The 55001-nt window shown below is 42.2% G+C and carries 52 protein-coding genes; 28 read left to right on the top strand and 24 right to left on the bottom strand.

Annotated features, from left to right (window positions below; genetic code table 11):
• A partial coding sequence (tkt, locus tag PE36_RS14760) for a transketolase (RefSeq protein ID WP_006032844.1) occupies positions 1-1834 on the top strand: 1834 nt, incomplete at its 5' end.
• A gap of 197 nt (positions 1835-2031) precedes the next feature.
• On the opposite strand, the gene panD is transcribed toward tkt, so the two are convergent.
• The 9 genes from panD to PE36_RS14715 form a co-directional block, all read right to left on the bottom strand.
• Positions 2032-2412: an aspartate 1-decarboxylase gene (gene panD / locus PE36_RS14755; RefSeq protein ID WP_006032843.1), complete on the bottom strand. Its 381-nt coding sequence runs from the start codon at positions 2410-2412 to the stop codon at positions 2032-2034.
• Between the two features lie 196 nt (positions 2413-2608).
• Positions 2609-3460: a pantoate--beta-alanine ligase gene (panC, locus tag PE36_RS14750; RefSeq protein WP_006032842.1), complete on the bottom strand. Its 852-nt coding sequence runs from the start codon at positions 3458-3460 to the stop codon at positions 2609-2611.
• 33 nt (positions 3461-3493) lie between these two features.
• On the bottom strand, positions 3494-4288 hold the full coding sequence (panB, locus tag PE36_RS14745; RefSeq protein ID WP_006032841.1) for a 3-methyl-2-oxobutanoate hydroxymethyltransferase: 795 nt from the start codon (positions 4286-4288) through the stop codon (positions 3494-3496).
• Positions 4289-4306: 18 nt separating this feature from the next.
• On the bottom strand, positions 4307-4846 hold the full coding sequence (gene folK, locus PE36_RS14740; RefSeq protein ID WP_006032840.1) for a 2-amino-4-hydroxy-6-hydroxymethyldihydropteridine diphosphokinase: 540 nt from the start codon (positions 4844-4846) through the stop codon (positions 4307-4309).
• Positions 4839-6305: a polynucleotide adenylyltransferase PcnB gene (gene pcnB, locus PE36_RS14735; RefSeq protein ID WP_006032839.1), complete on the bottom strand. Its 1467-nt coding sequence runs from the start codon at positions 6303-6305 to the stop codon at positions 4839-4841. The genes folK and pcnB overlap by 8 nt, the downstream gene beginning before the upstream one ends.
• A 181-nt stretch (positions 6306-6486) precedes the next feature.
• Positions 6487-7365 (bottom strand): tRNA glutamyl-Q(34) synthetase GluQRS, encoded by an 879-nt coding sequence (gene gluQRS, locus PE36_RS14730; protein WP_006032838.1) that lies wholly within the window; start codon positions 7363-7365, stop codon positions 6487-6489.
• Between the two features lie 83 nt (positions 7366-7448).
• Positions 7449-7892 (bottom strand): RNA polymerase-binding protein DksA, encoded by a 444-nt coding sequence (dksA, locus tag PE36_RS14725; protein WP_006032837.1) that lies wholly within the window; start codon positions 7890-7892, stop codon positions 7449-7451.
• A 154-nt stretch (positions 7893-8046) separates the two neighbouring features.
• Entirely contained in the window at positions 8047-8754 is a 708-nt protein-coding gene (gene sfsA, locus PE36_RS14720) for a DNA/RNA nuclease SfsA (RefSeq protein WP_043994574.1), read from the bottom strand.
• Between the two features lie 111 nt (positions 8755-8865).
• Positions 8866-10125 (bottom strand): hypothetical protein, encoded by a 1260-nt coding sequence (locus PE36_RS14715; protein WP_006032835.1) that lies wholly within the window; start codon positions 10123-10125, stop codon positions 8866-8868.
• Positions 10126-10238: 113 nt separating this feature from the next.
• Here PE36_RS14715 and hrpB point away from each other — a divergent pair, with 113 nt between their 5' ends.
• The 4 genes from hrpB to PE36_RS14695 all read left to right on the top strand — a co-directional run bounded on the left by hrpB (position 10239) and on the right by PE36_RS14695 (position 15773).
• On the top strand, positions 10239-12749 hold the full coding sequence (gene hrpB, locus PE36_RS14710; RefSeq protein WP_006032834.1) for an ATP-dependent helicase HrpB: 2511 nt from the start codon (positions 10239-10241) through the stop codon (positions 12747-12749).
• Positions 12750-12824: 75 nt separating this feature from the next.
• Positions 12825-13775, top strand: coding sequence for a 23S rRNA (adenine(1618)-N(6))-methyltransferase RlmF (gene rlmF, locus PE36_RS14705; protein ID WP_006032833.1), 951 nt, complete (start codon positions 12825-12827; stop codon positions 13773-13775).
• 119 nt (positions 13776-13894) lie between these two features.
• A complete protein-coding gene (locus tag PE36_RS14700; RefSeq protein WP_006032832.1) occupies positions 13895-14185 on the top strand; it encodes a DUF1294 domain-containing protein in 291 nt (96 codons plus the stop codon).
• Positions 14186-14321: 136 nt separating this feature from the next.
• Positions 14322-15773: a peptidoglycan DD-metalloendopeptidase family protein gene (locus tag PE36_RS14695; RefSeq protein ID WP_006032831.1), complete on the top strand. Its 1452-nt coding sequence runs from the start codon at positions 14322-14324 to the stop codon at positions 15771-15773.
• Here the strand turns inward: PE36_RS14695 and arfB are convergent.
• Positions 15763-16176 (bottom strand): alternative ribosome rescue aminoacyl-tRNA hydrolase ArfB, encoded by a 414-nt coding sequence (arfB, locus tag PE36_RS14690; RefSeq protein ID WP_006032830.1) that lies wholly within the window; start codon positions 16174-16176, stop codon positions 15763-15765. The two genes, PE36_RS14695 and arfB, sit on opposite strands and share 11 nt — an antisense overlap.
• 174 nt (positions 16177-16350) lie before the next feature.
• On the opposite strand from arfB, the gene PE36_RS14685 reads away from it, so the two are divergent.
• The 3 genes from PE36_RS14685 (at position 16351) to PE36_RS14675 (ending at position 22597) form a co-directional block, all read left to right on the top strand.
• Entirely contained in the window at positions 16351-16839 is a 489-nt protein-coding gene (locus PE36_RS14685; protein WP_006032828.1) for a GNAT family N-acetyltransferase, read from the top strand.
• Between the two features lie 128 nt (positions 16840-16967).
• A complete protein-coding gene (gene mrcB, locus PE36_RS14680) occupies positions 16968-19199 on the top strand; it encodes a penicillin-binding protein 1B (RefSeq protein WP_043994571.1) in 2232 nt (743 codons plus the stop codon).
• Positions 19200-19693: 494 nt separating this feature from the next.
• A complete protein-coding gene (locus PE36_RS14675) occupies positions 19694-22597 on the top strand; it encodes a hypothetical protein (RefSeq protein ID WP_006032825.1) in 2904 nt (967 codons plus the stop codon).
• Positions 22598-22729: 132 nt separating this feature from the next.
• Here the strand turns inward: PE36_RS14675 and PE36_RS14670 are convergent, their stop codons facing one another.
• On the bottom strand, positions 22730-23404 hold the full coding sequence (locus PE36_RS14670; protein WP_006032824.1) for a TIGR04219 family outer membrane beta-barrel protein: 675 nt from the start codon (positions 23402-23404) through the stop codon (positions 22730-22732).
• 384 nt (positions 23405-23788) lie between these two features.
• Complete coding sequence (gene hemL / locus PE36_RS14665) at positions 23789-25072, bottom strand: glutamate-1-semialdehyde 2,1-aminomutase (protein ID WP_006032823.1); 1284 nt, start codon at positions 25070-25072, stop codon at positions 23789-23791.
• Positions 25073-25275: 203 nt separating this feature from the next.
• Between hemL and PE36_RS14660 the strand changes: the two genes are divergently transcribed.
• From PE36_RS14660 to PE36_RS14645, 4 genes are all read left to right on the top strand, one after another.
• A complete protein-coding gene (locus tag PE36_RS14660; RefSeq protein ID WP_006032822.1) occupies positions 25276-25971 on the top strand; it encodes a DUF6776 family protein in 696 nt (231 codons plus the stop codon).
• 208 nt (positions 25972-26179) lie between these two features.
• The gene (gene erpA / locus PE36_RS14655) at positions 26180-26512 is read left to right on the top strand and encodes an iron-sulfur cluster insertion protein ErpA (RefSeq protein ID WP_085983555.1); all 333 of its coding nucleotides are present in this window, start codon (positions 26180-26182) and stop codon (positions 26510-26512) included.
• Positions 26513-26773: 261 nt separating this feature from the next.
• Positions 26774-27877, top strand: coding sequence for an efflux RND transporter periplasmic adaptor subunit (locus PE36_RS14650; protein WP_006032820.1), 1104 nt, complete (start codon positions 26774-26776; stop codon positions 27875-27877).
• Positions 27877-31095 (top strand): efflux RND transporter permease subunit, encoded by a 3219-nt coding sequence (locus tag PE36_RS14645; protein WP_006032819.1) that lies wholly within the window; start codon positions 27877-27879, stop codon positions 31093-31095. The genes PE36_RS14650 and PE36_RS14645 overlap by 1 nt, the downstream gene beginning before the upstream one ends.
• A 124-nt stretch (positions 31096-31219) precedes the next feature.
• Here the strand turns inward: PE36_RS14645 and PE36_RS14640 are convergent, their stop codons facing one another.
• A complete protein-coding gene (locus tag PE36_RS14640; RefSeq protein WP_043994570.1) occupies positions 31220-31606 on the bottom strand; it encodes a DUF423 domain-containing protein in 387 nt (128 codons plus the stop codon).
• A gap of 215 nt (positions 31607-31821) precedes the next feature.
• Between PE36_RS14640 and PE36_RS14635 the strand changes: the two genes are divergently transcribed.
• From PE36_RS14635 to PE36_RS14625, 3 genes are all read left to right on the top strand, one after another.
• On the top strand, positions 31822-32793 hold the full coding sequence (locus tag PE36_RS14635; RefSeq protein ID WP_043994569.1) for a porin: 972 nt from the start codon (positions 31822-31824) through the stop codon (positions 32791-32793).
• Between the two features lie 242 nt (positions 32794-33035).
• Entirely contained in the window at positions 33036-33293 is a 258-nt protein-coding gene (locus tag PE36_RS14630) for a sulfurtransferase TusA family protein (protein ID WP_006032816.1), read from the top strand.
• A 14-nt stretch (positions 33294-33307) separates the two neighbouring features.
• Positions 33308-34375 carry an AI-2E family transporter gene (locus PE36_RS14625; protein ID WP_006032815.1) on the top strand — a complete coding sequence of 356 codons (1068 nt, stop codon included), beginning with the start codon at positions 33308-33310 and terminating at the stop codon, positions 34373-34375.
• 216 nt (positions 34376-34591) lie between these two features.
• Here PE36_RS14625 and PE36_RS14620 read toward each other — a convergent pair whose 3' ends face one another.
• A complete protein-coding gene (locus PE36_RS14620) occupies positions 34592-34933 on the bottom strand; it encodes a 4a-hydroxytetrahydrobiopterin dehydratase (RefSeq protein WP_006032814.1) in 342 nt (113 codons plus the stop codon).
• Between the two features lie 99 nt (positions 34934-35032).
• Positions 35033-35851: a phenylalanine 4-monooxygenase gene (gene phhA / locus PE36_RS14615; RefSeq protein ID WP_006032813.1), complete on the bottom strand. Its 819-nt coding sequence runs from the start codon at positions 35849-35851 to the stop codon at positions 35033-35035.
• A 205-nt stretch (positions 35852-36056) separates the two neighbouring features.
• On the opposite strand from phhA, the gene PE36_RS14610 reads away from it, so the two are divergent.
• From PE36_RS14610 to PE36_RS24420, 3 genes are all read left to right on the top strand, one after another.
• Positions 36057-37493 carry a PLP-dependent aminotransferase family protein gene (locus PE36_RS14610; protein WP_043994567.1) on the top strand — a complete coding sequence of 479 codons (1437 nt, stop codon included), beginning with the start codon at positions 36057-36059 and terminating at the stop codon, positions 37491-37493.
• A 144-nt stretch (positions 37494-37637) separates the two neighbouring features.
• The gene (locus PE36_RS14605; protein WP_006032811.1) at positions 37638-37910 is read left to right on the top strand and encodes a hypothetical protein; all 273 of its coding nucleotides are present in this window, start codon (positions 37638-37640) and stop codon (positions 37908-37910) included.
• 253 nt (positions 37911-38163) lie between these two features.
• A complete protein-coding gene (locus PE36_RS24420; protein ID WP_006032810.1) occupies positions 38164-38307 on the top strand; it encodes a hypothetical protein in 144 nt (47 codons plus the stop codon).
• Positions 38308-38688: 381 nt separating this feature from the next.
• Here the strand turns inward: PE36_RS24420 and PE36_RS14600 are convergent, their stop codons facing one another.
• Together PE36_RS14600 and bcp are read right to left on the bottom strand one after the other, a co-directional pair.
• Positions 38689-40344: a hypothetical protein gene (locus PE36_RS14600; protein ID WP_043994565.1), complete on the bottom strand. Its 1656-nt coding sequence runs from the start codon at positions 40342-40344 to the stop codon at positions 38689-38691.
• Between the two features lie 494 nt (positions 40345-40838).
• Positions 40839-41348, bottom strand: coding sequence for a thioredoxin-dependent thiol peroxidase (gene bcp / locus PE36_RS14595; protein WP_006032807.1), 510 nt, complete (start codon positions 41346-41348; stop codon positions 40839-40841).
• Positions 41349-41495: 147 nt separating this feature from the next.
• Here bcp and PE36_RS14590 point away from each other — a divergent pair, with 147 nt between their 5' ends.
• From PE36_RS14590 to moeB, 4 genes are all read left to right on the top strand, one after another.
• The gene (locus PE36_RS14590) at positions 41496-41987 is read left to right on the top strand and encodes a DUF6314 family protein (protein ID WP_006032806.1); all 492 of its coding nucleotides are present in this window, start codon (positions 41496-41498) and stop codon (positions 41985-41987) included.
• Positions 41988-42101: 114 nt separating this feature from the next.
• Positions 42102-42995: a PLP-dependent cysteine synthase family protein gene (locus PE36_RS14585; protein ID WP_006032805.1), complete on the top strand. Its 894-nt coding sequence runs from the start codon at positions 42102-42104 to the stop codon at positions 42993-42995.
• Positions 42992-43417, top strand: coding sequence for a M67 family metallopeptidase (locus tag PE36_RS14580; protein WP_006032804.1), 426 nt, complete (start codon positions 42992-42994; stop codon positions 43415-43417). Before PE36_RS14585 ends, PE36_RS14580 begins: the two co-directional genes overlap by 4 nt.
• Before the next feature lies 1 nt (position 43418).
• Positions 43419-44837: a molybdopterin-synthase adenylyltransferase MoeB gene (moeB, locus tag PE36_RS14575; protein ID WP_006032803.1), complete on the top strand. Its 1419-nt coding sequence runs from the start codon at positions 43419-43421 to the stop codon at positions 44835-44837.
• 83 nt (positions 44838-44920) lie between these two features.
• On the opposite strand, the gene PE36_RS14570 is transcribed toward moeB, so the two are convergent.
• Positions 44921-45724: a hypothetical protein gene (locus tag PE36_RS14570; protein ID WP_006032802.1), complete on the bottom strand. Its 804-nt coding sequence runs from the start codon at positions 45722-45724 to the stop codon at positions 44921-44923.
• Between the two features lie 47 nt (positions 45725-45771).
• Positions 45772-46344 (bottom strand): hypothetical protein, encoded by a 573-nt coding sequence (locus PE36_RS24905; protein WP_006032801.1) that lies wholly within the window; start codon positions 46342-46344, stop codon positions 45772-45774.
• 316 nt (positions 46345-46660) lie between these two features.
• On the opposite strand from PE36_RS24905, the gene PE36_RS14555 reads away from it, so the two are divergent.
• Positions 46661-47224: a PepSY domain-containing protein gene (locus PE36_RS14555; protein ID WP_006032800.1), complete on the top strand. Its 564-nt coding sequence runs from the start codon at positions 46661-46663 to the stop codon at positions 47222-47224.
• 68 nt (positions 47225-47292) lie between these two features.
• Here PE36_RS14555 and PE36_RS14550 read toward each other — a convergent pair whose 3' ends face one another.
• Complete coding sequence (locus PE36_RS14550; RefSeq protein ID WP_006032799.1) at positions 47293-47832, bottom strand: glycine cleavage system protein R; 540 nt, start codon at positions 47830-47832, stop codon at positions 47293-47295.
• Between the two features lie 218 nt (positions 47833-48050).
• Between PE36_RS14550 and dapA the strand changes: the two genes are divergently transcribed.
• Complete coding sequence (gene dapA, locus PE36_RS14545; RefSeq protein WP_006032798.1) at positions 48051-48929, top strand: 4-hydroxy-tetrahydrodipicolinate synthase; 879 nt, start codon at positions 48051-48053, stop codon at positions 48927-48929.
• A 27-nt stretch (positions 48930-48956) separates the two neighbouring features.
• Complete coding sequence (gene bamC, locus PE36_RS14540) at positions 48957-50087, top strand: outer membrane protein assembly factor BamC (protein WP_043994564.1); 1131 nt, start codon at positions 48957-48959, stop codon at positions 50085-50087.
• 108 nt (positions 50088-50195) lie between these two features.
• On the opposite strand, the gene PE36_RS14535 is transcribed toward bamC, so the two are convergent.
• From PE36_RS14535 to PE36_RS14525, 3 genes are read right to left on the bottom strand one after another with little or no spacing between them, the layout of a single operon-like run.
• Positions 50196-50462 carry a DUF2897 family protein gene (locus PE36_RS14535; protein WP_006032796.1) on the bottom strand — a complete coding sequence of 89 codons (267 nt, stop codon included), beginning with the start codon at positions 50460-50462 and terminating at the stop codon, positions 50196-50198.
• 38 nt (positions 50463-50500) lie between these two features.
• Positions 50501-51196 carry a M15 family metallopeptidase gene (locus PE36_RS14530; protein WP_006032795.1) on the bottom strand — a complete coding sequence of 232 codons (696 nt, stop codon included), beginning with the start codon at positions 51194-51196 and terminating at the stop codon, positions 50501-50503.
• 4 nt (positions 51197-51200) lie between these two features.
• Entirely contained in the window at positions 51201-51488 is a 288-nt protein-coding gene (locus tag PE36_RS14525; protein ID WP_006032794.1) for a SelT/SelW/SelH family protein, read from the bottom strand.
• A 216-nt stretch (positions 51489-51704) separates the two neighbouring features.
• Between PE36_RS14525 and PE36_RS14520 the strand changes: the two genes are divergently transcribed.
• Complete coding sequence (locus tag PE36_RS14520) at positions 51705-52385, top strand: TIGR01621 family pseudouridine synthase (protein WP_006032793.1); 681 nt, start codon at positions 51705-51707, stop codon at positions 52383-52385.
• A gap of 146 nt (positions 52386-52531) precedes the next feature.
• Here PE36_RS14520 and tal read toward each other — a convergent pair whose 3' ends face one another.
• The gene (gene tal, locus PE36_RS14515) at positions 52532-53479 is read right to left on the bottom strand and encodes a transaldolase (RefSeq protein WP_006032792.1); all 948 of its coding nucleotides are present in this window, start codon (positions 53477-53479) and stop codon (positions 52532-52534) included.
• Between the two features lie 285 nt (positions 53480-53764).
• Here tal and PE36_RS14510 point away from each other — a divergent pair, with 285 nt between their 5' ends.
• Together PE36_RS14510 and PE36_RS24090 are read left to right on the top strand one after the other, a co-directional pair.
• Positions 53765-54832, top strand: coding sequence for a 3-deoxy-7-phosphoheptulonate synthase (locus tag PE36_RS14510; RefSeq protein WP_006032791.1), 1068 nt, complete (start codon positions 53765-53767; stop codon positions 54830-54832).
• A 62-nt stretch (positions 54833-54894) separates the two neighbouring features.
• Positions 54895-55001, top strand: a 107-nt coding sequence (locus PE36_RS24090; protein ID WP_006032790.1) for a chorismate mutase, incomplete at its 3' end; no start/stop codon positions are given.

Below are 55001 nucleotides of genomic sequence, written 5' to 3'. Positions count from 1 at the left end.
CTGGGTTGATCGTGACCGCTTTATTCTGTCAAACGGTCATGGTTCAATGCTTATTTACTCACTGCTACACCTAACAGGTTACGCACTACCAATTGAAGAATTGAAGAACTTCCGTCAATTGCATTCAAAAACACCTGGTCACCCAGAGTATGGTTATGCACCTGGTATTGAAACTACGACTGGTCCATTAGGCCAAGGTATCACTAATGCTATAGGCATGGCGATTGCTGAAAAAACATTAGCAGCACAGTTCAATAAACCAGAACATGAAGTTGTTGATCATTTCACTTACTCTTTCTTAGGCGATGGCTGTCTAATGGAAGGTATCTCTCACGAAGCATGTTCACTTGCTGGCACATTAGGCTTAGGTAAACTAGTTGCATTCTGGGATGACAACGGCATTTCAATTGATGGCGAAGTTGATGGTTGGTTCACTGACGACACAGTAAAACGTTTTGAAGCTTACGGCTGGCATGTAATCTCTGTAGATGGTCATAACCCTGCAGAAATCCAAGCGGCAATCGACGCATCTAAAGCTGAAACATCACGTCCAAGTCTTATCTGTTGTAAAACAGTGATCGGTTTTGGTTCACCAAATAAAGAAGGTACGCATGGCTGTCATGGTGCTCCTCTGGGTGAAGCTGAAATCATAGCAACACGTGAAAAACTTGGTTGGAAACACGCTGCATTTGAAATTCCTGCAGATATCTATGCTGAGTGGGATGCCAATGAAGCTGGCGCACAAGCGGAAGCTGCATGGAATGAAAAATTTGCGGCTTATCAAGCGGCATATCCTGAACTAGCTGCAGAATACCTACGTCGTACTTCAGGTGAACTACCTGCAGATTGGGAAACAAAAACAACTGATTACATCAAACAGTTACAAGTTGATTCTGCAAAAATAGCGACACGTAAAGCATCACAAAACTGTATCGAAGAGTTTGGTGCAATGTTACCAGAACTACTCGGTGGCTCAGCTGATTTAGCACCATCTAACTTAACTATGTGGTCTGGTACTAAAGCAATTACTGCTGATGACGCATCTGGTAACTACTTACATTACGGTGTACGTGAGTTTGCTATGACGGCAATCATCAATGGTATGTCTTTACACGGTGGTTTAACGCCTTACGGTGCGACATTCCTGATGTTCATGGAATATGCGCGTAATGCAATGCGTATGGCTGCATTAATGAAAATTCAGAACATCCAAGTTTATACACATGACTCAATCGGTCTAGGTGAAGATGGTCCAACTCACCAGCCAGTAGAGCAAGTTGCAAGTCTACGTCTAACACCAAACATGAGCGCATGGCGTCCATGTGATTCTGTTGAATCTGCGGTAGCATGGAAATATGCAATCGAACGTAAAGACGGTCCAACGGCTCTAATCTTCAGTCGCCAAGGTCTAGCACCTATGCCGCGTACTGATGCACAGTTAGCTAACGTTGCTAAAGGTGGTTACACGCTAGTTGATTGTGATGGCAAACCAGAACTTATCCTTATTTCTACCGGTTCTGAAGTTGAACTTTGTACGAAAGCAGCGGCAGAACTAACAGCGAAAGGCCGTAAGGTTCGTGTTGTATCTATGCCTGCTACAGACGTATTTGACAAGCAAGACGCTGCATACCGTGAATCTGTTCTACCGTCTGACGTTGTTAAACGTGTTGCGGTTGAAGCGGGTATCGCTGACTTCTGGCACAAATACACTGGCTTTAACGGTAAGATCATCGGCATGACAACATTCGGCGAATCAGCACCTGCTGACCAACTGTTTGAAATGTTCGGTTTCACTGTTGCAAACGTTGTTGCAACGGCTGAATCAATTCTGTAATAAGTAAAGGCTGTGTGTCGAGATATTGGCACTCAGACTTAAGTTATTAGGGTGATGACAAAAGAGCGCTTAGGTGCTCTTTTTTATTACCTGTGATTTATTTACAGCAATAGAATTCAATACATCATCGGCTAGATTTCAGGCACAAAAAAACCAGCATAACGCTGGTTTTTCATTATTCCGTATCGGTTTGCTAACTAGGCAACCTGTACTGGAATATCGTTACTTGTACGAACGATGTCATTAACTTGATTAAGATAAACAAGCGAAGGTTTGTGTTGTTTCGCTTCTTCATTGTCCATACGTACGTAAGCACAGATAATGATACGATCGCCGACTGCTGCTTTACGCGCTGCAGCGCCGTTCACTGAAATGATTTTTGAACCGCGTTCGCCAGCGATAGCATAAGTTGAAAAGCGCTCACCATTATCAATGTTATAGATATCGATTGCTTCATACTCTAGGATCCCTGACGCATCAAGCATATCTTGATCGATTGCGCATGAACCTTCATAGTTTAATTCTGCATGTGTTACACGCGCTTGGTGTAATTTACCTTTTAGCATTGTGGTTTGCATTGTTCTAAAACCCATTCCATTAATAGTTTATGAATATACCCAAGTTGCTGATTGTTCATCTTAGAGTCGCTTGGGGATATATATATACCGCACAAAATATGTACCGGCGTCCATAGTAGCGTATTTGTTTAATTAGCGCAATTGTACTATTTGCTCAGGTAAATCGTCCTAGTTATCAGTACTATTGCGTTTATGATTAACTTAATTTAATCACTTTATTATCGATTAAACGTGCTTTCCCTAAAAATGCAGCCATTAAAACAACGGCTGTTGTACTGTTTTTAGTTATAAGCGCTAAAGTATCGGCATCGACAATATCAATTGCGTCGGTATTAAAACCTGCGGCATTGAGTTGTGCTGTGGCTTGCGTGACTAATGCTTTATTTGCTTGTTCATCAAGAGTAACTTGATCAGCAATGGTCTGCATTACATCGGCTAATAGTGGCGCAACAGTACGTTCTTCAGCTGTTAACAGACCATTACGAGAGCTCATTGCTAGGCCTGATTTTTCACGTACAGTCGGCACGCCAACAATTTGAATTGGCATTGCTAGGTCGTCAACCATGTGACGAATTAACGCTAATTGTTGAAAATCTTTTTCACCAAACAAAGCCACGTCAGGTTGCACTAAGTTAAATAACTTGGCCACGATCGTCGATACACCGTTAAAGTGACCCGGGCGATGCGCGCCTTCTAGCACCTCTGAAATACCTGGTACTTGAATGAACGTTTGTGATGCTAGACCGTGTGGATAAATCAGTTCTGGTGCTGGGGTAAAGACTAAATCGGTATCAACACTTTGTAATGCACGGCAATCTGAGTCTAAGGTACGCGGGTAAGCGGCTAAATCAGCAGCTTGGTTAAACTGCATCGGATTAACAAAGATACTGACGACCACACGATCTGCGTATTTTTGCGCTTCTTTAACCAGGGTCAAATGACCATCATGTAAATTACCCATGGTCGGCACAAATGCGGTAGATAGACCAAGACGACGCCAAGCGATCACTTGCTCTCTAAGCACATCAATATTTGCAATAATATCCATATATGAATTACCTAATAAAATGGGGCGGGTATGTTATGAAAACATGTGCTCATCGGCAGGGAACGTCTGTGCGGCAACTTCATCGATATAAGCGCTAATTGCTTTGCGCATATCACCGGTTTCGGCTAAGAAATTCTTTGAGAATTTAGGTACAAAACCTTTTGAAATACCGAATGCATCATGCATCACTAAGATTTGACCATCAGTATCACGACCAGCGCCAATACCAATCACTGGGATCGTTAAGGCTTCAGTGATGCGTTTTGCCAGTGGTGCAGGGATACATTCTACAACTAACAGTTGGATACCCGCGGCCTGTAATGACAGCGCATGCTCGACCATTTCATCGGCTTTATCTTGTGCGCGGCCTTGTATTTTAAACCCGCCAAAGACGTGTACAGACTGCGGTGTTAAACCAAGGTGGCCACATACTGGAATGCCACGTTCAGTTAATGCTGCAACACTTTCTACTAACCATTCGCCACCTTCAACTTTTATCATATTGGCACCGGCTTGCATCAGGGTGGCCGCATTGGTTAACGTCTGCTCTTTAGTGGCATAACTCATGAATGGCATATCAGCGATAACCAGTGAATTTGTCGCCCCTGCACGCACACAGCGGGTATGATAAGCAATATCTGTTACTGTGACAGGTAACGTATCATTATGGCCTTGTAATACCATGCCCATCGAGTCGCCGACTAATAATACAGGCATGCCGACTTCATCAAATAATGCCGCAAAACTCGCGTCATACGCGGTAATACTGGCAAATTTTTGTCCTGCTTCTTTCATCTTAAGCAGTTTAGATACGGTAACCTTGCTCATTGGAAATCCTTCTTCACATTACTCTGTGTTTTGATAAATAGCTAAGTCATTACGAGGACAGTCCTCAAGTAATGCTGACAATGCTTGACCACAAGGTAACTGCAATTGTGGTGCTATTTCTGCTAATGGATAAAGTACAAACTCACGCTCTTTCATGCCGTAATGTGGCACGGTTAAGCGTGGTGTACTCATTATTTCATTACCGACCAGTAAGATATCTAAATCGAGGGTTCTTGCTCCCCAATGTTCTTTACGTACACGGCCTTGTTCATTTTCAATCTGCTGTAACGCATCAAGTAATTCAATTGGCGCTAAACGGGTATCGATACAGGCAACTGCATTTATATAATCAGGTTGCTCTTGTGGTCCCATCGGCTTACTTGCATACAGGGATGAAACGCAAATAAAACGGCATGCCGTTAATGTCTCTAGCGCTGTGATTGCTGCTTTGGCTTGCGCTACTGGATCGGCAAGATTACTGCCGATCGCGATATAACAACGGGTATAACCTTGTTCGTTAATATCATGTTCTTTTAGAGATAACATACTATTAAGCATCACTTTCGTTCGCTGGCTTTTTCTTTTTAGCGCGGCGTGGACGTGTTTTTTTACCCGCTGGTGCATTCAATTCTTTAATTAAATTCTGACGGCCAGTGGCATTCGCAGTTTGGTAATCGCGCCACCATTGCGTTACTTCGACTAAGTCACCACCTTGGATTTCTGCGCGCATTTCTAAAAAGTCAAAACCGGCACGGAATTTTAAGTGTTCGAAGGCTTTTTCTGCGCGTTTACCTTGGCGACGTGGTAAGCGGCCTTGTAAATGCCAGATATCACGGATTGTTGAAGTAAAGCGACGTGGAATTGCAATGCTCTTAGTTTGTGAGTCTAGCGCGTCATTCATTGCTAATAACAAGGCATCACTGTAGTTAAGACCGCTGTCAATCACGCGTTCTTCAGCGAGCGCTTCTAGTGGATACCATAACATTGCGGCATATAAATAAGCTGGTGTCACACGCTTACCGGCATTAATACGGCTATCGGTATTTTCGAGTGCAATTTCGATGAATTTATCACAGTTACTTGAACCGTCTTCATTTTGATACTTGCTAACCAGTGGGAATAATGGCTGGAATAAACCATGCTCTTTCATCAGTTTGTATGTCGCTAAACCGTGACCATTTAAGAATAGTTTTAATGTTTCTTCAAATAAGCGGGCGGCAGGAATACTTTGTAGTAAGTTGGCTAGCTGTTTGATTGGTGCTTTTGCTTCGGGGCTTATTTGCATATCTAATTTAGCGGAGAAACGAACAGCACGTAACATACGTACTGGATCTTCACGGTAACGTGTTTCTGGATCGCCAATTAAACGTAGTTGTTTACTTTGTAAATCGGCAAGGCCGCCAGCAAAGTCATAAACAGCACGGTCTGCAATGTTGTAGTAAAGTGCATTAACGGTAAAGTCACGACGTTCAGCATCTTCACTGATGTTGCCGTAGACATTATCACGTAACAACATGCCACCATCAGACTGCTTTGATGTTTGTTGATTTTGTTCTTGTTCTTCAACGTGATGACCACGGAAGGTGGCAACTTCGATCATGTCACGGCCAAATAGGATGTGAGCAAGACGGAAACGGCGGCCAACTAATCGACAGTTGTGGAATAATTTTTTGATTTGCTCTGGTTCAGCATTGGTCGCAATATCAAAATCTTTTGGCTCTTGACCAATAAAGATATCACGTACACCACCACCAACAAGATAAGCCTGATAGCCTGATTTATGTAAACGGTAGAGTACTTTTAGGGCGTTTTCACTAATTAGATTATGGTTGACCGGGTGTTGACCCTTTTCCAATTTCAGTTCATTTAATCCTAAATTCTGTGCATTTTGTGGCACAACTGACGCAGGTACTGCAACCGAAGTTTTAGTCGAACGGGTCTCGCTTGGTGCGTTTTTACTCGCGGCATCACGATCTTTGCGTGTCTTTGACGCTGTCTCAGAAGTAGTCTCTTGCACATCTGGTGCTTGATCTATCTGCTTTCTGCTCAGTATATTTTTACAGAATCTAGTGATTTGAGTGAAAATGGTACACCTCGAATTAATATTAAAATAGGTTGAATTATTTATGCCGCCATATAATAGCGCTGAGTTGATAAAATGACAAAGATTGTCGACGAAATTTAGTATTAATCTTGCCTTATTGGCCTAATACGATTGATTTCTGTCTGGGTAGGTTTTTGACGGACCAATGTTCTGTTCCCCATTCTACTAGCTGAGGGATAGAGAGATCTTGAAGTTCGCTACCAGCTGGTAAGGCTAAAAATCTAAACGCATCAATTAATCCCATCTTAGCCTGACTTATATCTAAACCGGGGGCGTGATTCTGTTTACTTAATTTTGAGCCATCGGCATTGCAGGCCAAAGGTAAATGCAAATATGACGGTGCGGGCTGTGAAAATTGAGTAAACAAATATAATTGTCGACCAGTCGGTTCAATGAGGTCTGCGCCTCTCACAACTTGGGTAATACCTTGGTAAATATCATCAACCACGACGGCAAGATTATAAGCAAACAGGCCATCTTTACGATGAATGATAAAGTCTTCTGCTGCCAGTTCTTTATTAATATCAATTTTACCGTGCTGTTCGTCGATAAAATAATTAACCGGTGCTGTTGTCGTTACCCGCAACGAGGCATTGTCAGCGCTAAGTTGCTTATACTTACATTGGCCTTGATAAAAATCACCCTGAGCGTGGATCTGCTTACGCGTACAATTGCAGAAATAGGTTAGATGTTGCTGGCTGAGTTGAGCAATGGCTTCTTGATAAGCGGCGCTGCGTTGGCTTTGATAGATAACCTCACGATCCCAGTGTAAGCCAAAGGCTTCGAGAGTGGTTAAAATATTGGCTGCCGCACCGGCGACTTCGCGTGGAGGGTCAAGATCTTCAATACGCACTAACCAAGTACCTTGGTTGGCTTTTGCTTGTAAGTAGCTGCCAACAGCAGCAATCAGGGAGCCAAAATGTAATGGTCCTGAAGGTGAGGGCGCAAAGCGTCCTACATAGCTATTGGACATAAATACGGTTCTTAAAATAAAAAGGGCTACAAATAGAAAGAGGGCTAATAAGCCCTCAATAAAATAATGTCAGTAGAAACTGATTAGCCAACCATTTGCTTTTCTTTAATTTCAGAAAGCGTTTTACAGTCAATGCATTGTTCTGCAGTCGGTCGTGCTTCTAGACGGCGGATACCGATTTCGATACCGCATGTGTTGCAAAAACCGAATTCATCATTTTCAATAAATTGAAGTGTTTTTTCGATTTTCTTGATCAGTTTTCTTTCACGATCACGAGCGCGAAGTTCTAAGCTAAATTCTTCTTCCTGGGCTGCACGATCCACTGGATCTGGGAAGTTTGACGCTTCATCCTTCATATGAACCACTGTGCGATCAACTTCTTCACGTAGTTCATTACGCCAAGCACTTAAAATCTTTTTGAAGTGATTGCGTTGCTTCTCGCCCATGTATTCTTCACCAGGTTGTAATTGGTAAGCTTCTACACCTGCGATGGCTAAAACACCGAGTAATTTTTTCGCTTCAGGCATGCTATCTCTCCTAGTCCGCATTACGCCACAATATTACTGAGCACTGCTAAGCAATATTTATGGGCGGTATAAATACCAGAAACACACAAACTGCGCAAACTAAACTGGCAAATTGTTCAATTACACCCTCTTTCGAGTTAGTTTCGGTGTGACTTTAGTCACAGTTGAATGAAATTTGTTCTACCAGTGAAATATTGTCTGTTTCTATTGTACTCGCGTATGCGAATACTTCAACTCCTTGGTTAATGGCCTGCTTAACAAGATCACTATAGTCTCTATCTAAGTGTTTCGCAGGTTTTAGGGTCTTAATTCCGGTATGCTGAACGACAAATAATAATACTGCTCGGTGTCCGCTTTTCTTTACAGCCATCAGTTCTCTAAGATGCTTTTGCCCCCGAACACTGACAGTATCAGGAAAATAACCACAGTCATTTTCTAATAAACTGGCACTCTTCACTTCGATATAACATTTACCGAGTTTTGGATCATCGAGCAAAATATCGATCCGACTATTCTCATTGCCGTACTTTACTTCGGTGGTGAGATGTTCATAACCAGTGAGTTGTGCTATCGCCGCTGATGCAATGGCTTCTTTAGCCAGTTGATTGGCCCTCATGGTATTAATACAGATCATATCGCCATTGGCTTTTTCGGTGAGTTCCCAAGAGCGTGAATATTTCCGCTTGGGGTTATCCGATGTTGAGTACCAAATGGTATCACCAGGATCGCCACAGCCGGTCATTGCACCGGTATTGGCACAATGAATTGTTACTTCTTCACCATTCTCAAGAATGACATCGGTTAAAAATCGTTTGTAGCGTTTTATTAACGTTGCGGGCTGTAATGGACTCGGATACTGCATAATAATGCTCAATAATAGAAAACCAGCGTAGAGCATAATAATTTTTTGCAGATAAAGCTATACGCAAGCATGATGTTAAAACACCCTAACGAGGTTTGTGGTGGTAGGTAATTAATTGAATTGAGACAGATCCCGTCGCCATTGTTTATCTTCTTCAACATCCGCTTTTTGCCATATTTGTTTTACGTTAACGCTAAGCTGACCATCAATCTCATTGGCATTAAGGGTGAACGTGAGTGGGTTGGCGATATTGGGTTGCGACAAAATCTGTTGGTCGTTAAATACTTGCTCGACGATACATACTGAGGTTTTATCTTGGCTGTCGGCATCCCGCGCGAGTGGGTTATTACAATTATTCATTATATCGCCGCCGTTCGGGTAGAGTACGCCTAACCTTTGATGTTGACTGCCTATAGAGACGTCAAAGTAAATTTTTTGGCTGGCGAGGTAATGGTAGATATTAGCTGAAAGTACTGACGGGGCGCGTTCTTTATCGTTATAAAAACGCGATAATTTTAAGTAGGTAGAACTGCCCCCTGGTGCGGTCACATCGGCAGAACGGGTATATTTATGTAATATCTGCATATGATGTAACGGTAGCTTCCAACCCACTTGCACTTGCACTTTGACATTACCATTACTGAGTTCTTCAACCGCGGTAATACGGGTTTGTACTTTGGTATTGAGGATGGGTTCGATGACTTCGGTATCAATGCTGTCCCGTACTTTTAATAACTGCGCGAGGTTGAATTTCGGGCTACGGCCATGCGCTGAAAACAACCGTTTCACATCATCCAGTACCGACGTCAGTTGCATGACTTCATGATCTTGTTGGCGGATTAATCGGGCGCTTTGCTGAGTGGTGATCTGTTGTTCGGCAATGGCTAATTTTATCTCGCCTAAATTTTTTAAATGGTTATCGAATTCGTTATCCAGGGTGATCAGACTTTTTTCTATGCTGAAATTGTTACGTAATATCGCCATACTCCTGCCAATGTAATGCTCATCAAATGTTGCCCGTATTTGCTGCACCACAAATACCTGACCTTTATAGACGTCCTTATCTTTGACTATCTGTGGTTTGTTTTGCGGGGTGATATTAATGTAAGCGGCTTGAATAATCGGCACATAGTGTTTGTAGTTGGTGAGATCAACGGGTTTGTTCATTAACTTATAATTACGCACATCAAAACTGGCTTTGATACGGGCTTTTTCTTGCATAATTTGTTTGGCGCTGGCAATGCTTTCACCATTAGTGAGTTGGTGGGTAATGGTGTAGGTTTTTGACCAAAATCCCACGTGAGCAATAGCACTACCGTTATAACTGAGTATCACTAACAAAGGTAAAACAATAGACAGAGATAAGCGCATAGTAAGTTCCTTTTGCTATTCCTTATAAATAATAGACTTAAATTTAATGATTGGTGTTTTTAGGGTAAAATCATCCTATTACTGATTAATTCATTCTATTTTGAGAGGCCTTTGTGGCAGCGTTACCGATCACTTCCGTATTACCAAGTCTATTTACGGCCTTAAAATCATCGAATCAAGTTATTCTGCAAGCGCCTCCGGGTGCAGGTAAATCAACGTTATTACCGTTAAAACTACTGCAAGAGAAGATCTTCAGTGGCCGCATTCTGATGTTGGAACCGCGCCGTCTTGCCGCGCGGAATATTGCCACGTTTATGGCGTCGCAGTTACAACAAAAGGTCGGGGAGGACGTGGGTTATCGTATGCGTGGAGATACCAAAGTATCGAAATCAACACGATTGGAAGTGGTAACGGAAGGGATCTTAACGCGGATGATCCAGCAAGATCCGGAACTAAGCGATTATGATTTGATTATCTTTGATGAGTTTCATGAACGTTCATTGAATGCGGATATCGGCTTGGCGTTTGCGTTGGAAGTGCAGCAAGGTCTACGCGATGATTTAAAATTATTAGTAATGTCAGCAACACTCGACAGCGAAGCGTTACAGAAAATGTTGCCTGATGCGAAACTGTTGACAGCTGAAGGACGCTGTTTTCCTGTTTCTTATAGTTATCATCCGATGAATTTACAGCGCAGTACGATCAAGCAAGCGTTGCCCGGAGCAATAGTCGCAACGGTTAAATTAGCGCTGCAACAGCAGGGCGGTAATATTCTGGTATTTTTGCCTGGGGTGAGTGAAATTAAACGTTGTCAGCAACAGTTGCAGGAATTGGTGAATACGCATCTACAAGTGCTGCCTTTATATGGGCAACTGACTCAGCAACAGCAACAGGCGGCAATTAATCCTATTGCTAAAGGGCTGCGCAAGATTGTATTGGCGACGAATATAGCCGAAACCTCATTAACCATTGAAGGCATTTCGGTGGTGATTGATTCTGGTCTTGAGCGCAAAGTCAGCTTCTCGCCACGTTCTGGTGTCAGCCGCTTACAAACAAAGCGTATTAGCCAAGCATCGGCAACACAGAGAGCCGGACGAGCAGGGCGATTACAAATCGGGCATTGTTATCGTTTATGGCGCGAAGAAGATCACAGCCGCTTAGAGCCACAAATAGAACCAGAAATTCTCGCCGCGGATTTAACTTCAACTTGTTTGGAGCTAAAGGTGTGGGGCGTTAATAGCTTTGCTGAATTGGCGTTATTGGATCAACCTTCAGTGGCGAATGTTGATTATGCCGAAGGCTTGTTAACTGATTTAGGGGCGTTAGAGTCAGGGAATTGCAGTAAGCATGGCCAAGCATTGGCTGCATTTGGTATGTCCCCACGGTTAGCGCATATGTTATTAACGGCGCAAGCATGGGAAGATGAATTGCCGGGTATTAGTTGGTTAGCCTGTCGATTAATCGCATTGCTTGAAGGTAGTGAACGCTTACCGCTTGATTTGGATTTTGCATTGCAACAAATGGCATCGGGTCAATTTAATCAAGCCAAACGTCAAGCACAGCAATGGGCGCAGCGCTTTAGCTTCGTCAAAACCAGCAGCCACCACAGAGACACTAACGCCTATACCGGGTTGTTATTAGCGTTAGCGTATCCAGACCGCATCGCCCAACGTCGAGACAATACTGGACGGGGGCAAGCTGGCCACGGCCAAGATGTGTTGTATATGTTAAGCAATGGACTCGGGGTTAAATTGATGAACGACGCCAGTTTAACCAGTGCCGAGTTATTGGTTGTTGCTGATTTATCCTTAACAGAACAAGGCGCTGATGCCATGGTGTATAACGCTTGTGCCCTCGATCTCGTGGAATTACAAATTTGGTTACCGCAACTGTTTAGCCAGCAGGCATTTGTACAATGGGATTTAAAAGCGCAGAAGTTAATTGCTCAGCAACGTCAATGTTTAGGCAAGTTAGTATTATCACGTAAAGTATTAACCGATATCACGCCAGCGCAAAAGCAAACTGCTGTACTGGCCGGTATTCGCAAAGCGGGTTTGTCGGTATTGCCGTGGAATGAGCAAAATAAAGCCTTACTCACACGTTTACGTTGCGCGCATAAATGGCTACCTGAATTGGGCTTTGTTGATTACTGTGACGCTGCCTTGATTGACGATTTAGAAAATTGGCTATTACCCTACTTAACGGGGGTAACAGGGCCTGCACAGATGAAAAAAATCCCGTTAACAGAGGCATTATCATCCCGTTTAGCGTGGTCGCTACAGCAACGTTTGGATAAGGAATTACCGACTCATTTCACCGTGCCAACTGGATCGAAAATTAAATTACGTTATAACGATAACAGCGCGCCGAGTTTACCTGTACGTATTCAAGAGATGTTTGGTCAAGCCAATAAACCCGCCGTTGCCAATGGACGCGTGCCGATTGTGATTGAACTATTGTCACCTGCTCAACGTCCGCTACAGATAACCCAAGATTTACTGGGTTTTTGGAATGGCAGTTATGCCGAGGTTAAAAAAGAAATGAAAGGGCGATATCCGAAGCATTATTGGCCAGATAATCCACTTGAGGCGATGCCGACTCGACGGGTTAAAAAACATATGTAGGAAAGCAGCCATAATTAATCGTAATCTGCTATTATCCCGCAGAGTTCGTTCCAGACAAATAAAAGAAGATTTATCATGACTAAAAAAATCGCTACATTGCATCCCCGTAATCCACATCAGGGACGTTATGATTTAACTGCCTTAGTTAAAACATACCCAGCGTTAAAAGCGTTCATAACGCAAAACCCTAGTGGAGAAGAAACGGTCGATTTTAGTGATGATAAAGCCGTCATTTGCTTGAACAGTGCATTATTAGCCCATTTTTACCAAGTACCAAATTGGCAGATTCCGACCGGTTATTTATGTCCACCAATCCCAGGACGTGCTGATTACATTCATTATATTGCCGACTTGCTGGCTGAAATGAATAATGGCGAAGTACCAACCGGTAAGCGTGTTAAAGCGTTAGACATTGGTACAGGCGCCAACTGTATTTACCCTATTCTTGGTCATCGCAGCTATGGCTGGGGTTTTGTAGCTACCGATGTTGATACGGTTGCTGCAAAAACCGCCAACGTGATCGTACAAGCGAACCCAGGTTTAAACAAAGCGATTAAGATTGTATTAAAGAAAACGCCAGGCAGTACCTTTAAAGGTGTGATTAAATATAACGACAAATACGCAGTGACGATTTGTAATCCTCCGTTCCATGCATCGATGGCGGATGCGGCAGCAGGCACTGAGCGTAAGATTAAAAATCTGCACAAAGGTAAAGCAGCGCCAACCGACACCACTAAGTTGAACTTCGGTGGTCAGCATTCTGAACTTTGGTGTGAAGGTGGCGAACTACGCTTTGTCAAAGACATGGCGAAAGAAAGTAAAGATTTCACTGCGCAAGTATGTTGGTTCACTAGTCTTATCTCAAAGGGTGAGCATATTGAAGAGCTGGAACAGTATTTACAAGGACTTGGCGTAAAACAAATCCGTGTGATCCCGATGTCGCAAGGTCAGAAAGTCAGTCGTATATTAGCGTGGAGCTTTATGGATACTGACGAGCAACAACAGTGGGCTGCCGATAATTGGTAAACTGAGTATGGGGGTAATTATTCTCTCGTAGAGCACGACAGATTAAGCTAAATTGATACGGCAAGCATTACGCTTGCCGTTTTTATATCTGGGGCGTTTTAAATTCAGAGGAAGATCGTATGTTGGTATGGCTAGGTTACAGTTATTTGGTATTGAGCATTATTACATTACTGGTATATGGAAAAGATAAATGGGCAGCAAAACGGCAGGCATGGCGGACGCCAGAGAAGACATTACACCTGTTGGCATTACTTGGTGGTTGGCCGGGTGCTCTGATCGGACAAAAACTGTTTTCCCATAAAAAAAGTAAAATCAGCTTCAAACGTATTTTTTGGTTAACTGTTGTTGGTAATGTACTCATTGTACTCGGAATTTTTCAAATAGATCCGAGTTATGTGATAGTGAGCTAATTGTTGACTTCAAATTTTTTAACTGATTTACACATATTTACGTTATCAATACTATGCCTTTGTTTTGTTGTGGTATACCATTTCGGCCTTATTATGCTAATTACGGCTATTTTGAACGAGAATTGGGTATTCATTAATGTCGTCAATTAAGAACAATAAATTACAATTAGTGCTGATGTGGGTGCTATTAACCAGCGTATTGCTTGGTATTTTCACGCTATTACCAGTTAGCGATAAAGTCGATACCAGTACTGTAATAAAGGCTGCGACAAAGGCTGTGATAAAAGCTGCGCCGATAGTTGTTACTAATGAGTCGCAAGTAAACACGGTTAGCTTGCCAGCAGAGCAATCACTAGGTCAAACGTCAACACGATCATTAGAGACATCATCAGAGCCGTCATCAGGACTAGCAGCTGAGAGGTCATCTGTCTCTGCAGTATCTACGGATAGCGTGATCCCTGCGACAACCGCGATGGTTACAGAATCAGTAGTGGCATCAATAGCAGCAGAACTGGCCAAGTCTTATCCCAAAACAATTAACTATGTGATCCAAAAGGGTGACACCTTAGGGGCTATTTTTGAGCAATTGGATTTAAGCCAAAAGAGTCTATACCAAATTCTGGAAGTGGATTTAAATGTGCTGGCATTAGACAGTATTAAACCGGGACAAATGTTAATATTTACTGAGTTTGAAGGTGAATTAACGCGTTTGGAATTACAAATAAGCTTAGCGCATCAAGTCATTTATAAACGCCAAGGTGATAGTGGTTTTGAATTTGAACAGGTAAATATTGATGGTGAATGGCGTGAGCACAGCTACATTGGCAAGGTTGAATACAGTTTTTCAGGGTCGGCAAAAAAAGCGGGATTATCGTTATTTGAAGCGCAATTTATTGCTAGTTTATTAAAAGATAAAATTAATTTCAGCCGTGATTTCCGTATCGGTGATACGTTTAAAGTATTGGTATCTCGTCAATATATAGGTGACCAACTGACCGGCGAAAACCGTATTGATGCGGTGAGCATTAATAATCGTAGCCGTAATATTAGTGCCTATTTGTATGAAGGTGCTTATTATGATGAAGCTGGTTTAAGCATTGAACGTGCTTTTGTGCGTCGTCCGGTTAGCAGTAAATACCGTATATCATCAAGCTTCAATCCAAAGCGTTTACACCCAGTTACCGGTTTATTACGCCCGCATAATGGTACTGACTTTGCGACGCCGATTGGTACCCCTATTTTCGCTACGGGCGATGGTGTGGTATCTCGAGTGCTTAATCATAAGTATGCTGGTTTGTATATCGAGATCTCAAACGGTCAAACCTACCGTACTCGTTTCTTGCACCTGAGCAAGGCATTAGTGCGAAAAGGCCAACGGGTTAAACGCGGACAAAAAATTGCATTATCGGGAAATAGTGGTCGTATTACCGGACCACATCTGCATTACGAACTACATATGCGCGGTCGTGCGGTGAATGCCATGACTGCGGATATTCCTATTGCGTCAGCGATTGATAAGCGCCAGCAAGCGGCATTTAAACTGGCGTTAAATAATTACCATGCAGCTTGGGAACAAGTTAAAAGCTAACTTTACCGCGCATGTTTTTGGTTTTACCACGCTGAGTTTTAGTGTCCATACGTTTCTTTTTGGCATTACGACTCGGCTTGGTAGCGCGACGTGCCTTTTGGATCACGGTCGCCTGCTTAATCAGTTCAATTAAGCGTTCAAACGCCACCTGTTTGTTAAAGTCTTGACTACGCGACTCCTGACTTTTAATGATAATGACGCCATCTTTGGTGATGCGATGATCATTTAACGCCAACAACCTTTCTTTATAAAATTCAGGTAATGACGAGGCTTTAATATCAAAGCGCAGATGGATCGCGGTTGATACTTTATTGACGTTTTGACCACCGGCACCTTGCGCGCGGATAGCCTGGATATCAATTTCTGAATCGGGAATTGATACATTGCTAGAGATGAAAACCATTATGAACCTTGGTGTTATATTACTGTGCGATATTAAGCAGACCGACGTTGTGTTAGTTGTGCGTAACCGCTAGCGTCTGGTTTGCGATGCGCCTATGATACTCTTGTTTGATGCGATTGTTAATTTTCAATTGTCAGGTGTTATTATATTTTATGCGATTAGAGAATATTTATAGTGATAATTAGACCGGTCAAAGAAGCGGATGCTAAAGCCTTATCTGCGTTATTTTCTCAACTCGATGACGAAACGCCGTTTATGGCCATGGGGGAGAAAAATAACGCCACTGAACTCAGTGAGCATCTGGCCTTGTTTATCAATTCTGCAACTCAGGTGCTGTATGTGATTGAGCAGGACGGCCATAAGCTGCTTGGTTTTGCGATTGGTATAACAGGCTATATTAGCGGTGATAGTCATACAGCATCTTTGGTTATAGGTATTGTGCAAGCGAGTATCGGTAAAGGGCTTGGGCAGCAATTATTGTTACAGGTTGAAGCGTGGGCTCGGCTGCATAAATTAAAACAGCTAGAATTAACCGTCATGATAGACAATGAAAACGCGATAGTATTTTATAAAAATGCTGGATTTAAGCAACAAATCGCAAAGCCATCAGGGATGATTGACGAGCTGACTGAAAATGAATTATATATGGTAAAGGTCGTTTAAATTACCTCGCACTAGTTGAGTTGTGGGGCGTGAACAGGGTAAACTAGCGATTCTTTATTACGTCGTTTTATGAGATCGTATTAGATCATATTTGACCGTATTTGATGCAATTTCTAGGACCCTTTCCCTTGGCTAAACGTCCCGTAAGTGATGACACAAAAAAGACTGTCACGAAACGAAAACCAGCTGTAAGAACAGCAGTAAAGAAAACCACAACGAAATCCCCGGCCAGAAAAGCAGCCAAGAAAAAGACTAAAAAAGCAAAAGATCGCACTTGGACTCGCAGTATCGTCATTTTCCTTCTTAAATGTAGTCTGGCTTTTTCGGCTATCTTTATTCTTTACGGCATGTATTTAGACAGTAAAATTCAAGCTCGATTCTCTGGCCCTATTTGGAAAACACCAGCGCAGATCTATGCGCGTAGTTTAGCGTTAATACCTGGCATGTTTTTACCCCATGAAAAGTTGGTCGAAGAGCTGGTATTACTCAATTATTTAAAAGTAGCAAAACCGCGTAGTGCCGGGCAATTTTCTGTCTCCAAGACCAAAGTGGAATTATTTCGCCGCAGCTTTACCTATCTTGATGGCACCGAGCCTAATCAAGCGCTGTTTTTAACCTTCGCAGATAACCGCTTAGTCAGCATTCGTGATCAGCAAACCGGTAAATACCTTAATTCTGTTAACCTCGATCCTATGCTGATTGATACCTTACAAGCACCCAATCAAGAAGACCGTATCTTGGTTGAATTACAAAACTACCCACAACTGTTAATTGATACCTTATTGCTGGTGGAAGATCGTAATTTCTATCATCATAGCGGGGTATCGCCGGTTGCTATTATTCGCGCTGCATTCGCTAATATGAATGCCGGGCGTACTGTACAAGGTGGTAGTACCTTAACCCAGCAATTAGTGAAGAACTTCTTCTTAACCCGTCAGCGCAGTTATTGGCGTAAGTTTAACGAAGCCTACATGGCGATATTGATTAACTACCGTTTAAGTAAAGACGCGGTTTTAAGTGGTTATCTTAATGAAGTGTATTTAGGTCAAAATTACAGTGATGGTGTTTATGGTTTTGGGTTAGCTAGTTACTTTTATTTTGGTCGCCCAGTACCAGAGATAACCATAGATCAGATGGCCTTTTTGGTTGCTGTAGTCAAAGGGCCGTCGTTTTATGATCCTTGGCGTTATCCTGAACGTGCGCTTGAACGTCGTGACATGATCATTCGTTTATTGTCTAAAAATGGCAAGATAACCACCTTAGAATATCGCGCGGCTATCTCGAGCCCGTTAGGTATTATTCCGCGTGGACACATGAGTATCTCTAAAGTACCCGCGTTTTTATCCTTGCTACGCCGTGAGTTAAAAACCACGTTTGGTGATGCCCTGTATGATCAATCGGGATTAAAAATATTTACCAGTTTAGATCCGCTTGCCCAGCGTGCCGCTGAAACCGCCATTACACAAAGTCTGCCACGGTTAGAGAAAGCCCGTAACATCTCTGGATTAGAAACGGCAATGGTGGTAACCGACCGTCATTATGGTCGTGTGACGGCGATTGTGGGTGGACGTAATACCCAGTATGCCGGCTTTAACCGGGCGCTTGATGCTTCACGTCCGATTGGCTCGGTGGTGAAACCAGCGATTTATTTAACGGCGTTTGAACAAGGTTATGACCTTAACTCACCGTTAGAAGATAAACCGCTACGGTTAAATAATCAGTACGGTAATAATTGGCAACCGAAAAATTATGATCGTAAATACCGTGGTGAAGTGCCGTTATACCAAGCTTTGATGCAGTCGCTCAACGTGCCAACGGTTAATTTAGGCATGGCACTCGGCATTGATAATGTCATTGACAGTTTAAAACGACTGGGCGTTGAAAAGGTCGATAATCATTATCCATCGATGTTATTGGGGGCACTAAATATGTCACCATTCCAAGTATCACAAATGTATCAAACGATTGCGACAGCAGGTGAGTACCATAAGTTAACGGCGTTGGTGGCGGTGGTTGATGCAGAAGGTGATCTGGTTTATCAACAGAATTTAAAAGGTAGCCGCCGATTCTCGCGTGAAGATACTGATTTGACGATTTATAATATGACATTGGTGGCTAAGCAAGGCACCGCACGTCGTTTAAGTTGGCAATTTCCGGGTATTAACTTTGCAGGTAAAACCGGTTCGACTGATAACTTACGTGACAGTTGGTTTGTTGGTTTAGATAATCGCGATGTAGTCACCGTTTGGGTAGGCCGTGATGATAATAAAACCTCAACCTTAACCGGGTCGAGCGGTGCATTAACGGTGTTTGGTGATTACATGAAACTACGTAGTGCCGATAGCTTAGTAGTGAATTAAGGTACGCAAGTGTAAGTGCTCATATTGTAAAAGTAGGCTCAGTTAATGAGTCTGCTTTTTCCCTGTCCCGAAATCTGTGTAAGTAAACGCTTATCCAAACAGTCGCTAGACTGACCTATTTCTATAAACGACCTAAGCTAGATTACTCGAAGGTTCGCATCAGGATACTTTGGAATATTCCCAATGTTACGTTTTATCAATTAACTCCAAATTTAACAATTATTTACCATTCGTGTAACGTAGTCGTATCATTAATCGCTGTGAAACTGCCGTTTTATCTCATAAATTAAAGCCTTAAATATCGATAATTAACCATAAAGTCTTATTTTACTCTGTAAAATAAGATAAAGAATAGCGAGGGATCACAAAGAAATCACTAAGTTTTACCAAGCATTAAACACGCAACACGGATCACTATTTTAGCGTTATTAACTTACTACAATATATTTTGATATTTATAACAACCACTTAATGATCGTTTAAGGATAAGCGTAATGAGTATAAATAGAACTAAGTTAGTGAGAAAAGCATTTGCTCTGAGCAGTCTAACAGCTGCATGTTTAATAACATTTAACGCACAAGCAAATACGTTTGATTGTACGGACATTGCTCTGTGGGATCCGCAAACAACCTATGAAAAGAAAGACACTCAAGTACAAAAAGATGGTCTCGTATACATAAATAAATATTGGGCAACAGGAACGGATGTTCCCGACCCCGACGCCCCGACTTGGGCTAATTGGCAAAAGCAGGGGAGTTGTGAAGGAACGGGGCCCGGAACAGGTCCTGGAGTTGATCCAGACCCAACACCTACGGTAGCACTTGTGATGCCAAAGCGTGCCAATCCGGTGTCACTGAAAGTAAAAGGCTGGCCAAGTACATTAGCAATGGGGACGATCTCTGATACGACTCCAGCGATGAATACCCAGCTAGCAGCAACGCAAGTTAATTCAATCTTTGCAACGCAAGCAAGCGGTCGAGATATGCTTATTGAGCCTACGGTAATCACTCACCTTATTAAACAAGCACGTGATATCGAAGCTGGCAGCACAAATGTAGTATTACCCACAATCGGACTTAATACCGTTGATACCAATGATGGTGTTGCTGCTGATGACATTGTTCACTACGAAAATTTAGTTATCAATTTCCAAAACATGATCCGTGCTAGCGCAACAATGCAACAAAGCAAAGATGTTTCTCATGCTAATCCAGCTTCTGTTGTATTAAATGCAGGTTTATTAGAAAGTTGGCAATCACCTGAGTTTGCAACTACATATGGTCAGCAAAATACTTGGACTGTTATTGAAATTAAAAAAGCATTAAAAGAAGCAATTAGCAAAGAAACCTCTTATCAAGTGAAAGATGTAGACGGCGTTACCAGTGCACTGAGTCAACTTTATGACTTAACGGCCTTACAAACGGAAGTCGATAGCTTAATTGAGAATAATATTATTGGCTGGGTGCAATCGCAAAACTTTATCATGAAACGCTTCAGTCCTGATATCGCATTTGGTTGGGTTGCTCCGCGTATTGATGGTGCTGATGTGCACGCTACTCACTCGGGCTTGGGGTCGGTTTGGAGTAAAGCTTCAAATGATGCAACCGCATTTATTTTGTCAATTCAAGCATATAAAACAAATGTGCTTCAACCGGATTTTTTAGCATTTGATAAAGCAGAAGATGATGCATTCTCTGCAGCAGGTCTTGGCAATGAGGTCTATGGTGCAAAACAATGGGATACCTATTTAACCTACGTAAAACAAGTCACTGATTTCTTAGATAAACCTGCAATGTTATGGCAAATTCCTGGTGGTCACCTGCCGAGCAAAGCCGATGCAATACCACTCACTCAAGTGTCTGCTGCAGGTAGTTATTTTATGGGCGACAAAGACATTTCAAATTCAGTCGATAATATCCGTTTAGATGTAACAAGCCAAGCGTTAGATACTACCGTGTATGGTACAAGTAGCGCTGGCTCTGTCCTACAACCCGCTAAAGATTATGATTGGGTTACTAGCCGTCTTCGTCATGCGGCATACAGCAATGTATTTGCAATTCAATGGGGGGGCGAATCATCTGTCAGTGTGACAGGCAGTAACTGGTTGCAAGATAAAGTGGTTAACTACCAAGACAAAGCTAAGATACCACTTTATTTTTCAGGTACTGGCGATGAGACTTCGAATCAAATAACTACTATTGCACAGTTAAATCAAGATTTAGCCGCCGCTGAAAATCAAATGGATAATGAAGTATTCCTTTCTCTTCAAGCAAATGGCTCTTACATCCCCTCTACCGTTTATAAGTGGGCTGATTTCTTAGCAGCACTGAGCCCAATGCATAATGTGGGCGTTGCAGACGTGAAATTCTGGTTAATGGATCCAGCTATAGATGATGCAACCAATATCTTATATGCAAAAGTAGCCATTGCCGCTTTTCTTGCTCAGAGCATGAAAGAGACAATCAAATACAACGTATGTGACGAAAACAACTGGTCAATCAATACTGGCGAGCCTATAGATTATCCTATGACAGCTTCTTGTGGCCAGCTACAGCAAGACTATGCCAGCTACGGTGAAGATTCTTTAGGTAACGATAATCCATATTCTTGTCCTCGTAATAGTAAAATGGAAGTATCTGCATTAACGAATGCAACTTGGTATGGTGCTCCAGGGCCTCTATTTGCAGCGCCCGATGCGGTATTAGCAGAAAAAGGTCTGTTAGTGAACGGTAATGTAGGTTACTGGGAAACGAGCTCTTGGTGTAATACAGCCGAAGCTGGTCCTATTGAGGAGAATAAACAAGTTTACGATCGTGAAAAATGTGAAACATATCCAGGCCAAAAGGCGGGTGGTTTTGTTTGGAATGGTATAGCAGGAAAATCAGTCGAAGGTTGTGGCTGGTGGGGACGTGGTGTTATTCAAACAACAGGTCGTTTGAACTTTGGCAAACTAAATCACTTTATTGGTCGAAGCCATGTTGACGCAGATAATATTGGCAAAGTTATTCAGGGCATTCAGGTAGATGCAGCGCCAGAAAACCCACTGTATGCAGATCTTGACCTTTGTTCTGAGCCAGAATTAATTTGTAGTTCAACTGAGCACGGTGAACTTAAATGGATTGCAGGTATCTTTTTCTGGATGAATGAAGTTCAAGGTTACAGTAATGTTGGGGGTCCTTATGAGGACTGGAATTACTTCACAGAGCTTAAAGCTTATGTCGATGGTGGCCTAGTCGGTGATAAGTTCATTAATGACACTTCAGGTATAGTGAACCGTGGTTGCCCAGATGATAAATGTCTGAAGCCAGATGGCGTATTAGATCCTGTTGATGGTTTAAAAGATCGTGCCGATAACTTCAAAAAAGCACTTAAAGCAATGGGTGTTAACGCTACTTAATACGAATACTATTTGTGTTTGATATTGACCAATAATAAAAAAAGGTGAGCTATCTCTAACTTGATTTCGTTTAGTTAGAGCGAATAGCTCGCCGTCGTTAGTTATTAAGTTTTGCAGTGTTGTTAGTGCTATTTAGAAGTGACCTTCTAAACCAACGAATACACCGTCAATGGTTGCATCTGCTTTCACGTCATCAACTTTGAAATCAAGTTGTTGAATACGGTAGCCAGCACGGATAGACCAATCTAGTACGTAACCAGGGTTTAGCATGAACGCCAGACCGATTTCAGCATCGCCGTATACATCACCTGTGATACCAATGGCATTGACCATCGCAAAGGCTTTAAGTGGGAACAGAGGTAAGCCAACTTCACCATAAACATAACCCATAGGTAAGGGGCCTGAGAATGACACATCCGTAGAACCATCTTTGAAAGTACCGTTCAGTTGACGCCATGTTACACCCGCATCAAGTGATATAATGTCATTGTCTAAGAATTCATAATACAGGGTGAAATCAACCGTTTTCAGGTTGATGTTTTCACCTGCTGAAGAGCCTTCAACGTCAATATTAGAAAGACTAAGTGCCGCATTTGGAATTAATGGAATTGGGTGTTCAAATTTAGCGTAGATACGGTAGTTGTAAGTATCTTCATAATTAGTAATAGCAGCATTATTGTTGTATTTAATGCTTCCATCAACACCTGATTGCCATACATCAGCACCAAAATAGGTGCCTATGGTATCAGCCATTACGTTGTTTGAAAGACCAGTCAGAAGAGTTAGTGCAAGTAGTTGTTTTTTCATAATGAGTCCATGTTCATTTATGTAATTTAATCGCGCAACAGTAACAGCAAGCGTTCTTAGTTAATAAGTATTAGACAATTATCCATCAAATCCTAATGCTATTAACTCACTGTTAATACTTTCGGCCGGTGTGGAAAAAAGTTTAGCGCTAATGTTAACTTTTATAAAACCGTTCGCATGCGGTTAATTTTGCTGGTCATTATACATTTTGCAGTTAAATAATCATGTTAAATGGGTTATTTATGTGATTTTAACTAAAGTAGCTAAGCTTATTTTGGACTGGTACTTTTACGAGGTAAAAAAAAGACCCAAAAAAGCCCTAATAATAGGACTTAACAAAATGATACAAATGGTACTTCTATCATACTTTTAGGGTTTAAATTGTTACGCTAACTTAGCAAAACAACGTTCAGCGGCTGCAATTGTCGCTTCAATATCGGCACTGGTATGTGCAGTTGATAAGAAACCCGCTTCAAATGCAGACGGTGCAAGATAAACACCTTCAGCTAACATAAGGTGGAAGAATTTCTTGAAACGTTCGGTATCACACTTACAGACATCAGCAAAACCAGTTACTTCAGCTTGGTCGGTAAAGAAGAAACCAAACATTCCGCCCACATAGTTTACTGCCAGTGCAATATTTTGGCGTGCAGCTGCTGCTTTAAGGCCTTCTGCTAATTGCTTGGTGCTGGCACTTAATTGTGCTGCCACTTCTGGTTTGTCAATTTCGGTTAATGCCGCTAGGCCTGCAGCCATGGCAATTGGGTTGCCTGACAATGTACCTGCTTGGTATACCGGACCTGTTGGGGCAATGTGTTGCATGATCTCTAGTTTACCGCCAAACGCGCCAACTGGCATACCGCCACCGATCACTTTACCTAAGGTTGTTAGGTCTGGTTTTACTTGATAGAGAGCTTGTGCACAACCTGTTGCCACACGGAAACCTGTCATTACTTCATCAAAGATAAGTACCGCATTGTATTTGTCACAGATGGTACGTAACCCTTGTAGGAAACCGTCTTGTGGTGGAATGCAGTTCATGTTGCCAGCCACTGGTTCGACAATGATACAAGAGATATCTTCTGGGTATTCAGCAAATAGTGATTCAACTGATGCTAAATCATTGAACGTCGCTGTCAGGGTAAGTTTAGCAAAATCAGCTGGGATACCGGGAGAACTTGGCTGACCTAATGTTAATGCACCAGAACCCGCTTTAACCAATAGTGAGTCAGCATGGCCGTGGTAGCAACCTTCAAATTTTAAGATCTTGTCACGATTAGTGTAACCACGCGCTAGACGGATCGCACTCATGGTTGCTTCTGTACCAGAGCTAACCATGCGAATTTGGTCCATTGATGGCACCATGGCTTGTACTTTTTTCGCCATGATCACTTCGATTTCAGTCGGTGCACCAAAACTTAAACCATTTTCAACGGCAGCAAGTACTGCAGATTTGATTGCTGGGTGGTTATGACCCAAGATCATTGGCCCCCATGAACCAACATAATCAATATAGGCATTGTCATCTACATCATAGATACGCGCGCCTTCGGCACGTTGAATAAAGAGTGGGCTACCACCCACGCCATTGAATGCGCGCACCGGTGAGTTAACGCCACCAGGAATAATTGCTTGAGCTTGCGTGAAAAGTTGGCTTGATTTAGACATCTGCAATCCTTTTATCTACTGTCAGAGACGACATATTTAAGAAATAGTAAGAAATATTTTAGGGCATTATTATACCTGTTAAGTGGTGTAAACGTAGTTTTTTTACATTTTTAGCGACTTGCATCTAACTTGTCTTTGTTTTCATCGGCAGAATCGTTAAAATAGCGCTTTATTTTTATGCTTCTTCACGACAAAAGGCCGACATGTTTAAGATTATTAAACCACGTTACATCGTATTATTAGCGCTCGCTATATTATTGGGTTATGGTTTTTATTACCTGAAAAGCATGGAGTCAGCAGCAAAAATAGTCATGAAAGATGATGAAATTTCACGGTTAAATACTGGTTTAGCAGAAACAACTAAAATTAAAGCCCAGATCGAAGCTGAACTGCAAACCAGCGAAATATTAGTGGAGCAGTTAACTGAGCAGCAACGTATTTTATTTAATGAAAATACCGAACTAAAACGCGAGTTGGTTTTTTATCAACGCATAATGGCGCCAGAAGACGTGATTAATGGTGTTAAATTAGAAAGCCTCACATTCATTCCGGAAGTGAGTGAAGACTATTATTTTATGCAGCTCGTATTAATGCAGGTGCAAAAGAAAAAGCGTCATATTAAAGCCACTGTGGATTTAGTTTTCTATGGTAGCCTAGCCGGAGAACCTGCAGAATACACTTGGAATGAATTAGTTGATGATACACAGCAACAACTCAAATTTTCATTCCGCTACTTCCAAACGATAGAAGCATCGATAAAATTCCCACTGGGTTTTGTGCCGGAACGGGTGCAATTTATTGGCAAGGTGAAGGGTAATCGTTGGAATTCGGGCATCAAGTTAAAACAGAATTTTGCTTGGAGTGCAGTATTACAAAACAGTGACTCGATCTCTGGGTAATTTCCTGCCATTAGTGCTACCAGCGTTGAGTGCTGATAAACGATAGTTGACTGAATTAGTCAGGTATTAGATAATTGAATGTATAAATCGAGTTTAAGTGAGATCAAATATGGAACTATTTACAGACGTTGGTGCAACTCAGGCTAACAATAACGCAGTTGTTGAACAAGCTGTTACACCTGTTGCTGTGGAAGCAAATGCAGATGATATGGTATTACCTATTCATTTTAGTGATGCGGCAGCAGCAAGAGTGAAAGAATTGATCACTGAAGAAGAAAACCTGGCGCTGAAATTACGCGTGTATGTGACTGGTGGCGGTTGTTCTGGTTTCTCTTATGGTTTTACTTTTGATGAAAAAATTAATTTTGGTGACACTGTTATCGAAAAGAACGGCGTGACTATGGTTGTTGATTCTATGAGTTTACAATATTTAGTTGATGGCACGGTTGATTACATTGATGGCTTAGAAGGTTCACGCTTCTTGGTAAACAACCCGAACGCAACTACAACATGTGGTTGTGGTTCAAGCTTCTCTATCTAAGCGTTGCTTGATTAAAAATTACGATGCTCCGTACTTAACCGTCGTTAAGTACGGCATTTTCTATCACTTTTATATATAGCCGTTATTCCCCTCATATTTTGTTATCCCGTCTTAGATTTAAACTCAGATTATAAAGAAATTAGTGCTTATAGCTTATTTTTTAATGTTTGTGACCGGTCGTCTTGTTTTTTTCTTGTTAGCGTTTATCTCTGGTTAAATATGTTGCATTATAGTTACTCAATTATGTTCAAAGGAATGATAATGAATAACTTTACAGCGCTGGCTATTGTTAAGAAGCCATTATTTCAAGCATCAGTGATCGCCGCCGCATTTGTATTATGGATGGCAAGTGGCACCGGTGGCGAGCGTGCTGAACAGGCTGATGGCACTGCAAGCAATAAAGCCAATGTCATTGTCGAAAAACCAATTCCACAAGTACGAACCGAACTATTCGAGGCGCAGTTAGTTGCTCGTTCAATTTCTCTTTATGGCCGCACGGCAGCAGATCGTGAAACCAACCTCGGTGCTGAGATAGCAGGCCGAGTCGCGGAAGTGCTCGCCAAGCGCGGCAGTTTTGTTCATAAAGGTGACATCATAGTGCGCATGGAAAAAAATGACCTGCCGCAGTTATTGTTACGTGCTAAGACCTTATATAAACAACGTGAAATTGAATATGAAGGCGCGAAAAAGCTAGCGGCACAAGGTTTTCAAGGTAAAGCGCGGTTAGCTGAAGCGGCAACCGCATTAACGGATGCTTCAACTAATGTCTTCACCATTAAATTACAGTTAGAAAAAACCGTCATTATCGCGCCTATTTCCGGTATTTTGAATGAACGCCATGTAGAAGTTGGCGACTATTTAGCGAAAGGTAACCCGATTGCCACTATCGCGGATATTAATCCGTTGATCATCAAAGCGGATGTGACTGAGCAGGATATTAATAAAGTGAAATTGCAACAAGTCGCCAAAGTACGCTTAGTCAGTGGCGAAGAAATTGAAGGGAAAGTGCGCTACATTTCACGGGTTGCCAACGCGGCAACCAATACTTTCCGTATTGAAGTTGCGATTGATAATGCCGATTTAAGCTTGTCGGCTGGTGGCAGTGCCGAGCTGTCAATACCATTACGTCAAGAGTGGGCGGTGAAGTTATCACCATCAACTCTCGCCTTGGATGAAAAGGGCGTTATTGGAGTGAAAACGGTCGTTGATAAACATGTGGTATTTATTCCCATTGATATTCTTAAAGCTGATGCTCAGGGCTCTTGGTTAACGGGGTTAGGTAAGCATCCCGAAGTGATCACTGTCGGCCAAGGCTTTGTACGCGCGGGTGACAGAGTCGACACCGTATTAACGAGGACGAAATAATGAACGGTATTATTTCTGCTGCGTTAAGTCATAGCCGCACAGTTATCATGCTGCTCCTGCTTATTTTAATTTCGGGCAGTGTGACTTATCTTAATATTCCCAAAGAAGCGGAACCGGATGTGCCGATCCCGTTTATTTATGTGTCGGTTAATCACCATGGCATTTCCCCAGAAGATGGTGAACGCGCGTTATTACGGCCGTTAGAGCAAGAGCTTCGCGGCATTGATGGTCTCAAAGAAATGGTCTCGACAGCCAGTGAAGGTCATGCGTCAATCCAGCTGGAATTCCATGCCGGTATTGACAGTAATATTGCCTTAGCCAGTGTGCGCGAAAAAGTCAGCCTAGCTAAAGCACAATTACCGGATGATTCGGAAGAGCCTGTGGTCAAAGAGATCAGCATGGCAACCCAGAAACCAGCGCTGACGGTTATTTTGTCGGGTGATGTTTCAGAACGCGCCTTAATTACGGTATCGCGCGACTTAAAACAAAAAATCGAAGCGCTGACTGAAGTACTGGAAGTCAGCGTGGGTGGTGATCGTGAAGACATGATTGAGATCTTAGTCGACCCATTATTAATGGAAAGCTATAACCTCGATCAAAGTGATATTTATAACCTTATTTCGCGTAATAACTTGCTGGTTGCCGCGGGTACGTTAGACAGTGGTCAAGGCCGTTTTCCAGTTAAAGTACCGTCGGTATTTGATTCGTTAAAAGACGTACTCGATTTACCGGTCAAAGTCGACGGCACGCGTGTTATTACCTTTGGTGATGTGGCTGAAGTACGTCGCTCCTACAAAGATCCCGTGTCGTTTGCCCGTATTGATGGTCGAGCCGCGGTATCACTGGAAGTGAAAAAACGACCAGGTGAAAACATCATCGAGACAGTTGAAAAAGTAAAAGCCTTAGTAAACCAAGAAAGTGCCTATTGGCAGGGGGTGATCAACGTTGATTTTACTGCCGACAGTTCTGAAGATGTGAAAGATATGCTCAACGATCTGCAAAACAACGTCATGTCAGCGGTCATACTGGTGGTTATTGTGATCATCGGCAGTCTCGGCGCACGTAGTGCATTGTTGGTAGGTATTGCTATCCCAGGTTCATTCTTAGCGGGTATTTTGATGCTGGCTTTGTGGGGTTATACCATTAACACGGTTGTGCTGTTTGCGTTGATTATGGCGGTGGGCATGCTGGTGGATGGTGCCATTGTGGTGACCGAGTTTGCTGATCGTGAAATGAACGAAGGCCGTAGTAATAAAGAAGCTTACGAACTGGCGGCGAAACGTATGGCTTGGCCGATTATTGCCTCTACGGCCACCACATTAGCGGCGTTTGCACCGTTATTGTTCTGGCCGGGCATGATGGGTGAGTTCATGAAGTTCTTACCGTTAACCTTAATTACTACACTGAGCGCCTCTTTGGTCATGGCATTAATTTTCGTGCCAACCTTAGGTGGTCTTGTGGGGCGTCGCCGTAACCTATCCGCATTAGAGCAGAAACAAACAGAAATGGCAGAAAAGGGCGATGTCACTCAAATGCCGGGCATGACGGGTTGGTATATTAAAGTACTTAATGGTGCGATTAAAAAACCTTGGTGGTGTTTAGGGGCTGCGGTGTTATTTTCTTTTGCCGTGATCAAAGCATACGGCGTTTATGGCCAAGGCTCTGAGTTTTTCCCTAATGTAGAACCACCAGGTTTTAATATTATCGTGCGCTCGCAAGGTGATTTATCTATCTACGAGCAAGACACGTTAATGCAACAAGTCGAGGCCAAATTACTGGGTATGCCCGAGATTGAAACCTTGTATGCACGGACTGGTAAGGATAATAAAAATGGCGAACAGATAGGTACATTGCGGGTTAACTTAGTGGATTGGCAGCAGCGCCGTAAAGCCGACGAGATCATTGCTAATATTTTAGTGAAAACGTCGACATTGGCTGGCATCGAAATCGAAGCCCGTAAAGATGAGAGTGGTCCGCCGCAAGGTAAAGATTTACAGCTGGAATTAAGCTCGCGTTATCCGGAGTTATTAGAACCCGCACTGGCCACCATTCGAGACTTTGTCGCGACGCAGGGCATCTTTACCAATGTCAGCGATAATGGCGCAAAACCTGGTATTGAATGGCAGATCAAAGTTGATCGCGGTATTGCCGCCCGTTACGGTGCTGATGCCTTGTTAGTGGGTAACAATGTCCAGTTTGTGACGACCGGTTTACGTCTTGGTGGTTATCGTGCTGATGATGTTGATGACGAGATGGATATTCGCGTACGTTTCTCTGAGCAATACCGTCATATCAGCCGGTTAGAAGACCTGCGTTTAAAAACGGCAGTAGGGCAAGTCCCATTAAGTGTCTTTTCGACCCTGACCGCTGAGCAGAAAAAAGACTCGGTGCGTAAAGTTGATGGCCGCCAAGCGTTAAAAATTGAAGCAGATTTATTACCGGGTTATAACCTAAATGAACAACTGCCGAAGTTAATGGCATTAATGAAAGGTTTAGAACTGGACCCGCGTGTGACCATACGCTTACGTGGTCAAAATGAAAACCAGAAAGAATCGGCTGATTTTTTGAAAAATGCGCTGTTAATTGCATTAGCGGTAATGGCGATCATTTTGGTGACGCAGTTCAACTCTTTCTATCAAGCATTTTTGATTTTAACGGCGGTGATCTTCTCTACGGTCGGGGTATTCCTCGGTTTGATGATAGTTCAAGAACCATTTGGTATCGTCATGTCAGGCATTGGCGTGATCTCGTTAGCCGGTATTGTGGTGAATAATAATATCGTGTTAATTGATACTTACAATGTCCTTAAACAAGAAGGACTGACTGCGGTGGAAGCGGTATTACGTACCGGGGCGCAACGTTTACGTCCGGTGATGCTGACGACTGTGACGACCATCTTAGGCTTGATGCCGATGGTATTGCAGATGAATATCGATATTGTTGATCGCACCACCACATTTGGCGCGCCATCAACGCAATGGTGGTCACAATTGGCAACCGCTGTGGCAGGTGGATTAACCTTTGCGACGGTACTGACCTTAGTATTAACGCCCTGTATGTTGGTATTGGGCGATCGAATAAGTCAACGTTGGAATAAAGGCAAAGCCGTGGTAAATGTGAGCGCTGTTGACAGTGATGTAATGATGGACTTTGATGATGAGCTGCATGTCGCTTACTCTTCAGAAAAACAGGGTTCTGAAACCATTAGCATCCGTTAATTAGCGCCACTATTAACGACTGAATTCGCTGTTCAGTCTGGTTATTCGCAAATGATAAAACACAGGTACTCAGTGAGTACCTGTGTTTTTTATAACATCGAAAAGTGTAATTTAAACTCTAGTATTATTTAATCTTGCAAGCACGCCAAACTAATAATAACCACGACAACATCAGACCGCTGCCACCGAAGGGCGTGATGTTGCTTAACCATTTTTCACCAGTTAATGCATAAAGTATCAAAGAGCCACTGAAAGTAATAATACTCACCAATTGTAGACCTGCGACCCAGCTAAAACTTCCTTCAGCAAATTTATTGTCTAATAAAGCCAAAAACAACACACTTAACGTATGAATAAATAAGTAGTCTCGCGCCGTCGCAAAGTTAGCAACCCCGTTATGTAATACCAGTTGGGAATGCCATAAATGTGCACCTAACGTGCCCACGAGAATATTGGTAAACATTAAAATGGAACAGATGATCAGGAAATACTTGAGTTTGTTGTGCTGCATGGTGCGGTTACCTTACCTTTAATAACTAGAAATAAATCAGTCGAAAGACTTAGTTTGTTGTAATGCGACATAAAATTGTCATTTATCTTACATTTTTTGTTCATATTTATCACACATCTTTGTCATATTTCACCTTTAGTATTGATTCCAATTAAAGCATCTACTCAGCTATTAACCTTTATCTTTTTAATTTGCCTAATGGAATGGAACCTAAAATGAAAAAATCACTACTTGCACTGGTATTACCAAGCTTATTCGCATCAACAGTTGGCGCGGTTGAAGTTTATAAAGACGATGGTCAATCTGTTGATTTGTATGGCCGTGCTTATGCGGGACATGACTTCGGTAGCGAAACTAGCGCTGGTGAAGTACCAACATCTGAATATGGTAATGATGCTTATATTCGTCTTGGTGCTAAGCTGAAATCAGATATCTCTGATTCACTATCAGCGTTTGCTCGTTATGAATTACAGTTCGATCTTAGAGATAGTGAAAGTGATCCTAAATCTAAAACACGTTTAGCCTACGTTGGACTTGATAGTGACGTTGGTGCATTCAGTTTTGGTCGTCAATACAATGCGCTTACAATAGCGTCAGATTTGACGGATGTTGCTTATACTAATGCATACGGTGGTAACTTAGGTAATACAAGTCGTGATAACAGCACGTTAAAATACAGCAACAAATTTTCTGGTTTACAGTTAGATGCGTCATACCGTCTTGATGATAACCAAAGTGATGTTGAAAGCGATGCGGAATACAGCTTAGCGGCGGCTTACAAACTTGATTTTGGTCTAACTTTAGCGGCTGGTTTTAGTGCAAAGTCGCCGACAGATGACTATGATGCATCGTTATTCTTAGTGGGTGCTAGTTACAAAGCTGGTCCAGTAAACATTGCAGCAACATTTGCGCAAGGCTCTGAATTTGAAGGCAAAGGTGAAGACCACTCTGCTTATGAGCTAGCTGTTGAATACAAGATTACTAAACAATTACGAGCACAAGTACTATATAACTTCCAAGAGCTCGAAGATACAGTGTCATCAACGAAAACAGACTCTGTTGATGACCTAGTATTCGGTGTGCGTTATGACTTTAATAAGAGCTTACGTACTATTGCCGAATACCGTATCAACGGTGTTGAAGGCGCGGATAACGACTTCCACCTAGCAGCTCGTTACAGCTTCTAATTGCAAAATTAGTTATCGCTGAGTTAAATCAGTCTCGCTAAACTAATATAGTTGAATACAAAAAGCGGTTAATCTTCGGGTTAACCGCTTTTTTGTATTTTAGTTATCGAGTAAGTTCTCTATCTAGTTCATATTCAAACCGTAACCTAGTTGTGTATCGCTTGAAAACAGTTGATAATGACTCGAAATTTCTCGTCGGGCATTTGATTTAGCCTCTTAGCTTAACAAGTCGGGTAAATACAATGCAGCAATTAGACCTTAGTACCTTCACTTGTCCTTTACCATTGATAAAAGTAAAACTATGGTTAAAGCAAGTTGAGCTCGGCACCGACACTATCGTATTACTGACCGATCCTGGTTCTCGTCAAGATATACCTAAATTTTTAATCAGTCTTGGTCAAGCAGTTGTTGAATTAGAAAATAGTCCATTAATGTTACGTATTAAGGTGACAAAGCTAACGCAGCACTTATCTCTCACCCAGCTAAAAACTCAATCTTAAGGCAATCACAATTTATGATCTCTGTCGTATCTCGTTGGTATCAGGAACGTTTTTCTGACCCACATGCAGTCACTTTATTCTTACTATTAGTATTCGGCTTTTCGGTTATTTATTTCGCTGGTAGCTTAATTACACCGTTTTTAGTGGCTATCGTATTGGCTTATTTACTGGATTGGCCATTAATACGATTAATGCGTTTAGGGTTGTCGAGAACCTGGGCAACAGTGATTATTTTACTGCTGTTTGTCACCATGATGGTGATGCTCACGTTAGGGTTAATACCGACTGTCTGGCATCAAGGGGTAACATTGGTTAAAGCAATGCCGACTATGCTCAAGCAAGGGCAAGAATTCTTGCTGATGTTACCACAAGAAAACCCGGATATTTTTAATGCCGAGTTGATTAAAGCAGCCTCGCTGGCAGTGCAAGATCATGTGGTTAAATCTGGCGAGATGATATTAAGTGCTTCCTTTGCGTCTTTATTTGATATTGCTGCGATCCTAATTTATTCAATCTTAGTGCCGTTATTAGTGTTTTTCATGCTGAAAGACAAGACTATTCTGGTCAAAGCCTTGGTCAGTATTTTGCCGCAGAATCGTCGTCTGGCGATGGAAGTATGGACCGAAATGAACGGCCAAATTGCCAATTATATTCGCGGTAAAGTATTTGAAATTATCATAGTGGGTTTCTGTACTTGGTTAGTATTCTTCTTTACTGATTTACAATATGCAGCACTGCTAGCGGTATTGGTGGGTTTCTCGGTATTAATTCCTTACATTGGCGCGGCGGCAGTGACTGTTCCGGTGATGGTTGTGGGTTTATTCCAGTGGGGACTAACGCCAGAATTCACTTATATGATGGTGGCTTACGGTATCGTGCAAGCACTCGATGGTAACTTATTAGTACCGCTATTATTCTCGGAAGCGGTAAACTTACACCCCGTTGCGATCATTATGTCGGTATTAGTGTTTGGTGGCCTGTGGGGATTCTGGGGCGTGTTCTTCGCTATCCCATTAGCAACCTTAGTGAAAGCGGTGTTAAACGCTTGGCCTAAACGCGGTGATACACCAGCGGAAGTTTAATTAGCTGGTTTCATCAAAAGTAGCCAAACTATACCCAAGACACTTGAAGTTGCATGTAGGCGGCAAGCGAACGAAGTCCCTGAGCATAGTTCTACTATGTGATTGGGCTGAGAGAACGCAGCCAACACTCATGCAGCTTCAAAGGCGACGGGTATATAAACAGCCCGTGGATCTAAATTTTACTTTAGGTCACGGGCTGTTTGCTTGTTTATTTATTTAGCCAGCCAGTAATGTGTCGGTTTTAGCCGCGCACACAAAATCATTCTTATGTAAGCCTTTAATACTGTGTGACCACCAGGTGATCGTTACTTTGCCCCATTCAGTTAATAGCGCAGGGTGATGGCCTTCAACTTCTGCCATATCAGCCACTCGATTGGTAAATGCGATCGCTTGTTTAAAGTTTTTAAACTTAAATTCACGTTCTAATTGCATGATGTTGTCACGTACTTCCACCGTCCAATCTGGGATCTGATTAACTAATACGGCTAATTCAGCGTCGCTGACTTGTGGGGCATCGGCGCGACATGCTTGGCAACTTTGTAAATTTAATTCTGTCATGATTATTACTCTTTTTTATAATTTTAAAATAAAAGGGTTAAATAAGGGTTTAAATACAGATTCTGCCTAATTTGTTAGGTTCATCTTTAATATCAAAGTCTAACAAGCGGCATCTTCTTTTGGTGCATAAGCTGACGGTTTCATGCCTAATTTTTTGGCTTCTTTAATCAAGCTAATTAAATCGAGCTTAATTAACTGTTGTAAGTCGGATAGCTGGTTAATCACAAAGTAATTCTTTTGTAACTCATCAATACGGTAATGGGTACGAAATGCCTCTATCACTTGCAGTGGCTGGCGATTGGGAATGTCGCTGTCTAAGCTGTAGCAAGTTTCTTGTTTCGATGACAGAATACCACCACCAAAGATCTTCAAACCTTGCTGACTTTGCATTAAACCAAACTCAATAGTGAACCAGTACAAACGTGCCAGCATAGGACGATCGGCTTTGTCGGCCTTTAACCCCAATTCACCGTAATGCTGAGAAAAATCAGCGTAAGCCTGATTGGTAAGCAGTGGGCAGTGACCAAACAATTCATGAAAAATATCCGGTTCTTGAATGTAGTCTATGTCTGCTTTGGTGCGAATGAAAGTAGCTGCCGGAAAACGTTTGGTCGCCAGCAATTCAAAAAAGCGTTCAAAACCAATTAAAGCAGGCACGTTTTCGACTTGCCAGCCTGTTAATTTTTTTAATTTACGGTTGATATCCGGCAGTTGTGGAATACGGTCGGCGCCCATTTGTAGCAGCTCGATACCGGCGATAAATTCATCACAAGCACGGTCTTTAATAATCTCGGTTTGACGGTTGTAGAGCGTCGCCCAAGTATTGTGTTCCTCATCGCTATAATTGATGTACCCGTGTTGGTCTGGCTGGTGTGAAACATATTTTGGTGTCAGGTCAATTGCTAAAGATGAGTTCATTACGACTTCCTAGTGCTGTGTTATTCAATTGATATAAGATTAACCTTAATTAAATGTGCAGTACAGATTCAAGAAAACGATAAATAAACCAGTACAGTTATGTTAATCTGTCACTGTACTGGTGAGTAATTGTGTAAACTGTACTGGTCTATGCCATGTCGACTATGCAATACGTTAAATGAAATCATAAAAGTAGCCAACATCAATGACGAGAGTAATGACTAAAGTACTGTTATATCAGCAAATAGCTGACGATCTACGCGACCTTATAACTCAGGGGGTATATTTACCAGGCGATAAATTACCCTCGCTGAGAACCTTGTCGGTAAAGCGCAAAGTAAGCATTGCCACCATTCAAAGAGCGGTTGAAGAACTTGAGATCGTCGGCCTTATTGAGGCACGGCCAAAATCGGGTTATTACGTGTGTTTTAATACCCGTACTGACGTTGCGATTGAGCTGCCGAGTATCGCCATGAAACCCAAGTCGGTGAAGATCCACGAATTGGCCAGTCAGATATTTCATCAGTGTGGTGAGCCGGATGTTGTGAATATGGGCACCTCGTATCCGTCGAGTGATTTTATGCCGACGCCGGCATTACAAAAAATAGCCAATCAAGTGATTAAGCATCACATGGCGGATATTGTCGAAGTGCAGTTTTCTGCCGGTAATGCGGTATTACGTGATGTATTAGCGAAGCGTATGAATGAGTCGGGTTGTCAGGTATCGTCAGATGATGTCATTGTTACCAATGGTTGTTTAGAGGCTTTGTCGGTGTGCTTACGTGCGGTAGCAAAACCGGGCGCGACCATTGCCTTGGAGTCGCCGGGCTTTGTTGGTTCACTGCAATTAATTGAATCATTAGGCTATAAGGCGCTGGAGATACCTTGCCATCCGGTCACCGGAATGAGCCTCGAAGCATTAGAGTTAGCGTTAGAACAGTGGCAGATATCGGCGGTATTAGTAGTACCGAGTTACAGTAATCCATTGGGATCGTGTATGCCGGAAGTAAACCGTAAACAGCTGGTGGCGTTATTATCGGCTAACGATATCCCGTTAATCGAAGATGACTTGTTAGGTGATCTATCGTTTGATGGCTCACGTTTAAAACCCTGCAAGGCATTCGATAAAAAAGGCATGGTGCTGTATTGCTCGTCGGTATCGAAAACCATCGCCTCTGGATTACGGGTCGGCTGGATCGCGCCCGGTGCGTACTACAAAGAAGTTTCTTATTTTAAAACCTTTACCAATATCAGTGCTCCTCAATTTTCGCAGATTGTCGTGGCGCAGTTTTATAACAGTGGTAAATATGAGCGCCATGTTCGCCAATTGACGGCGAAGATCGCTAAACAGCTATATCAAATCCAATCCTTTATTCATCAATATTTCCCCGAAGGCACGCAGGTATCTAATCCACAAGGTGGCTGTATTCTGTGGGTGGTATTACCCAAAGGGATTGATGGACACCAACTGCATCTTAAAGCGATTGAGGTGGGCATTGGCGTGATACCGGGGCAACTCAGCAGTGCCACGAATAAGTTTGATCACTGCATTCGCATTAACTGTGCGTGCGATCCTAAGGTTGATATTCAGGGCTGTATTAAGACATTGGCAGATATCGCCCATGCGATCTTAGGTAAATAGCGGCCGCTAAATTTATCACCTCGCCATGACCAATATCAATTTATATTGTCGGGTGGGGCTGTATAATCCCGCCTCCAGAGCTATCCCATTCTCAAGTGACGCTTTTCTTGTCGTGCTTAGATGGTCTCTTTATGAGTAAAAATTATGAGTCAAAAACCTAATCTCTCTATCGCAATGACAAATCTGATTGAAGAAGTACGCGGCGTTTTTCCTTTCTACGCCCCGGAATCGAGTATTTGTGGTGATTCGTGTGAAGGTTGTCCGAAGAAATTATTAGAATTAGTCGATTCTGAACTTTGTTATTGGGAAGACCAAGTTAAGCAGGGCACTGCCCCGACTTTTGATGAATTAAACCGCGTTGGTAAATTGTGTAAAAATGTTAGACGCGGATTAAAGCGTAATGGACTGGTTGATTAGCCGATATTCCTATATATATTCTTCGACATAAATCTCTGTGTTAACCATACCGACAACATTTACCTTATTTTTATTTTAAATGAACTGTTTTATATAACACTGTTTAGTGTTTGGCTCTGCGCATTATTGGCTTAATGCTCAATCAGTTTCGCATCTCAAAATTAAAATAAAGCATTGAAATCGAATTAGACATACACCATAATGCCAACAATTCTCATTCGCGTTGTTTGCGGGTGAAATAGTGAGGTGAAAAATGGTAAATGCCATCAAGTTGATGCTTTGTGATTTTGAAAATAAATTAGCGGAATCTGAAAATGGGCAGCAAGAAATTGAACAGCTTGTGATCCAAATGGAAATGTATATTAAGAAGGCTAAAGAACTGCAATGGCAGAGCTAATTTGGCCACAAATTAAGAAGTGAAAGTCACATAACGCATACTATGTAAGAAGTGCATCATCTACTAACGTGCTTCAATTCCCCTCGGCTTTAATTACTATTTAATGACGTAAAAGCCATTGTCTACAAACGTTACTATCGTCTGCATGAAGGTTTTAACAAAGTAGAGGAAGAAAAAGAGATGAACGTAGAGGCTATTCTGGCAGAAGCTTAATTGCGAATAGTTTCAACTTAATAAAGATTCATTTCTAAAGAAAAACAGCCATTACTGCAAAGTAATGGCTGTTTTTCTATTAGTGCATTCACTGCCAATTATTACTGTTTAAGTCACGCGTGGCGTAATCCTTATTAATTTCTAGATTGTTCAGTTCTCTTAGTCTGATTAACCCTGGTTTTGTTTAACATAACGTCGGCCCAAGACTCGCAGCATCAGTCCTACTGCTATCAACAAGCTGAAACGAAAGTCAATTGAACCACCAGAAATAGAATTATTAGTATCAGTATTAGTAGCAATATCGACTGTTGTAATTGCATTTCCAGAAAGCGTTAGCATAAAAGAACTTTCATCACTATCATCATTCGTAATCGTTATGGTTGCGGTTGCTGCTCCAAGAACGGTTGGCTGATATCTGACTTTAAAGGTAGAGTTGCTTAACGTTGTTATGGGTGAAGTCGGTTGTGTCACTACTAAAAACTGATCAGCATTTGTTCCTGTTATATGTGCTTTAGGTGAGCCGTCGAGTACAAGATCCAAACTGCCTGGGTTTTCGATAGTGAATATTATATCTGATTGTTCTTTTCCAAAATCAACACTGCTGCCACTTGGAAGATAATTAGCTCCTGCTTTCAAGTTAAACTCTGGCCCTGTAATTGTGGACTTAAAAACCATAATACGGTTATTATTATCATCACTTACAAGCAGAGTGTTGCTGCTGCTGTCCAAAGCAAGGCCGCCGCCATGGGAGTCCATATTTAGGCGGTTTTGGGTAATATCACTCCCCGAAGATGTGAAGTCAAACTGACCAATAACATTATCTGCATCCGCCCCGTCTGCCTTGGATAGAGCGTTGTCGAAAATAATTACCCTATCTGCGTTGTATCCGTCGGAGACGTAAAGTTTTCCGGAGCCATCAATGGCCATTTTACCTGGGTATTCAAGAGTACTTTGGGTGATTGTACCTACGTTGGTTGTGAAATCAGCCTGTCCGAGAACAGCATCTGCGTCAGCACCGTTCGCTTTGAAAGCCGCATTATCAAAGCGCAAAACGCGGCCATTGGATCGATCACCAACAAACAGCGTTGACCCAAAGACACGTAAACCAACGGGTCTGTTCATGCTGGACTTGGTGATTGTAGCTGTATTTGTTACAAAATCAGGCTGACCCAGCACACCGTCTGCATCTGCGCCATTCGCTTTTTCGGCGGCATTGTTAAACCATAAGACTCGGTGGTTGAAAGTATCGGAGACATAAAGTACGCCATTGGCATCCACATCAATGCCCATTGGGCGAAACGTGTTATTTTGTGTGACTCCGGATGTACTTGAAGTAAAATCAGGCTGGCCTAGCACTCCGTCTGCATCTGGTTGGTTAGCACTTATCATGTGGGCGTTATTAAACCATACGACTCTATGGTCTTCCGACGAGACCCACAGACGTCCAGTTGCATCAACAGTAATAGCGAAAGGATTATTAAAAGTATTTTGTCCGGCACTCGCAGGAATACTTCCAGAAACGAAATCCGGTTGGCCGAAAACCAGCTCTGCTGCCGGCTGATTTGAGGTTATCGGGTATGCAAAACGAAGTACGCGGTTGTTGTCTTTATCCACAATATAAAGTTTCTGGTTAATAATATCGAGTGCAGCATCTCTCGGGTTATTTAACGTGGTGGCACTTGTTCCTGATGAACCGGTTACAAAATCAGGCTGACCTATTACATACGTTGCATTCTGGCCATTGGTCCACGCCGAAGCATTTGCAGCAAAAAATATTAGTATAAGGCCAGCACTTTTTATTAAGCGTTGGAATATTATGGACATATGAAAGTCTCTCATAATTAAAAAATAAAGGGGTGAGGGTAATTATTTTGGGGACTTTATCATTTTAATTTATGGCTGAATATACTCAAAAATAAGGTGGTCAGCCTATTTATTGCGCAATAACTAGTCGATTCTTAGTGGTTTAGTTTGATATTTGATCTAGTTAATCAGGTCCGACGCGGGGAACTTGTTGTAAACGTTGCAAGTTATTCTTTGCGGTCGTATTTCTGCACTTTGTGCGTGATATTACTAACTCGATCTAATGCTATAAATACAGGGCGTTTGACCGTTTTTATCCACCTATTTTTCGAGGTTTTTTTGCAATAACCTTTCCCTTTAATAGATTCGGAGTAAACGTTTCATCTGCTTTAACTCCCCCCGGCTCTAAATACTTTTTTAAAACGAAAAAAGCCAACAACTTTGAGTAATTAAATACTCAAACGTTATTGGCTTTGTGTTGTTATTCTTCTAATTTATAAAAACTAATTAACCGCTTATTTAGCTGCTAAATAATCCAATACTACTTGGTGATGTTCTTTAGTCTTAAACTTGCTGTATTCGCCTTCTAACGGCACTGCTTTTAGCGATGCTGAAGTGAATACGTGTTCAATAGTACCGAGTTCATCGATTAAGAAAGACAGACGGTGGATACCATCAAACTCCTTACCCATGAATTTCTTTAGGCCCCAAACGCCGAACCCGTCTGCAACTGCATGGTCAGGGTCTGAAAGTAGGCTAAAGTTTAATTCATCACGGTCGCTGAATTTAGTTAGGCGCTCCACTTCATCAGGGCTGATGCCAACTACGACTACATTTAACTCAGTTAATGCTGTGATATGATCACGTAGTTTTTGGGCTTGTGTTGTACAACCCGGCGTCATTGCTTTTGGGTAGAAATAAGCTAAGACTTTTTTGCCTGCGAATGAATCAAGAGAAATGCTTTCATTATGTTGATTGAGCAGAGTAAACGATGGTGCTTTATCACCAGACTTTAAAGTTTGCATGAATATGAGTCCTAACTATTAACAGATTATGAATAAATCGTATGTGACTATTGTGCGGGAGTTTTTCCATCTCGACAAGGACTATTACAAATAGGTATTAATGGACTTAGTACATGGATAAAACAGTGAAAAATAGTATTTAAGGAGATGACAGTGCAAACATTGACTAACTTGTGGACCCTACTGAATCGTTTGAACAGATTTAGTTTCAAGGTCAATGCCGACAATGACTCTGTCACTGGTTGGCAGGGTGAAGGGCAGGGCTTAATTAAACGCCGTGCCAGTGTTAATGACATTAAATCGGACGAGCCTGGATCCGGCGCGATTATCGAAACTATCGAGCGTGGCGATTATTACATGACAGCAGATCGTAAAGTGTCGATGCATAACCAATATTTGTGGCAGTTCGAAGGCGATCATATTCGTTTAACCCATTTGCGCTTTGGCTGGGATAAACCGGTATTTTTGTTTGATATTATTGAAAATGGCCAGGGTGAATTAGTCACGCGTCAATCACATCAATGCGCGGCAGATAATTATGATGCCTCATTTGTATTACACGCCGACAGTCTGGTGATGCAGTGGCACATTCAGGGGCCGAAGAAGCGTGAAGTCTTAGATTATGTTTATTCGGTATAGGCGGCATTAGCGCGTTCTTTGTTCTTAGCTCTATCGTCAACTATACTTTCTCCTACTTATAAACACTATTTTTCATCGATAACTTTGACGTTAAATACGTTATTTGAGAGCGCCATGGAACTGCTAGATTTAATTGGTAATACGCCGTTAATTAATCTGAGCTTTCTAAGCCCACAGCCTGAGCGTGTCAGCTTGTTTGCTAAAGCCGAGTGGATGAATCCCGGCGGTTCACTTAAAGACCGCTCGGTGAAACTGATCCTAACGCGCGCCATTGAAGACGGCCTGTTACAACCAGGTAAAATAATTCTCGATTCCAGTAGCGGTAATGCCGGTATTTCTTACAGCATGATTGGCGCAGCGCTCGGCTATGCGGTCAACATCGTGATCCCCGACAATGCCAGCAACGAAAGAAAAATGCGTCTGCGAGCCCATGGTGCGCAGCTGATCGAGACCGATGCGTTAGAAGGTTACGATCAAGCCATTCGTCATGTGCATGAATTATATGCCAACTCACCAGATAAATATTTCTTTGCTGACCAATACAGTAATCAAGCCAATGTGCTTGCACATTACCATGGCACAGGCGCGGAACTCATCGAACAGGTATCAGGTCCCATTACCCATTTTGTCTGTGGTGTCGGCACTGGCGGCTCCTTAACGGGCATCGCTAGGCGGCTAAAAGCCAAGTATCCGGCGGTTGTCATCGTGGGTATTCGCCCCGAGCGTTGGCCGGGTATCGAAGGCCTGAAACCCTTGGGCGAAAAAGAAGATATCTTACCGAAAATTTTTGACGGTTCTTTGGTTGATCGTTGGCTTGATGTGAGCGCCAATGAAGCCAAAAGCATGTGTCTTACTATGGCCCGTCGAGGTTATTTTGTCGGGCAATCGTCGGGGGCATACCTTGCGGGCTGCTGTAAATTAATGGCGGAGCTGTCAGAGGGAGTCGTGACCACCTTAATGTGTGACAGTGGCGAGCGTTATTTCAGTACGGGATTGTGGCAATCATGACGATTGAAATTAATGATGCGATCAAGTCAGCGATACTGGATCAGGCTGAGTCTTGTTTTCCCAATGAGAGTTGTGGCTTTATTATTGGTTCATACGCAGCTGGCGTGGCTAAGGGCGATTATTATATCCCCTGTGACAATGATCACGGGCACAATCAACAGCGGCGTTTTCTTATTGATCCCATGGCCTATCAATTAGCCGAAGATACGGCCGATGCCAACGGACAAAGCATCATTAGTATTGTCCATTCTCACCCTGATCATCCTGACCAACCCTCTGAATTTGATCGGTTACATGCCTGGCCTGGCATCAGTTACATCATTATTGCTGTGTTTGCGGGTCGCGTGCGCAGTTATCGGTCGTGGCAATTGAGCGATGATCGCAGTGAATTCCATCAGGAAGTTATTAATCCGGGAGATTAATATGATGACAGTGACGCTAAAAATCCCATCCCCGTTGCGACGTTTTACCGATAATAGCAGTGCCGTAGAGGTTGAAGCCGACAGTGTTTCGACGGCACTTGAACAGCTATTTATTCTGTATCCAGATCTGAAATTACAAGTCATGGATGACAGCGGACAGCTGCGTAATTTCGTCAATCTATTTCACGACAAGGTCGATATTCGCCAGCAGCAAGGATTAAATACCCGTTTACACCAAGGCAGTGAACTGCGTATCGTGCCGGCAATTGCGGGTGGTAGTGACAGCCGTTTATCTGCGCTGGAGTTGAGTCGTTACAGCCGCCATATCATGTTGCCCGAAATGGGTATTGAAGGGCAAGAGTCGTTAAAATCCTCCAGTATTTTAATTATTGGCGCGGGTGGGTTAGGCTGCCCGTTGGGTTTGTATCTTGCTGCGGCGGGGGTTGGCCATTTAGGTATAGTGGATAATGACGTTGTCGATGAATCTAATTTGCAACGGCAAGTCTTGTATACCATCGATGATATCGGCAAGCCGAAAGTAGATTGTGCCGCGGCACGTCTGCGTCAGCTTAATCCTTATATTAAAATCAGTTGTTATGCCGAGCTACTGACCAGTGCTAATGCCATGCAGTTGATGGAACCTTATGACCTGGTGATTGATGGTACCGATAATTTTCCCACCCGTTATTTAGTGAATGATGCTTGTGTATTACTGAACAAACCGAATATTTACGGCAGTATTTTCCGCTTTGACGGTCAGGCAACTGTGTTTAACTATCAACAAGGGCCCTGTTATCGCTGTCTTTATCCAACACCGCCACCGCCAGGGTTAGTGCCTTCTTGTGCCGAAGGTGGTGTGCTTGGGGTATTGCCGGCGATTATCGCTTCAATTCAGGCGACCGAAGCGATTAAAATGCTGACCAAAATGGGGGAGAGCTTATCGGGTAAGTTACTGCTGTATGATGCACTGAAAATGGAATTTGAATATCTACAGATTGAAAAAAATCCGGATTGCCCGTTATGTGGTCAGCAACCGTCTATCCATGCATTGATTGATTATCAGCAATTTTGTGGTATCACCACCAGTACTGAACCACGCAGTTATCAGGACATCAGCCCGCAAGAATTGAAACAGTGGTTGGATGCTAAGGAGCCCTTAGTGTTAATCGACGTGAGAGAACCTTATGAACGCGAAATTTGTAAAATAATGCCGAGTCAGCATATACCTATGGCACAGATCGATGTGCATATGGCGGAGTTCAATACCGAACAAGTACTGGTGGTTCATTGCAAGCTGGGCGGGCGCTCTGCGAAAGTATGTCAGCAGCTTAGTGCTCAGGGTTATAAGCATGTGTTTAATCTGACGGGGGGTATTTTAGCCTGGGCGGATGCGGTCGATGATAAGTTGATCCGTTATTGAGATACCCAAGCTACCTGGCTATATAAAGACCGAGCATGAACCCGGTCCTTTATCGGTGTTATTCTTTTATAACAAGGGTTCGATTATAAACCTGATGTTGCGGCGGTTAGTTTTTTCAAGCGATGCTTTTTAACAAAGTTATAAAAGTACGGGAAACGCGCTTTAAACTTAGTGAGAACAGCGACGAACCTTTCGATTCGAGCGAGTTTTCTGTCCAATTTATCGAGTTCGTCTAACGCTTGGTTAGCGGCAACAAGCGAGATTAAATTACCTTGGGTTAGTGCATCTGTATCCGCAATTCCAGCGGCTACATTGACCAGCATACGGGTTAATTCGCTATTACCCACAGACACGCTATTTGCATCACTTTTTTGCTGGCTGTTAACGCCAAGGGTGACTCCACCCCCTTCGTTTAATGATGAAAATTTGGCATACGGTGTTTGGCTAAATACATAGACTTGTGCACATGAATACGGGGTGAGGAAAGGTTCACCCGCAGGGATAAACTCACCAGTATCAATCGGTGGCAATACACTGCAATCCCACAATGGCGCGGTGCCATCACTCAATACCAAGGAATCTTGGGTTAATGATTTCACTTCCAGATTAAGGTAGGCGTTACCGCCGTTGCTGCTATCGTTCGCACCAATATTCCAGCTTTCATGATCTTGGGTGATAGAGGAAGTATCAATTAAACGAATGTGTACGTTGTTTTCTTTTAATCTTAAAAGTTCGCCATCAAAGTTCTCGTCATTGACGCAGTCAAAACCGACACATAAGTCGCCTTCAATCAACTGAGCATCGTTAACCACACTGGCATTGGCAACGCCGCTTGATAGACTAAATAAACCCACAAGCGCGAGTGTTTTTATTACCTGTTTACTCATCTTTAATTCTCCTGAACAAATTCCAATAAAAAGGGTATTTGGAACTGTTACAGTTCTTTAATTTGAGTGATCAGCGCGTCAATGCGCAGGCTAAGATCGTCAACCTTAGTGGCAATATCGACCTCGACGTCAATTTTGTATTGGTTAAATTGCGCTACATTGACGGCATCAGTATTATTGACCCCTGCCGCCACGTGTACAATTTTACGTTCATTACCAACAGAGCCCACTGAGATGCTGTTGTCTTCTAACGTCGAGCCAGCACCGAGTGCCACGCCCCCATTTTCACCTGCCGTTAATTGTAATACCAAACTATCGCCAGTCACGTCTTTGATAAAGAAGTGGGGTAAACCGGCATTGCTATCATCGTTAGCACCCATTAACCAATCATTGCTTGGAAATGAAGATGTGCTACTGGTATCAACAAAGCGGATCTGTGGGTTGTCGTCTTTTAAGCGAATAGTATCAAAACCAAAATCTTCACCGTCGACACACTCTATACCGACACACAGGGATGAACTGATAATTAAATCATCATTAATCACTTCATCAGCGAAAGTATGCAGACTGAAACTCAGTAGGGGAATAGCCGCGAGGGTGGTTAGTTTTTTAAACGTCATGTTAAATCCTTTTAATGTTACGTTTTAGTGGAAATGTTTTTATGCACGCTGAAATCGCATATAAATATAAGAGTAGGGCAGTTTGTATTTATTATTAACCACCTGATTAGAAAGACACTTTTTCCATTCAAAGGCTAATGTATTTTATGTATGGTTATTGTTGTTTATGAGTCACTGTTTTGAGGTTTTATTTTCTTTATTATTGATTAGCGTGCTCTTTGTTATTGTCCATTCACCCTTTTATTGTTGCAAGTGGTAATCATTATCATTACACTCTCCGTCATTTAGAATCTAGACTAGATAACAAGGACGTTGTATGAAAAAAGTAAATTGGAAACGAGTCAACCGTAAAACCCATTATTGGGGCGCGGCAATCATCGCGCTACCTATAATTGTTGTGCTTATTAGTGGATTATTACTGCAAGTAAAAAAAGAATTCACTTGGGTTCAACCTGCGAGTATGAAAGGTGAGGGCAAAGTCCCTACATTATCTTTTCAACAAATTTTGGATATCGCTAGTACAGTACCTGAAGCCGAGATACGGAGTTGGAAAAACGTCAGTCGGATGGATGTTAGGCCTTCTAAGGGCATTGTGAAAGTAAAGGCTAAAAACAAAATTGAAATTCAAATTGATACTATCAGCGGTAAGATATTACAAGTCGAATATCGACGTTCAGATCTAATTGAATCGTTACACGATGGTTCATTTTTTCATGAGTATGCTAAATTATGGTTATTCTTACCTGCAGCGGTGATGTTACTGATGCTGTGGATAACGGGGATATATATGTTCTTAATGCCTTATATATTAAGACGCCAAAACCGTAAGAAATTGGAATTAAGAGATGCGGATCAGGGGTTGTCTTCATTGATTAATTAAGCAGTTGTACAGGCGGAGATAAAACATTAGACGCGGTGAGTTATTTGCTACTAACCGCGTTTTTTCAGCTAAGATATGGCAGTTTTGTGTTCTACCATGAAGTGATATTCAGCATTCAAAATGGTACACAGTCCGCTGAGTTCCGATTCTAAAACAGCCAAATCACAGTCCGACGTCGTATTTAGCGTAAAATGTGCTTTAAGTATATCTGAGCTGTCTGCCGCGGTTAATATCTCTGAGCGTAGTCCGGCTAAATTAAGATTATTATTGGTAAAGAATAATGTAAATTTCTCGATAATGCCGGTTGCATCAGGGATCGTTACTTCAACTTCAATGGTATGATCATAGCTAATTGGTTCGTGACGTTCGGTGCGCTTCATCATGGTAATTAAGTCGAGCTCTTGACTCTTTAATGGCAAGCTAGATTCAAGCTGGATCATAGCGTTCCATTCTCCAGACAACAGCATGATCAGGGTGAACTCATTACCAAAAATAGCCAGTCTGCTATCGACGATATTACAGCCGCAATTGCTGACGTGGCCAATCAGTTTGTGGACGATACCTGGACTGTTGCTGCCAAGGGCGGTGATAACTAAATTCTGCGTCATTTTGTTCCAGGTCCTTTTATTCCGAGTCAATTAAAGTAAGTAAACAGTAGAGCATGATATACCCAAGCAACTTCAAGATGCAACAATCTGTAAGCTTATCAACCAGCATATTGATGTTGGCAGCTAGCTTAGGTAGATATAACAGAATATGCTTGCGGCAACTGACTGCTACATATTACTATGCCACGTGTTTTATAGTCAGTTATAACAAGGCCAATATGTTAACAGGTAATATCGTCGCACTTATCACTCCTATGCTCGACAATGGAGACGTCGATCTTTGCTCTTTACAAGGTTTAGTTGAATATCACATCCAGAGCAATACCACCGCATTGGCTGTATTGGGCACGACTGGCGAGTCTTGTACTTTTACCCAAGATGAGCACCTTGCCGTGGTTAAAGCAGTACTGGACATGGCGCAAGGTCGTATCGCGATTATTGCTGGTTCAGGGTCAAATAGCACTCGTAACGCCATTAAGTTAAGTCAAGAATTACACAAGCTAGGCGTAACAGCCGGACTTTGTGTCACGCCTTATTATAATAAGCCAACCCAAGAAGGGTTATATCAGCATTATAAAGCGATCACTGAAGCCTGTGATTTACCTCAGATTTTGTATAATGTACCGAGTCGTACGGGTTGTGATATTAGTAATGAGATCGTGGTTAGATTAGCGGAACTTAATGCTATCATAGGTATCAAAGATGCTACCGGTGATTTAACGCGTTTAACTCAGCTTAAACCCTTCCTTCCGGATGATTTCTTACTATATAGTGGTGATGATGCAACGGGCTGCGAGTTTATGTTGCAAGGCGGTAATGGGGTTATTTCTGTTACCAGTAATGTCGCTGCCGATGCCATGAGCCGTATGTGTTCGTTAGCATTAGCAGGAAAGCGCCAAGAAGCGACTGAAATTAATAACAAATTAATGCGTTTACACCAAGATTTATTTGTCGAAGCAAACCCAATCCCGGTAAAGTGGGCGTGCAACCAGTTATCTTTGACTGCAACGGCTAATTTACGGTTACCGTTAATTGAATTAGATCAGCAATATCATGCTCAAGTGAGTGCGGCACTCGCGCTTGCAGTGGATGCATAAATTTTTGAATTAGGGAATATTAATACTATGACTATGTCATCAACAGGTCACCGCTTGACTAACGCAAAGCGTTATAGCGTATTAGCGTGTGCTATTTTAGTCAGTGCTTGTTCAGGAACAGATACAAGACGTCAGGCCAATCAAGACTTTGAATATTTAAAGCAGACAACACAGCCAGAATTGGTGATTGTAGAAGGGCTTGATACACCGTTATACACACAGCGTTATAACGTGCCTGAATTAGCCGAAGGGACTGGAAATCGCCCGGTTGGTGCTGATGTTGATGTTCGTTCGCCAGTACAAATTTTAGCGTTATCGCCATTAGTACGTGTTGAAGAAGGCAGTGAAAATGTCACGGTTTGGTTTAATAGCCGTAGTTCACAAGAGAATATTTCTGCGCAGGTATGGACATTATTAGCCAACTTCTTAGCCGACAAAAAAGTGGCGATTGCCAAGCTAGATGAGACGAATCATACTTTAGAAACTGATTGGTTAATTAACCAAGAGACGTTTGATGAGTTTAAAGAAGTATCGGAATACGAACTCAAGCAACGTTATAAATTCACGTTATTAACCGCGGCAAGTAAGCGTACTGTCGGTCTGCAAGTGGATTTGATTGATCACGAAGAACGCTTAGAAGGTACTAAGGTTGATAATAACTTAAGTAAAGGCGATCGCCGTCGTTTTGCCGTGCAGATGTTAAATCTAGTTAATATCTATTACGAAATTGACCGTATTGAAGGTAATAACAAAGAAACGGCAGAACAAAAAGCGTCGAAGCTTAAAATTGATTTTGTTGATCAGAAACACCCTGTTATTACCTTAAATATCCCGTTTGATGATGCTTGGAAGTTATTACCAATGGTATTAGGCAAAGTGGGTATGACAGTTGAAGACGAAGATAAACTTGCTGCGACTATGTTAGTGAGCTTTGATGAACAGTCTGATAAGTTCTGGACTGACAATAAAGTAACGCCGGTAACCCTCGCGGAAGATGACTACCGTATTCAGGTTGGCGAAATAAAAGGCCATACTTCAATCGCGTTCTTTGGTAAAGACAAACAACCATTGTCAGCTGAAGTGATGAGCCAGTTATTTATTAGCTTGAAAGATGCAGCTGATGCATTACGTGCAGAGAAAGCAGCAAACGAAGAGTAATGTGCAACACCTAGGGTGTTAATCATGAAATAAAAATAAGGCCTATGTATATCAATACATAGGCCTTTATTGTTATAGCTATTATTTATAAATACAACTTATTGAATGTTATTTTTCAGCGTCTTTTTTTACATCATCTGGCATTTGATTTTTATTGTATTCATTACGGTATTCATTGTTATATTCTTGCTGGTCTTTGTCGTCATCATCATCCGGTAATGCTTTGGCATGTTTTCCGGCATCCAGATGTAAAGCTTTGTTAAATTGGTGTTCAATTTCTTCTGGTATCTTCATTTTCATGTTTGCGGTGTATTTTAACGCCATGATTGACCCTAGAATGAAACCTAAGGCCACTAGAATAATGAGCCAAACCATAAATCCTCCTATTGTTAATTGATAGTCGTTATTAAATATTAATTGGGTGCTGCAACGTTGCAAATATACTGGGTATAAATCTGTTCTATATTGGCTAAAATAGCTACTTTACCTTGAATGTCCGCATTGCGAATCGTGTCCGTAATTAACGCCAGTGTGAATGCTTGCTGTGCTGGTTCGGCGATAGGCTGGTAACTTAAGTGCCAAGGTTCGCGTGACACGCCACCCAGATCTTGACGATAAGGACGATAGAAACCACAGCCGGCAATATTGTCATCTAACCAAGCTGACAGCGACGCTAAATAGCCACCTTCATCATATTCTTGTGGGATCAGTTGTAACTGATAATCCTTGGGTAACGCGCTATAGTCACACACATCAATCTCGCTGCCCCAATGATGGCGACTGGCACCCGGTAACATTGACCAACGTAATATCGCGAATACTTTTTGTTCTTCACTAAGTATAGCGTGATCGAGTGGTTGACTGTCATGATCCAGAATGGGTCTGAGACCGTTAAACTTATTATTCCAAATACTCAGTTGCTGCTCAAAAGAACGAAAGCTAGAGACGACGTCGAGATTGAATCCAGCCTGTTTAGCACGTGTTTGTAACTGCTGAAATGCAGTTAATGCTTGCTGGTGAATAAGCTTGGACTGTAATGGCAGTGCGATCACATGATTTTGCGTTTGTCCGGTTAAAGCTTGTGTGTTCAATAATGGTGTCGTTATCATTTGATTATACCGTACGATCACTATGGCCGAGATCGCGTTCTGGGGCGATAATATCCCGTACCCGTTGCTTTAATGCTTTCGCTTCGGGGAAACCGCCGTCTTGTTTACGTTCCCAAATCAATTGCTGATTACAATGGATCTCAAAACGACCGCCAGTATCTGGGTGTAAGCTTATTTTACTTATGTCTTCACCAAAGGTATGCAGAAGTTCTTGTGTTAGCCAAGTCGAGCGCAACATCCAGTTACACTGTCGGCAATAGTAAATATCAATTTCAGCTTTGATCTCTGGCACAGTCAAGGTCCTCTCTTTTGTTAATATTACTTATCCTAGCGTACTATTACTTATCCTAGCGTTAAAAATAGCTGGTGGATATGATTTTATACCCAAGTTACTTGATGCCTTGAATATACGCTTCATTCGGTTTGCTGGTTGCGCATCTTGAAGTAGCTTGGGTATATTGCTTATTTAGGGTACACTTCGGCCTCATTTTCAGCATTGGTTTTTTTAATGTATAGCATTTTATTTCAGAATAATGATTTCTTGGTTATCAACAAAGCAGCGGGCATCGGTTTTCATGATGAAGACGGCGTTGATGGTATTTGTTCTATTGTCAGAAAGGATATTGGCAGATTAGTTTTTCCAGTACACCGTTTAGACAAAGTGACATCAGGATTGTTGTTACTGGCTAAATCATCAGAAGCGGCAGCTAAATTAGCCAAGCTATTTGAATTGCATGAGATCCAAAAATATTACTTGGGTATCATTGATAGCAAACCAAAGAAAAAACAAGGTTTAGTGAAAGGTGATATGGAGCGTTCACGTCGTAGCATGTGGCGTTTAACTAAGACATTAACTAGCCCTGCTGTGACTCAGTTTTTCACCCAGAGTATTGGTGATGGCAAACGTTTAGTAGTATTGAAACCACATACTGGCAAGACACATCAATTACGTGTTGCTTTAAACAGCCTAGGTAGCCCTATCTGTGGTGATCCGCTATATCAAAGTGCTGATGCTTGGAAATATGATCGCGCTTACCTACACGCGTATTGCTTACAGTTTACCTTAGATGGTGAAGACTTTAGTTTTGTGGCTGATGAATTTAGTGGTGAGCTATTTGCGACACCAGCGTGTAAAGAAGCATTAGTTGCTTATGCACAGCCTGAGACATTGGCTTGGCCAAAAGTATAATCGTTATATAGCTATTGTGTCGATATTATATAGCCGAGCTACAGCACCGTAGTTTGGTTAAATAATGCATAAAAAAACGCCCAACGTAATACTCTCTCGAGTAATGCGTTGGGCGTTTTTGTTAACAACGATTATGTTTATTCAAATTAGAATAAGTCAGTAATCATCGCTTCTAGTTTGTTTTGGTCGATAGCGAAGTTACGGATACCTTCAGCTAGTTTTTCAACTGCCATCGGATCTTGGCTGTGATCCCAACGGAATGCTGCTTCTGTTAGTTTCGCTTTTGGTGCTACTGCATCAGCTTCTGAGAATAGCGCTTGTACAACAGGCTCTGAAGAGTTTTGTAGCTCTTCTAATAGCTGTGGTGCAATTGTTAGACGGTCACAACCAGCAAGGGCTAGGATTTCACCTGTGTTACGGAAGCTTGCGCCCATAACAACCGTTTTATAACCCGATGCTTTGTAGTAGTTGTAGATCGTGCTTACCGAGATAACGCCAGGATCGTTAGCGCCTTCATATGTTTCGCCTGTTTTCGCTTTATGCCAATCCATGATACGGCCAACGAAAGGAGAGATTAGGAATACGCCAGCTTCAGCACATGCTTGCGCTTGAGCGAAAGAGAAGAGTAACGTTAGGTTACAGTTGATGCCCATTGCTTCAAGTTGTTCTGCAGCGCGGATACCTTCCCAAGTAGAAGCCAGTTTGATCAGAATGTTTTCTTTCTCAATGCCAACTGCTTTATATAAGTCGATTAATAGTAGTGCTTGTTTAACGCTTGCTTCAGTGTTGTAAGAAAGACGTGCGTCAACTTCTGTCGAGATACGACCTGGAATTGTCGTTAAGATCTCTTTACCAATTAATACAGCTAGTTTGTCACATGCCAGTGCAACTTGTGTTTCTGGCGTTGCATTTTCTTTCGCATACGCAATTGCTTGTGCTACTAATGGTTGATAAGCCGGTAATGCAGCTGCCTTTAAGATAAGTGATGGATTCGTCGTCGCATCTTGAGGCTGGTATAATTTAATCGCTTCCACATCGCCTGTATCTGCAACAATAGTGGTTAATTTACTTAGCTGTTCTAACTGATTACTCATTATTTTATTTCCACAATTATATTATTGATCGGTGTAAGGGCTTACCGTTAACTATCATTAATATTGATTATAATGTCAATACTATAAAACCAGACTTCTTCGGAATCTTCGTTTAAGCGAAATAGCGGTAATTTCTGAGTTGTATCTTAGCACGACCTTCACTTGAAAGTATGTAGGCTTTCATCACGTTTTGTTGACAAACTTCTTTGACAAAATAGTGCTTGCAATCACATTCTGCTACGGTATGTTGTTTATATATAATAAATAGGATATATGAGCAACGTAATGGAAAAAGACACCTTAAATAATGTACATATTTGTTCTGAACAAGTATTGATGACCCCTTCCGAATTAAAAGTTAAATTACCTATTTCAGATCATGCCCTTGGTTATATACAAACAGCACGTGAAACGATTGCTAATATTATTGCTGGTAAAGATAAACGTTTGCTTGTGGTGTGTGGTCCTTGCTCAATCCATGATGACAAAGCGGCGTTAGAATATGCCGGCAGATTAAAAGCACTGCATGACGAATTAGGCGAGCAGCTATATATTGTTATGCGTGTCTATTTTGAAAAACCACGTACCACTGTTGGCTGGAAAGGCGCGATTAATGATCCGCACATGGATGGCTCATTTGATGTTGAAACTGGTTTAATCAATGCGCGTAAACTACTTATTACCCTAGCGGAAATGGAAATTCCAACCGCCACGGAAGCACTCGATCCAATTAGCCCACAATACCTTGCTGAATTATTTTCTTGGTCTGCGATTGGCGCGCGTACTACAGAGTCACAAACTCACCGTGAAATGGCGTCTGGTCTGTCTATGCCTGTTGGTTTTAAAAATGGTACCGACGGCAGTTTATCAACGGCAATCAATGCGATGAAGTCTGCATCTCATTCACATCGCTTCATGGGTATTAATCAAGACGGTCAAGTTGCGTTACTACAAACTCAGGGTAATCCTGATGGTCACGTGATCTTACGTGGTGGTAAACAACCAAACTATGATTCAGTTGCCGTTGCATTAGCCGAGCAAGACATGGTCAAAGCGGGTTTACGTCCAAGTTTGATGGTGGATTGCAGCCATGCTAATTCGAATAAAAACCATGAACTACAACCGCTGATAGCGAAAAATGTTATTCACCAGATCCAAGAAGGTAATAGTTCAATCATGGGTGTCATGATTGAAAGTCATCTACATGGTGGTAATCAATCATCAGAACAGCCTATTGCTGATATGGCATACGGTGTATCTGTGACCGACGCGTGTATTGATTGGGATACGACTGATACATTATTACGTGAAACAGCAGCGGAGCTAAGCGGCTGTTTGACTAAAAGAACATAGTCCTTAGATCGATACATATCTAGGTAAATAGTACATCAAGGACGTTATGAGGTGAATGGTCAGTGAAACTGGATCCGTTAGGTAAATTAAGAGATAAAATCGATGATGTTGACCAGCAGTTGGTTGACTTACTCGCACAGCGTCTGGCGTTAGTGGCAGAAGTCGGGGA

Origin of the sequence: Moritella sp. PE36 (assembly GCF_000170855.1) — a bacterium.
In the GTDB taxonomy this organism is placed as follows: domain Bacteria; phylum Pseudomonadota; class Gammaproteobacteria; order Enterobacterales; family Moritellaceae; genus Moritella.
Note: the sequence above shows the minus strand (reverse complement) of the source record. Positions and strands in the feature narration are given on the sequence as shown.

Excerpts from the sequence above, each read along its gene's own strand:
- panD (WP_006032843.1), bottom strand. The coding sequence starts at position 2,412 with ATGCAAACCACAATGCTAAAAGGTAAATTACACCAAGCGCGTGTAACA.
- sfsA (WP_043994574.1), bottom strand. The coding sequence starts at position 8,754 with ATGCAGTATCCGAGTCCATTACAGCCCGCAACGTTAATAAAACGCTAC.
- PE36_RS14570 (WP_006032802.1), bottom strand. The coding sequence starts at position 45,724 with ATGAGTAAACAGGTAATAAAAACACTCGCGCTTGTGGGTTTATTTAGT.
- arfB (WP_006032830.1), bottom strand. The coding sequence starts at position 16,176 with ATGGTTTTCATCTCTAGCAATGTATCAATTCCCGATTCAGAAATTGAT.
- moeB (WP_006032803.1), top strand. The coding sequence starts at position 43,419 with ATGATGACAGTGACGCTAAAAATCCCATCCCCGTTGCGACGTTTTACC.
- PE36_RS14675 (WP_006032825.1), top strand. The coding sequence starts at position 19,694 with ATGAGTATAAATAGAACTAAGTTAGTGAGAAAAGCATTTGCTCTGAGC.
- PE36_RS14605 (WP_006032811.1), top strand. The coding sequence starts at position 37,638 with ATGAGTCAAAAACCTAATCTCTCTATCGCAATGACAAATCTGATTGAA.
- erpA (WP_085983555.1), top strand. The coding sequence starts at position 26,180 with ATGGTATTACCTATTCATTTTAGTGATGCGGCAGCAGCAAGAGTGAAA.
- folK (WP_006032840.1), bottom strand. The coding sequence starts at position 4,846 with ATGCTTAATAGTATGTTATCTCTAAAAGAACATGATATTAACGAACAA.
- PE36_RS24905 (WP_006032801.1), bottom strand. The coding sequence starts at position 46,344 with ATGACGTTTAAAAAACTAACCACCCTCGCGGCTATTCCCCTACTGAGT.
- tal (WP_006032792.1), bottom strand. The coding sequence starts at position 53,479 with ATGAGTAATCAGTTAGAACAGCTAAGTAAATTAACCACTATTGTTGCA.
- PE36_RS14625 (WP_006032815.1), top strand. The coding sequence starts at position 33,308 with ATGATCTCTGTCGTATCTCGTTGGTATCAGGAACGTTTTTCTGACCCA.
- PE36_RS14535 (WP_006032796.1), bottom strand. The coding sequence starts at position 50,462 with ATGGTTTGGCTCATTATTCTAGTGGCCTTAGGTTTCATTCTAGGGTCA.
- PE36_RS14695 (WP_006032831.1), top strand. The coding sequence starts at position 14,322 with ATGTCGTCAATTAAGAACAATAAATTACAATTAGTGCTGATGTGGGTG.
- PE36_RS14580 (WP_006032804.1), top strand. The coding sequence starts at position 42,992 with ATGACGATTGAAATTAATGATGCGATCAAGTCAGCGATACTGGATCAG.
- PE36_RS14610 (WP_043994567.1), top strand. The coding sequence starts at position 36,057 with ATGACGAGAGTAATGACTAAAGTACTGTTATATCAGCAAATAGCTGAC.
- PE36_RS14650 (WP_006032820.1), top strand. The coding sequence starts at position 26,774 with ATGAATAACTTTACAGCGCTGGCTATTGTTAAGAAGCCATTATTTCAA.
- dapA (WP_006032798.1), top strand. The coding sequence starts at position 48,051 with ATGTTAACAGGTAATATCGTCGCACTTATCACTCCTATGCTCGACAAT.
- PE36_RS14635 (WP_043994569.1), top strand. The coding sequence starts at position 31,822 with ATGAAAAAATCACTACTTGCACTGGTATTACCAAGCTTATTCGCATCA.
- hemL (WP_006032823.1), bottom strand. The coding sequence starts at position 25,072 with ATGTCTAAATCAAGCCAACTTTTCACGCAAGCTCAAGCAATTATTCCT.
- PE36_RS14590 (WP_006032806.1), top strand. The coding sequence starts at position 41,496 with ATGACAGTGCAAACATTGACTAACTTGTGGACCCTACTGAATCGTTTG.
- PE36_RS14640 (WP_043994570.1), bottom strand. The coding sequence starts at position 31,606 with ATGCAGCACAACAAACTCAAGTATTTCCTGATCATCTGTTCCATTTTA.
- PE36_RS14670 (WP_006032824.1), bottom strand. The coding sequence starts at position 23,404 with ATGAAAAAACAACTACTTGCACTAACTCTTCTGACTGGTCTTTCAAAC.
- PE36_RS14550 (WP_006032799.1), bottom strand. The coding sequence starts at position 47,832 with ATGACGCAGAATTTAGTTATCACCGCCCTTGGCAGCAACAGTCCAGGT.
- PE36_RS14700 (WP_006032832.1), top strand. The coding sequence starts at position 13,895 with ATGTTGGTATGGCTAGGTTACAGTTATTTGGTATTGAGCATTATTACA.
- PE36_RS14555 (WP_006032800.1), top strand. The coding sequence starts at position 46,661 with ATGAAAAAAGTAAATTGGAAACGAGTCAACCGTAAAACCCATTATTGG.
- PE36_RS14520 (WP_006032793.1), top strand. The coding sequence starts at position 51,705 with ATGTATAGCATTTTATTTCAGAATAATGATTTCTTGGTTATCAACAAA.
- bcp (WP_006032807.1), bottom strand. The coding sequence starts at position 41,348 with ATGCAAACTTTAAAGTCTGGTGATAAAGCACCATCGTTTACTCTGCTC.
- PE36_RS14510 (WP_006032791.1), top strand. The coding sequence starts at position 53,765 with ATGGAAAAAGACACCTTAAATAATGTACATATTTGTTCTGAACAAGTA.
- gluQRS (WP_006032838.1), bottom strand. The coding sequence starts at position 7,365 with ATGTCCAATAGCTATGTAGGACGCTTTGCGCCCTCACCTTCAGGACCA.
- phhA (WP_006032813.1), bottom strand. The coding sequence starts at position 35,851 with ATGAACTCATCTTTAGCAATTGACCTGACACCAAAATATGTTTCACAC.
- PE36_RS14585 (WP_006032805.1), top strand. The coding sequence starts at position 42,102 with ATGGAACTGCTAGATTTAATTGGTAATACGCCGTTAATTAATCTGAGC.
- PE36_RS24420 (WP_006032810.1), top strand. The coding sequence starts at position 38,164 with ATGGTAAATGCCATCAAGTTGATGCTTTGTGATTTTGAAAATAAATTA.
- panB (WP_006032841.1), bottom strand. The coding sequence starts at position 4,288 with ATGAGCAAGGTTACCGTATCTAAACTGCTTAAGATGAAAGAAGCAGGA.
- PE36_RS14600 (WP_043994565.1), bottom strand. The coding sequence starts at position 40,344 with ATGTCCATAATATTCCAACGCTTAATAAAAAGTGCTGGCCTTATACTA.
- dksA (WP_006032837.1), bottom strand. The coding sequence starts at position 7,892 with ATGCCTGAAGCGAAAAAATTACTCGGTGTTTTAGCCATCGCAGGTGTA.
- rlmF (WP_006032833.1), top strand. The coding sequence starts at position 12,825 with ATGACTAAAAAAATCGCTACATTGCATCCCCGTAATCCACATCAGGGA.
- PE36_RS14715 (WP_006032835.1), bottom strand. The coding sequence starts at position 10,125 with ATGCGCTTATCTCTGTCTATTGTTTTACCTTTGTTAGTGATACTCAGT.
- PE36_RS14620 (WP_006032814.1), bottom strand. The coding sequence starts at position 34,933 with ATGACAGAATTAAATTTACAAAGTTGCCAAGCATGTCGCGCCGATGCC.
- PE36_RS14630 (WP_006032816.1), top strand. The coding sequence starts at position 33,036 with ATGCAGCAATTAGACCTTAGTACCTTCACTTGTCCTTTACCATTGATA.
- PE36_RS14660 (WP_006032822.1), top strand. The coding sequence starts at position 25,276 with ATGTTTAAGATTATTAAACCACGTTACATCGTATTATTAGCGCTCGCT.
- PE36_RS14645 (WP_006032819.1), top strand. The coding sequence starts at position 27,877 with ATGAACGGTATTATTTCTGCTGCGTTAAGTCATAGCCGCACAGTTATC.
- panC (WP_006032842.1), bottom strand. The coding sequence starts at position 3,460 with ATGGATATTATTGCAAATATTGATGTGCTTAGAGAGCAAGTGATCGCT.
- PE36_RS14530 (WP_006032795.1), bottom strand. The coding sequence starts at position 51,196 with ATGATAACGACACCATTATTGAACACACAAGCTTTAACCGGACAAACG.
- bamC (WP_043994564.1), top strand. The coding sequence starts at position 48,957 with ATGACTATGTCATCAACAGGTCACCGCTTGACTAACGCAAAGCGTTAT.